We start from the raw sequence: 57671 nt of genomic DNA, 5'->3' as shown, positions 1-57671 counted from the left end.
GGTAAAAACGAAGAAGAAAAGGAAGTACTAAAAGACGTTCTTGAAGATGCAATTGAAACAGAAGAAAATTTAATGCGGACATATCTTATTACAGCAGAGCGGATTCATGATAATGATGAGCTAAAGGAACGTCTCGAAAACTTTGCAGAAGGGAATGCGAAACGAACAAAGCAATTAATTGATGAACTGAATGATAACAAGAAGTAATACAAGTAAGTGCTCATCTAAGCTGGACCAAGATGAGCCTTTATTTATAGTTAAGGATGCATGGATTACCGCTATTATCCAATCATAACCACCTTCTAAATAAACCAAAATAAGATGGTTCACTTATTCATTCCAAAGGAGTTGGTTGTGTTGAAATGGCACAAAACGATACTTTCAATGATTCAACAGCGTCAAGATAAAAAGGTTGCCTTAGCTGTTGACACTTCCACGAATGAAGCCCCAAGCATTTTAATCAATAACATAGTAAAACTGTTTGAACAAATTAAACCAGATACAATATTAGTACAAGCAGATTTTAAAATTAGAAGTACGTCCCCTGTTAAGAGTGATACAATTAAATACCATACACATGGGAAATCTTCATATACTTTGGTTCTTGAGTGGGCAAAAGAAGAGAATATCGATACACTGTTTTATATTACAGATGTAACTGGCTTTATTTCTGAAGACATAGAAAATGTTAGTTATGAAATGATTTGGCTTGTACCTGGCGCTATTTTGCCAAGGGTACCATTTGGTAAAGCAATTAAGGTCGCATAAAAAAAATCCCTCACGTAAAAGTGAGGGATGAACTCGAAAAATAGGTGAAATCATGAAAGAATATTATTATGATAAATTGATGGGGATAAAAACAGGAGGGGACCAAAACGGATTTAATAAGTCTTTCCACTACCATCGTTATGAGCCTACGCCATATAGTGCACTCGAAGAATTATTTAACAACTATAAAATTACAAGCAATGATCGAATTGTTGACTTTGGTTGTGGCAAAGGACGATTAAACTTTTATATTCATTACCATTTTCGGGCATCGGTTGTTGGGATTGAAATGAATGAGGATTATTACCATGATGCAATTGAAAATCGAAAAAATTATTTAAAGATGACCCACCCGATTAATGATCTTATTTATTTTCATTGCTGCCTAGCCGAAGAGTATAAGGTAGAGACAGTAGACAATCGATTTTACTTTTTTAATCCTTTTTCCATTCAAATTTTTATGAAAATCATTAATAATATCTTATTATCGGTTGAAACAGCGGAGCGAGATGTTGAAATCATTTTATATTATCCATCAGAAGATTATATTTATTATTTAGAAAATAACACCACTTTTGAATTGAAAAAAGAAATTATTCTGCCATACTTACATGAACGCAACCCAAATGAACGATTTTTAATCTATCAATTAAACGTGTAGGTTTGTATTAATCTGTATATTTCATCGTCTAAAAGAGCATTGTTTGTAGTTTCAAGCAATTGTTCTGAAATAATAATATAGCTGCAGTTGTTCCCTTTTAAATAGCTATAGATAATCTGAGCGGTATCAATTTCATCTCTGCTAATTTTTTTTAATGATTGATCTTCACTCGATCTAAAAATGGTTACAATTTTGGCCTTGACTGTTTTATGAACCGATTCAACCTCAGAACAGCTGAATTTTTCACTGAAGATTATTTTGTTGTTTTTAATTAGGAATAGTTTAGAGGTACAGTCCGTTAAGCGTTCAATGACGGCAATATTTTTATTACATTCGGTAAATTCAATTACTTTTTCTTTATTAAGAAGGGAGTGGATTGCCTCCAATGTGTCTCTATATTTCAATGCCGCTTCGAAATCGAATTTTTCAGAGGCCTCTGTCATTCTTTGCTCTAAATCGCTAAGGAGACTTGTATCCAATCCTTGCAGCAAGGCAAGAATTTTGTTCAACCTCTCATTGTACTGATCGAATGCTGCCCCACCCTTACACATTCCAAGACACAAACCTAAGGAATAGTTTAAACAGGGGGTATTCTTGTTTGAAGGGGTATTGCAGTTTATTTTATAGAAATCTTTCATTCCTTGAAGTGCTTTTTCAACCGTATGCTTGCTTGTATATGGGCCAAAATAAAGACTATCTTGTTTATCAGGGTTCTTACAAATTTCCATTCTTTGATAGCCTCTATCCAAGTAAATCCTGATGTAGATATAGGATTGAGGACTCTTCATCATTCGATTAAAAATAGGCTTCATTTCCTTGATTAATTTACATTCAAGCATAAAAGCTTCAAATTCCGTATCTGTAAGTATAAAGTCAAAATCCTTTAGGCTAGCTTTAAGCTTAATAATCTTTTGAGTATGTGATTTTGAATTTTGGAAGTATGACCGCACACGATTCTTAAGATTTTTCGCTTTACCTACATAAATAATTTGTGCATTGGAGTCCTTCATTAGATATACACCAGGGGAAGAGGGAAGACTTTTCACTTTTTCTTTTAAATTCATAGGAATACCTCCAATCACTATGTATATCTTATCATAAATTAAAAAGGTGCCCAGCCTCTTCATCTGTTATAAATGGATGAGAAGCTAGGCACCTTTTCTTTAAAGCGATGAAGGATTCTGAACTTAGATAACTGTCCAGCTCCAGCGTCCAGCGGCTAGTGTACTTCGCCCTTTTCCCTACGATAAGTCAACATCGAATCGCTAACGCTCTCCGTGTTTCCTTTATCTCAGTCAAAGGGCTCCAGTCCATACGCCGCTAAACGGACGCTTACGCTTTTATTTTATCCCTTTCATGAAGCCCTGAATCTTTGGTGCTAACATTAATAGGATAATACCTAATGCGATGGATGCTCCACCGATAACACCAAAGTAGGTCATTTCAGTTTCAGGTGTGTAGAATTTAACAACTTGCGCATTTAGTGCTTGCGCAGCAGCACTTGCTAGGAACCATAAGCTCATCGTTTGTGCTGAGAAGGCTGCAGGCGCTAATTTAGTAGTCGCTGATAATCCAACAGGTGATAAACATAACTCACCAAATACAACAATTAAATAACTAAGAACAAGCCACATTGGGCTTACCAATGAATCCGTACCGCCAAGATATGCTGGGATAAGAATAACTAGGAATGATAAACCAGCAAATAATAATGATAATGAGAATTTTTGTGGTACTGTTGGCTGACGCTTTCCTAATTTAATCCACAACCAAGCAAATACAGGTGCAAATATAATAATAAATAACGGGTTTAAAGATTGGAACCACGCAGGCTTAATTTCGATACCTGCAAAATGTAATTGTGTACGTGTGTCTGCATAGCTAGCAAGGATGGTTGAGCCTTGCTCTTGAATTGCCCAGAACATAACGGCTGCAATAAATAACGGGATATAAGCAATAATCCTTGAACGTTCTACAGCAGTTGTTTTTGGACTGCGATACATAACAACAAAATAAATCGTCGGAATTAAAATACCAAGGAATGTGACAATATTAATAAAGCTAGCAAAAGTTAAAAGACCGTTTGGAATTAAAACTGCACATAAAACAGCAATAATAATAACACCTAAACCAATAATGGTGAAGACCTTTTTCTTTTCTGCTGGTGCCATTGGGTTTGCAACCATTGTCCCTGCAAGGCCAAGATTTTTTTTCTTTGTAAGACTAAATACTACTAAACCTAAGAACATACCTACCGCAGCAATACCAAAACCTACATGGAAGTTGCCTACAGATCCAACGATTAAAGGAGATAAGAATGCTCCCAAGTTAATACTCATATAGTAAATAGTGAAACCAGCATCACGACGTTCGTCCTTTTCGCTGTACAATTCACCTACTGCAGAAGAAACATTTGGTTTAAGCATCCCAGTACCTAGGACAATTAATACCATAGATACAAAGAACATCGAAACACTGCCTGGAATAGCCAGGGCAATATGTCCAAACATAATTAAGATTCCACCGTAAAACACGGCTTTTGAAGAACCGAAGATCCGGTCAGCTAACCAGCCGCCAATGATTCCGGACATATAAACAAGTGATCCATAAATGGACATGATAGAAAGCGCAAGATTTTGATCAATCCCCAGTCCGCCTTTAGAAACTTCATAATACATATAGAAAACGAGGATGGCCCTCATTCCATAGTAAGAAAAGCGCTCCCAAAACTCAGTAAAGAAAAGAGTAGATAGTCCTTTAGGATGTCCGAAAAATCCTGTTTGAGGCACACTATCCACAATTTTCTGTCTATTCATTTTTGACATGTTATTACCTCCCTTTTATTATATTATAATACTTTCTTAAGTTTTGAATTGTCAAAAACATTTTTTGGGAAATAAGTTATCAAAGGTGAAAAACATTGATAATACTGAATTTCAGATAGTTTGAAGGGGAAAAGAAAGTTTTTTTGGAATAGTAAATAATTTCTGATTAGAATGATTTTTTCTTTTAATATAATAAAAGGCGGTAAATCCTAGTAAAGTACTAATTACCGATAAGGACCTCACTAGTACATAATGAACATAAGAAAGATGAAGAAGACCAAGCAATATTACTCAAAAATGACTATCTCTGAATATAAAGGAGAAACTATTCTTATCGAAAATACACATGTGGTTATAGAAAACCCCCATTAATGGAAGGCGAATTATGAATGCAGATAAATATAATCTTGAAGTACTAAATAAAATCGACCTGTTTTTTAAATTATTTAACAACATGTCTGATTTGGTCTATCTTACAAAGGTGGAAAACAATGGGCGGTTTAGCTACCTTCTCGCGAATGAGCCTGCTCAGTTTTTTTCTGGACTAACGGCTAATTCCTTTGATAAGCCATTAGAAGAGGTTTTACCTGAGGAAGTATTTAAAATCATCGAGGTTAAATACAAGCTAGCAATCGCTGTGAAGGAGCCAATTACTTATGAAGATAAGATTGTTGTGCCTTCATCGTACTCAAAAAGCCCCAAAAATAAGTATGCTCCTTGTCAGTTAGTTTATTGGGAATCTACCATTACTCCGTGTAATCAAAATGACGAATGTACCCATTTGTTGGCAGTCGTTCGCGATATAACCGAAAGAAAAGAGCGAGAAAATGAATTAAAAAGGATAAATGACCGTTTTGAATTAGTTTGGAATAGTGTCGCAGATGCAATGTATACCTTTGATCGGCACGAAAACTTTGTATCTGTTAATAAATCATTTGAAAATTTATTAGGCTGGACGGAGGAAGAAATAATTACCAATAGGACGATCAGTATTATTCCTATGGACAGTAAAGAAGACTTAAAAGAAATAATAGAAAGGGTTAAACAGGGTGAAGTGGTTCCTTCTCATGAAGTTCAGCGGGTTACAAAAGAAGGGAACGTAATTGATGTATTAGCGTCTTATTCTCCTATTTACGATCGGAACGGAATTTGGGATGGAGCTGTGGTGGTATATAAAGATATTTCTGAAAGAAAAAAGTATGAAGAACAATTAAAACACCATGCCCTTCATGATTATTTAACTGGGATGCCTAATCGAAATTTCTTTTCAAAAAGTTTAAAAGAAGAGATGGTTCGTTCAGAAAGGTCTAATCGAACACTTGCTGTGTTTTATCTAGATATCGATAAATTTAAAGAAATTAATGATACACTAGGCCACGATATTGGTGATGAATTACTTAAGGAATTTTCAAAACGTGTAAAATCATGTATTCGCGAGGAAGATTTACTCGCTAGAATAGGTGGAGATGAGTTTGGCATCCTCATTACTAATTTGTACGATAGGGGTAAGGCATTAGAAATTGCTGAACGGATGTTATCCTCCTTTCAAGACCATTGGATAATTGAGGATCATCACCTAAAGATTGCCTCAAGTATAGGAATATCCTTCTATACACCTCCCTATCAGCAAGATGAAAAATTGCTCCTAAAACAAGCAGACATCGCCTTATATCAAGCCAAGAAAAATGGAAGAGGTAACTACCAAGTATATACAAACTAATTGGGTGCCTGACACCACCGATGGACAAATGTCCATGAGTGGTGTCAGGCACCTTTTTTCATACGTCTTTAAACGGAAACTTCCGCTTTAGATTTAGGCATAATAGTTATTGACATTGACGTTGCGTAAAGGTGTATCGTTAGTTCATAAGGAGGTGAAAGAATGGAATATACGGTGCAGAAGCTTGGCAGTCTAGCAGGTGTGAGCACAAGAACACTTAGGTATTATGATGAAATTGGAATTCTTAAGCCGGCAAGGATTAATTCGTCAGGATATCGAATCTATGGTCAAACAGAAGTGGATTGCTTACAGCAAATTTTATTCTACAGGGAGTTAGGAATCAGTTTAGAGAGCATAAAAGAAATCGTAACGGCACCTTCGTTTGATGGTTCAGCAGCACTGAAAGAACATCGTAAAAAACTTCTTGAGAAAAAAGAACAATTAGAAATGTTGATCGCAAATGTGGAAAAGACGATTGCGGTAACAGAAGGGAGAATGAAAATGTCAAATAAAGAAAAATTCGAGGGCTTTAAGAAAAAAATGATTGATGAAAACGAGAAAAAGTACGGGAATGAAATTCGTGAAAAGTACGGTGATGAAGCCGTAAATAAGTCAAATGCCAAACTACAGAATATGACACAAGCGCAATATGATGAGGTTACTAAATTAGCGGAACTTGTTGCCGAAACTCTAGCCGAAGCTTTTAAAACTAGAGATCCTGCAGGGGAATTAGCTCAAAAAGCCGCTGAGCTCCATAAACAATGGTTATGTTACTATTGGAATGAATATAGTAAGGAAGCCCATGCAGGTCTTGCTCAAATGTACGTAGATGATGAACGATTTACTGCTTATTATGATAAAGAACAGCCAGGTACGGCAGAATTTTTAAGGGATGCCATTCATATTTATACCGGTATGAAAAAATAATTATTTACACAAGAAACAGGAGACTAGTCTATGGGAACAATATTAGAGTATAAAAAAAGCAATAAGCATATGTACCATCAAAAAAACGATCCAGTAATTATGATTCCCGAAGAAAACCCTGTAAGACAGCTATAGTCTTACAGGGTTTTTTCATTATTTTTTATGAATTTTAGTATTTTAATATTTAAATAAAAAAATTTCGTACATAACGCAAAGAAGATACATTATCACTTTAACGCGACTACGTATTATAGGTGATTTATGTACTTTTTTCACATAATTGACAAAATTCGCAATTACGAATAAAGTAATATATGTCATAATTATTTTAAAATTTATTATATTATTATATTTCTGATTAGTGGGAATTCATAAAAACAAACGAATGTACAGGTAGGTGTAAATGTGGAAAAGGATCCTATTCTTCGAATAAAAGACTTAAAGGTGTCTTTTCAATCAGGGAAAAAATTCGTTCCAGCTGTTGATGGTATCAGTTTTGATTTAAAGGATGGTGAAATTTTAGGGATCGTCGGTGAATCGGGGAGTGGTAAAAGTGTCACTTCACTAGCAGCGATGGGGCTGATTCCGTCTCCTCCAGGAAAAATCGAGAATGGTGAAATCATTTTTGAAGGAAAAGACCTGAAGAATTTATCCGAAAAAGAGTGGCGGAAAATCCGCGGTAATCAAATTTCAATGATATTCCAAGAGCCAATGACATCACTAAATCCGCTGTTTACAATTGGCAATCAATTAATAGAGGCTATTCGATTACATACAGATCTTTCAAAGAGAGAAGCAATAGTACGCAGTGTTGAATTATTAAAACTGGTTGGAATTCCAAGGGCAGACGGAATTCTTAAAGAGCATCCTCACCAGCTTTCGGGCGGAATGAGGCAACGGGTTATGATTGCGATGGCAATGGCCTGCAATCCTAGGGTGTTGATTGCGGACGAGCCCACAACAGCACTTGATGTAACCATTCAAGCACAGATCCTCGCATTAATGAAGGATTTAAATAAAAAGACAAATACAACCGTCATTCTCATTACCCATGATTTAGGTGTTGTGGCAGAAATTTGTGAACGGGTAATTGTCATGTATGCTGGGCAAATCGTAGAGCAGGGTGATGTTAGAACCATTCTTAAAAATCCTCAACATCCGTATACAAAGGGACTTTTAAAATCCGTCCCAGATTTAAGAGGGAAAAAGGAACGGCTTTATAGTATTCCAGGCACAGTCCCTACTCCTGGCACGATCCAAAAGGGATGCCGGTTTGCGGCTAGATGTGGGGAGGCATTCGCTCAATGCCAGGAAAACACACCAGATTTATTTAAAACGGAAAAAGACGGACATGAAGTACGCTGTTTCCTACATAAATTGAAGGAGGGGAGAGACATCCATGTCGGAGTTACTTCTTGAAGTTAATGGTTTAAAAAAGTACTTTCCGATTACAGGCGGGCTATTTGGCAAGAAACAAGGAGAAGTCAAAGCGGTTGACGATGTATCTTTTTATGTTAGAAAAGGGGAGACTTTGGGCATCGTTGGTGAAAGCGGCTGCGGCAAATCTACTACCGGCCGTCTGCTCATGCGTTTGATTGAAGCGAGTGACGGAAAGATTGTTTTTGAAGATAAAGAGATTACCAGCATGTCAAAGTCTGAATTAAGAAAAACTCGCCGGGATATCCAGATGGTTTTTCAAGATCCCTATGCGTCGCTTAATCCAAGACACTCAATCGAACAGATTCTTGAGGAACCGCTGGTCGTTCATGGAATTGGTACCAAAGAGGAACGCCAAAAGCAAGTGAGAGATATGCTTGAGGTGGTGGGCTTAAGCAGTTACCATGCCAAAAGATATCCACACCAATTTAGTGGTGGTCAGCGTCAGCGGATTGGGATTGCAAAAGCGTTAATGACTAAGCCCAAACTAATTATTGCGGATGAGCCTGTCTCAGCGCTCGACGTATCGATTCAAGCCCAGGTTCTTAACCTGATGAAGGATATCCAAAAGGAATTCCAGCTTACTTACATATTTATCGCGCATGATTTAGGGGTTGTACGACATATTAGCGATCGCGTGGGTGTGATGTATTTAGGAAGATTAATAGAGTTAGCTGATAGTGTGGAACTTTATGAAAATCCAAAGCATCCTTACACAAAGGCACTTCTTTCTTCTGTACCAATACCAGACCCAGATATTAAGAGGGAAACAATTTTAATCGAAGGAGAACTTCCTAGTCCAGCTAATCCTCCTTCTGGCTGTGCCTTCCACACACGATGCTCACAGGTGATGGATATTTGTAAAAATACTAGACCAGCGGAACAAAATCTTAACGGTCATTTTGTCGCATGTCACTTATATAACAAGTGATTTGCGGCATTTATGATAAAAAACAAAAATATAAGGGGGTAAAAATCTTATGAAGAAAAGGTCTTTTAAACTGCTGTTGATTTCTCTATTAGCCATCAGCATGTTTTTAGTTGGCTGTAGCGGCAAAACGAATGAAGCAACAGGAGGCAAAAAGGATCCTGCAGGTGGAAGTGAATCTAAAAAGGATACACTAGTTTATGGTCGTGGAGGAGATTCTACATCACTAGATCCGATCACTACAACTGAAGGTGAAGCATTCAAAGTAACAGAAAACATCTATGAAACTTTGATCCAATATGGTGATCAAGATACCACTATTAATCCAGGGCTTGCTGAATCGTGGGAAGTTACACCTGACGGCTTAACTTACACATTCAAGCTTCGTCAAGGAGTTAAGTTCCATGACGGTACTGATTTTAATGCAGATGCGGTTGTTTTCAACTTTGACCGCTGGATGAACGGAGATTCCGACAAATTCCCTTACTACACAATGTTTGGCGGATATAAAAAGGATGAAGGCCACGTAATTAAAGAAGTCAAAGCAATTGATGCCAATACCGTTCAATTTGTGCTAAAACGTCCACAAGCTCCATTTTTAAAGAACCTGGCCATGTCTCCGTTTGGAATTGCTAGCCCTACGGCTGTTGAAAAATACGGTGACAAGTTTAGACAAAATCCAGTTGGAACCGGTCCATTTAAATTCGTTGAGTGGAAAGAAAACGATACAATTACACTTGAGAAGAACCCTGATTATTGGCAAAAAGGCTTACCTAAGTTAAACAAAGTTATTTTCCGTGTAATCCCTGAAAATACTGCACGTCTTAATGCTCTTGCTAATGGCGAAATCGACGTGATGGATGGACTAAACAATTCAGATGAAGCTACTGTTAAAGCAAATGCCAATCTTCAAGTGATTGAACGTCCATCAATGAATGTTGGTTATATTGGTTTAACTACTACTCGTAAACCATTTGATAATAAACTCGTTCGTCAAGCGATTAACTACGCTGTCGATAAGAAATCAATCATTGATGCGTTTTATGGTGGGAAAGCCCTTGCTGCTGTCAATCCAATGCCTCCTTCCATCGAAGGCTACAATAAAGCAGTTGAGCCGTATCCATATGATTTAGAAAAAGCTAAAGCATTGTTAAAAGAAGCTGGGTACGAAAAAGGATTTACAATCGATTTATGGGCAATGCCTGTAGCTCGCCCTTATATGCCAGAAGCACAAAAAGTAGCTGAAGTGATTCAAGAGAGCTTAAGCAAAATCAATGTCAAAGCCAAAATCCAATCTGTGGACTGGGCTACTTACTTAGATAAAGCAGCAAAAGGTGAATTTGATATGTTCATGCTTGGCTGGACAGGTGACAACGGTGACGCTGATAACTTCTTATACACATTGCTGGATAAAGACAGCATTGGAAGTAATAACTACTCCCAGTATAGCAATGACAAATTACATGACGTCCTAATTAAAGCACAAACAGAAGTTGATCAAGCGAAGCGTAATGCACTTTACGAAGAAGCACAAGTCATCATCCACGATGATGCTCCATGGGTTCCACTTGTTCACTCTACACCGCTGTTAGCAGCAGGTAAAGACGTTGCAAATTACTTACCACACCCAACTGGATCAGAAGCGCTGACAAAAGTTGAATTTAAATAATATTGGCAGAAAGGGGAGGAAGCTTTGCCTCCCCTTTTGTTAACTAAAATCCATTCTTTTTTTTTGTGAAAAAAATGTCTAGCTGTAGCGTCTAGTAAGGCGCTTACGCTATTCGATGAGGTGAATATATTGTTAACTTATACAGTCCGCCGTGTGTTTTCATTAATACCTGTTTTAATTGGGATGACACTTGTTGTATTTGCTATTATCCATGCTATTCCAGGAAATCCCGCTCAGGTCATTCTTGGACAGAGAGCAACGGCAGAATCAATTGCCACGTTAACAAAGGAATTAGGGTTGGATAGGCCCTGGTACATACAATACCTAGATTATATCAATTCCTTAATTCATGGGGATTTAGGAGTCTCCCTTCGGACAAGGGGTCCTATTAATGAAGAAATATGGACTTACTTAGCTGCGACGGCAGAACTGACGGTCGTAGCCATGCTTATCGCCATCATTGTTGGAGTTAATGCTGGGATCGTCAGTGCTTGGTTCTCCAAATCATGGTTTGATTATGCTGCAATGGTCCTTGCCCTTATTGGGGTATCACTACCGATCTTTTGGCTTGGTTTAATGGGACAATGGGTATTTTCAATTGAATTAGGATGGTTACCGACGACAGGACGAGAGAATGTGAGAGATCCTGTTGCAGCGATTACCAATTTTTATTTAATAGATACCCTATTACAAGGGAGATTTGAACAATTTATAACGGTCTTAAAACATTTGATACTGCCAAGCGTAGCACTTGCTACGATTCCAATGGCGATTATTGCTAGAATGACCCGGGCTACGATGCTCGAGGTGATGAAGTCGGATTATGTACGTACTGCAAGAGCAAAAGGATTAAGCATGTTCTGGGTAGTGTATAAACATTCCTTAAAAAATGCTGTTATTCCTGTTCTGACTATTATTGGATTGCAAACAGGTCTATTACTTGGAGGAGCTATTTTAACAGAAACAATCTTTGGCTGGCCAGGCATTGGAAGATATCTCTATGATGCGATCGGCTACCGTGATTATCCGGTCATTCAGTCAGGGATCTTAATTATTGCGGCAATTTTTGTTCTTATTAATTTAATTGTGGACTTATTGTATGTAATTGTGGACCCACGAATTAAATATACGAAATAGAGGAGGGAACTTAAAGTGGCGGAACTTGCAAAAAATCCGACAAATTTAACGGCGGTAATTGTTGAAGAAAAGCTGACACCTCTATGGAAGGAAGCTTGTCTTTCTTTCTATAAAAATCGGTTAGCGGTAATTGGTTTAGGAATCGTCGTCTTTTTTATTATTATTGCTGTGATCGCTCCAGTGATTGCACCATATAGCTATAAAGAACAAGTCTTAACCGATCGAATGCTCCCGCCTTCAAGTGATCATTGGTTTGGGACAGATGATTTTGGACGCGATATTTTTTCTCGAATTGTTTACGGGGCTAGAATATCTTTGTGGGTGGGCTTTTTCTCAGTCTTAGGGTCTGTTGTGGCAGGGACCTTCCTTGGAATTGTAGCTGGATACTATGGACGCTGGGTAGATGCGATTATCTCACGAATCTTTGATATTATGCTTGCCTTTCCAAGTATTCTATTGGCAATTGCTGTTGTATCTATCTTAGGACCTTCATTGCAAAACGCGTTAATTGCAATTGCTGTGATAAACATCCCGAACTTTGGACGACTAGTTCGCTCTAAGGTATTAAGCGTAAAACAGGAAGAATATATTATGGCTGCACGTGCTGTCGGAATGAAGGATACACGAATACTCCTTCGCCACATTTTACCGAATAGCATATCGCCAGTAATCGTCCAAGCTACACTAGCGATTGCTACGGCAATTATTGAGGCGGCTGCCCTTGGCTTTTTAGGAATGGGGGCACAGGCACCAACACCGGAGTGGGGGAAAATGCTTGCTGATTCTAAAAACTATATCACGCAGGCACCATGGACATTATTCTTCCCGGGGGTAGCTATTATGCTAACCGTGCTCGGGTTTAACTTAATGGGCGATGGGCTGAGGGACATTCTTGATCCGAAAATGAAACAATAGACGTAGAGACTCCTGTGTGGGTCTCTTTCTTTTGGTGTCAGGCACCAATAAATTATTCTTATAATTGTCTAAAATCTCAAAATAGCATTATAATTATGCTTAATAATTTGATTTATCCAATTGGAGGTCTGGGGTATTTTGGAGAGAAGAGACAAGAGTATTGTATTTATTGGGTTTATGGGTGTTGGAAAAACTACTATTGGCAAGAAAGTTGCTACTAAACTCAATCGAGAATTTATTGATATTGATGAAAGAATTGAAAAAGAATATAACATGCCTGTGTCGCAAATTTTTACTGAATTTGGTGAGAAAGAGTTTAGAGATAGAGAAAAAAGTTTAATTCAAAGTCTAGCAGAACAAAAGCAAAAGGTTATTTCTGTTGGTGGAGGAGCTTTCCTTCAAAGGGAGATTAGGGAGACCTGTTTGGCATCTTGTATGGTTATTTTCCTCGAACTATCATTGGAAGCCTGGAAGGATCGATTAGGGTTAATTATTGACAGTCGCCCTGTTTTACAAGGAAAGTCTATGGAAGAAATGGAAGAGCTTTTTTATAAAAGACAAGATATTTATCGGAACCATCATTTGAAGATTTCTACCGATCACAAAAATACGGAAGAAATTGCTGACCAAATTGTAAAAGAATTAATTTCTTATTCGGAATAAACCAAGACTGCTCTTGAAAATTTTAAAAAGATAAACGAGGAGTGGGGAAAATGTCTAAAACGGTTACTGTTAGAGGCCTCACAATTGGGGAGGAAATCCCAAAAATCTGTGTGCCTTTAGTGGGGGAATCCATAGCAGAATTAAAGGAAGAGGCGGTATTTCTTAAAAATATCGACTTAGATGTGGTCGAGTGGCGGGTCGACTTTTTTGATCAAGTGGAAAATATTGAGCAAGTGAAAAAGGCTCTAGTTGAAATTCGAACGATTCTGCCTAAAACACCACTTATCTTTACTTTTCGAAGTCATAAAGAAGGCGGAAATAAGGAAATTTCCACTTCGTTCTATTTTGAATTAAACAAGACGATAGTAGAAATGGGCATGATCGATATCATTGATGTTGAATTATTCAATGATGAAAATGAGGTCAAAGGCTTAATTGAAGTTGCACATGCCAAAAATGTCTATGTAATTATTTCTAACCATGATTTTCATAAGACACCTGGAAAGGAAGAAATTATCTCGAGATTACGAAAAGCACAGGAATTGGGTGGAGATCTACCGAAAATTGCCGTGATGCCAACTAATACGGCGGATGTGCTTACTCTCTTAGACGCAACTAATACAATGAACGAGCAGTATGCTGATCGACCTTTCATTACCATGTCTATGGCAGGTAAAGGAGTCATTAGTCGATTGTCCGGAGAATTATTTGGCTCAGCTCTTACCTTTGGAGCAGCAAAAAAAGCCTCTGCGCCAGGACAGGTGGCAGTTAATGAATTAAGAAACGTATTAAACCTGTTACATGCAAGTTTATAAACATTTGAAAAGCACTCACTGGGTGCTTTTTTATTTTTATTTATGAGTGAAGGGTCGCCTAATAAATGGTTTTTTTATATACATCACTATGCATAAAAATTGTATAATCTTACATTTAAAAATGAAAGCGTTTTCACGAACAAGGGGGATTATTTTCATTAAAAACAGAAAATTAAGCTATTTTTTCATTGAATAATTATATAAAACTATGTATAATAATTCATTATGAAAGCAACTTAGGAGATGGGTAAATTGAAGGCTGCAATTATCGGTGGAACCGGGTATGGATCGATTGAATTAGTAAGGTTAATCAATAAACACCCTTATTTGGAGGTTGGCTCAGTTGTATCTAACTCACAATCAGGGTCTAGCTTTAGCGAAATTTATCCTCACCTTTCAGGCATTGCTGATCAACCACTTGAAAAATTAGATGTTGATGAATTGTCTGAAAAGAACGATATTGTATTTTTTGCAACCCCTTCAGGTGTGAGCAGCAAACTTTTGCCACAACTAGTTGATAGGGGAATAAAATGTATTGATTTATCTGGAGATTTCCGGCTAAGGTCCGGTGATATATATGAAACATGGTATAAGCATTCACCAGCAGAAGATAAATATTTGCAACAAGCAACCTACGGATTAAGTGAAATTTATGCAAAAGAAATAAAGAATGCTAACTTAATAGCTAATCCTGGCTGTTATCCAACCGCCACAACGCTGGGTCTTATTCCGGTATTAAATACAAACTTAGCAGATGAAAAGTCGATAATCATTGATGCAAAATCTGGTGTTTCTGGAGCAGGAAGAGGGCTGTCATTAACGGCACATTACTCCGAAATCAATGAAAACTTTAAAGCTTATAAATTAGGAAAACATCAACATATACCGGAAATTGAGCAAGTCCTTACAGATGAGAGTGGAAGTCCAGTGACCGTTACTTTTACTACCCATCTTGTACCTATGACAAGGGGAATTATGTGCTCGATGTATGTGAACCTTAAAGAAGAAATTTCAACACAAAAAGTTATCGAGTTATATAAACAATTTTATAAAGAATCTCGTTTTATAAGAGTACGGCCTGAAGGAAATATTCCTTCAACAAAAGAGGTCTCTGGAAGTAATTATTGTGATATTGGGCTGCATGTTGACGAAAGAACAAACCGGTTAACTATCATTTCAGTTATTGATAATTTGGTTAAAGGGGCTGCTGGGCAGGCCATTCAAAACTTTAATTTGATGAATGGCTGGGATGAGCGAATGGGGCTCACGGACATTCCTATGTATCCATAAATAATAAAAACTACCTTGATTTTTAGATGAACGAAGGGGGAAATTAAATTGACACAAGCTACATCTACGAATGAGATCGTTGTAATAGAAGAAGGTAGTGTTACCTTACCGAAGGGGTACAAAGCAGGCGGAATGCACTGTGGAATAAAAAGAAAACGACTTGATTTAGGATATATCGTTTCAGAAGTACCTGCAACAACAGCAGGAGTGTATACAACCAACATCTTTCAAGCAGCTCCGTTGTTAGTTACCCAAGAAAGTATCGCAAAGGAGAATAAAGTTCAAGCAATTATTGTGAACTCAGGAAATGCTAATGCATGTACAGGTGAACAGGGTTTACTTGATGCATTCGCTATGCAAAAGAGTTTTGCAAATGAATTGGGCATAGAAGAACATCTCGTTGCTGTTACTTCAACCGGAGTCATCGGAGAGCTTTTACCAATGGATAAAGTGCTATCGGGGATAAAACAAATCCTAAATAAAGAGAACCAAGATGAAAATAACTTTAAAAAAGCTATCCTAACAACCGACACTTGTGTCAAACATACAGCAGTGCAAATGACGATCGATGGAAAGACTGTTTCCATCGGTGGAGCATCAAAAGGATCGGGAATGATTCACCCAAACATGGCGACCATGCTCGGATTTGTAACAACAGATGCAAACATTGCCCAAGAAGACCTGCTTACAGCACTTAGAGAAGTCACTAACCAAACATTTAATATGATAACAGTTGATGGTGATACAAGTACAAACGATATGGTCTTAGTTATGGCAAATGGGTTAGCAGAGAATAATCAACTAACTAAAGACCACCCAGAATGGAATATTTTCAAACAAGGGTTAAAAATCGTAAGTGAGTCCCTCGCTAAAAAAATTGCAAGAGATGGTGAGGGTGCTACAAAACTGGTAGAAGTTCAAGTTAATGGAGCCTACAGCCAAAATGCAGCAAGTGCAGTTGGTAAAGCAATTATTTCTTCCAATCTTGTAAAAACTGCTATTTATGGGACGGATCCAAACTGGGGGAGAATTGTTACGGCTATCGGATATAGCGGTGTACCTGTTGAACCTAACGCGATTAAGGTGGCAATCGGACCTTTCACGGTATTTGAAAATGGACTGCCAAGTAACTTTGTAGAGGAACAAGTAAAGGAATACTTGGAATCGGAAAATGTGAAATTGACTGTTGAATTAAACCAAGGTGAATATACCGCTACAGCCTGGGGATGCGACTTAACTTATGATTATGTGAAAATCAACGCATCCTACCGCACGTAAGGGAGGACGAGAGAATGAAATATATAGTCATTAAGTGCGGAGGAAGTGTGTTAGATAATCTTCCAAGATCCTTTTATGAAGATATCGTTTCTCTTCATGAATCAAGCGAATGGACACCAATCATCGTTCATGGCGGCGGTCCACTCATCACATCCTTATTAAAAAATTTAAACGTTGAAACCACGTTTGTGAATGGTCTGAGAGTTACCAATCACGAAGTATTAGATATAGTTGAAATGGTATTGAGCGGTTCCGTCAACAAACAAGTTGTCCGTAACATTATCGAAGTTGGAGGAAAGGCCCTTGGCGTTAGTGGTGTAGATGGTTGTCTATTAAAAGCTATGCCAATCAAAAATGCTGACACATTAGGCTTTGTTGGTGAAGTTGTCGAGGTCAATCACGAAGTAATTGAAGGAATCATTGCCCAAGGAAATATTCCAGTAATTTCTCCAGTCGGCATCGATGCAGGTGGACAAAGGTATAACATAAATGGTGATATTGCTGCCTCGGCGATTGCTAAAGCATTGGGGGCAAATCTTTGCTTTATCAGTGATATTCCTGGAATCTTAGTTGAAAAGAATGGTACTAAGACAAAACTTGATAAAGTCTCAAAGGCAACAATCGAGGAACTAATAAAAAACAAGACTATTTATGGTGGGATGATTCCTAAAGTAAAAGCCGCCATTGACGGTCTTGTCCATAAAATACCCGAAGTTAGTATCATAAACGGATTTGAAAATAGTAGCTTAATAGATTATACGAATGGTAAATTGACTGGAACTAAAATTGTCTTAGAAGAGGGGATCGCGTAATGTCAATCAATAATTCCATAACACTAACATCGCCTGTAATGGCAACATATACTCGCTTCCCTGTCACAGTCGTTAAAGGAAAAGGAAGCTATGTGTGGGATGATCAGGGAAAACAATATCTAGATTTCACTTCCGGAATAGCGACTTGTAACCTAGGGCATGTTCCGGATGTCGTAAAAGAAAAACTTGAAGATCAATTACAGAATTTATGGCACTGTTCAAATCTCTATAACATCCCAAATCAGCAGAAGCTGGCAGCACTTCTTACAGCCAATAGTTGCGGGGATCAGGTTTTCTTTTGTAATAGTGGAGCGGAAGCGAATGAAGCAGCAATTAAATTAGCAAGAAGATATGCCAACAAAGTGAAAGGAATAGAAGCACCGGAAATTGTAACCTTCCAGCAATCCTTTCATGGGAGAACACTAGCAACCTTATCGGCCACAGGACAAGAAAAAATTCAGCAAGGATTTTATCCGTTAGTAACAGGGTTTACCTATCTGCCATTTAATGATGAAGAAGCGCTTGAATTGCTTTATACCATTGAACCTGCAGCCGTTCTCCTTGAACTTGTCCAAGGCGAAGGGGGAGTCATTCCTGCAAATCAAGAATGGGTAAATAAACTTGCAAAAATTTGTAAAGAAAGAGAAATCCTCTTGATGGTTGACGAAATCCAAACAGGAATCGGAAGAACAGGGACACTCTTTGCATATGAACAGTACTCGATTGAGCCCGATGTCATTAGCATTGCCAAAGGTCTTGGCTCAGGTTTTCCAATCGGAGCGATAATTGCAAAAGAAGAAGCGGCCAAAGGCTTTGACCCAGGCAGCCACGGCAGTACCTTTGGAGGAAACCCATTAGCCACCGCTGCAGGAGTCGCAACGGTTACACATATAAAAGATACGAACATATTAAAACAAGCAAATGAAATGGCATCGTACTTAGATAAAAAACTGCATTTCTTAAAGGAAAAGTACTCATTTATAAAAGATATCCGCGGACTAGGTCTGCTAAAGGGAATTGTTGTTGAAACAAATGCCTTAGAAATTGTTCAAAAAGCGATCACCAACCAACTTCTTATTTTAACGGCCGGACCAAATGTAGTAAGGATTTTACCGCCGTTAACGGTAACAATAGAAGAAATAAATGAATTTATTAAAGCATTGGAAAAAACTTTCCAAAGTATAGAGAAAGGCGAGTGAATATTTTGCAGAATGGATACCTTACTTTGGAAACGGGAGAAGTCTTTGAAGGAGTCCTAATTGGTGCCGAAAAAGAGTCTCTCGGGGAAGTAGTTTTTAATACTAGCATGACTGGGTATCAAGAGATTATCACCGACCCCTCATACGCAGGACAAATTATTACGTTCTGTTATCCAATCATCGGAAGTTATGGGATAAATGCGATCGATAATGAGAGTATCACACCAGCTTTATCAGGGGTCATCATCGGTGATTTATGTGAAACACCGAGCCATTATCAATCAATCAATAAATTTTCAGAAAAACTTAAAGACGCTGGAGTTCCGGGAATTGCAGGAATTGATACACGACTTTTAGTAAAGACCATTCGCAGTCGCGGGACGGTAAAAGGGTATTTAAGCCAATCCAAGAACTGCGAAATTTCAGCATCCGAAAAAGCTTCATTTTGGGTAGAAAAGGTATCAACCAAAAAAATTCAATCTTTCAAAAATAACGGCCCACATGTGGTCCTAATGGATTTTGGATATAAAAAGTCGATTCTCAATGCTCTGCTGGATGAGGATTGTGCGGTTACCATTGTTCCTTACAATACACCTTATGAAAAAATCAAAGCCTTGAATCCAGATGGTGTCCTGTTCAGCAACGGCCCTGGGGATCCGATGGAATTGAAAAAATGGTTTCCAGAAATAAAAAAGATAACCCAAAACTATCCTTCGCTAGGGATTTGTTTAGGACATCAGTTAATCGCCCTTGCATATGGGGCAAAAACAACAAAACTAGCCTACGGACATCGCGGTGGTAACCATCCGGTTAAGGAACTATTGACTGGAAAAGTCAAAATTACTGCACAAAACCATGGCTATGTTGTGGTTGATGAAAGTATTGACACCAAAGTATTTGCTGTCACTTACCGTAATGTAAATGATCGTTCTATTGAAGGGTTAAAGCATAAGAACTTTCCAATTCAAACCGTGCAATTTCATCCGGAAGCCCATCCAGGGCCAAGCGATACAGAATATATCTTAAAAGAATTTGTAAGTCAGATCGCATCAATGGGAGAGACAGTATATGCCATTAAATAACAGCTTAAAAAAAGTATTAGTGATTGGATCAGGTCCCATTGTTATTGGGCAGGCGGCAGAATTTGATTATGCAGGTACACAGGCATGTATAGCCTTGAAAGAAGAAGGAATTGAAGTTGTTTTAATTAATAATAACCCGGCAACCATCATGACTGATGAAGCAGTTGCCGATAAGGTATATATTGAACCGCTTACTGTTGAAACCATTGAAAAAATCATCCAAAAAGAAAAACCAGATGGGATTATTGGCACACTAGGCGGTCAAACCGGCTTGAATTTAACGGTGGACCTTTACGAACAGAATATTTTAGAAAAATATAACGTGGAGTTATTAGGAACATCTGTCGAATCCATCAAAAATGGTGAGGATAGAGAAAGGTTCCGCAGTTTGATGCTTAAAATTGGGGAGCCCATTCCTGAGTCTGCCATTATTCACAGCTTCGAAGAAGGGGTATCCTTTGTTAAAGAAATTGGATTTCCTGTTATTATTCGACCTGCGTATACCCTTGGAGGGGATGGAGGCGGCTTTGCCTATAATGAAGAAGAATTTGAAACGGTTCTAAAAAAAGGCTTAGCAGCCAGTCCGATTCATCAAGTGTTAGTTGAAAGAAGTATTAAAGGCTGGAAAGAAATAGAATATGAGGTTATGAGAGACGCTAATGATACGTGCATCATTGTTTGTAATATGGAAAATATGGACCCAGTTGGTGTTCATACGGGAGATTCGATTGTCGTCGCCCCATCGCAAACATTAACAGATGTCCAATATCAAATGCTTCGTGATTCTTCGATAAAAGTAATTAAAGAATTAAAGATTATCGGTGGCTGTAACATCCAGTTTGCACTTCATCCGGCATCCAATCAGTATTACATTATCGAAGTCAATCCAAGGGTAAGCCGTTCTTCGGCACTTGCATCTAAAGCAACTGGTTATCCGATTGCGAGGATGGCAGCAAAGTGTGCGGTAGGATATCATTTGGATGAGATTGTGAATCCGATAACAGGTAATACTTTTGCATCATTTGAGCCAGCGATTGATTATATTGTGGTGAAACTACCTCGCTTTCCTTTTGACAAATTTCCTGAAGCAGATCGCACCTTAGGAACGCAAATGAAGGCTACTGGGGAAGTAATGGCGATCGATCGGACCTTTGAAGGGGCTTTAAATAAAGCCATTCGCTCAATGGAAATGAATGTGTATGGGCTCTGCCTCCAGGGAAATAAATTTGTGGAAGAGAAGACCTTGCATGAACTTCTTAAACAGGCGAATGACCAACGGCTGTTCATCATTGCAGAATCATTTAGAAGAGGAATCGGCCTTGATAAAGTTCAACAATTAACTGAGATTGATCCATGGTTTTTGCACAAAATTAGCTCAATCGTTACGTTAGAAACGAAATTAGCGACCTATAAATGGAGCGATGTTCCAGTTTCCTTGCTTAAAGAGGCAAAAAGGAATAATATCGCCGATAAGTTGCTAGCGCAAATCTATGCAATTCCTGAAAAACAGGTAAGAAGCAAGTGGAAAGAACTCAACTGGAAACCTGGCTATAAGATGGTTGATACTTGTTCGGCAGAATTTGACGCCGTCACCCCATACTATTATTCTACCTGGCATGGGTTTGACGAGGTTGAAGTTACCAATAAGAAAAAGATCCTCGTTATTGGTTCAGGTCCGATTCGTATCGGGCAGGGAATTGAATTTGATTACTGTTCAGTACATGCAGCAAAAGCGATTAAGAAAAAGGGCTACGAGGCAGTAGTTATTAATAATAACCCCGAGACAGTTAGTACCGATTACTCTGTTGCGGACCGCCTCTATTTTGAACCACTTGCTGCTGAGGATGTGCTTCATGTCATCGAAAAAGAAAAGGTCGATGGTGTATTGATTCAGTTTGGCGGACAAACGGCGATTAATATCGCCCATGCATTAGAAGAAGAGGGTGTGAAAATCTTAGGCACATCCGTGGAAAATGTCGATCGCTTAGAAGATCGGAAAGAATTCTATCAACTGTTAGAGGATTTAAATATTCCACATATTGAAGGGCAAACAGTGACGCACCCCGAAGAACTGAAAAAAGCAGCTGCTACGTTAGGCTATCCAGTTTTAGTGAGACCATCCTATGTCATTGGCGGTCAATCAATGTTTACGATTTTTTCAGAAGCGGAATTAAATCAATATATAGCTCAACTCGAGAAAAATTCGCAAGCTACAATGTGGCCTTTATTAGTAGACAAATATTTACCTGGACTTGAATGCGAGATTGATGCCATTTGTGATGGGGAAAATATCGTCGTGCCGGGAATTTTTGAACATATAGAAAAAGCTGGAGTTCATTCTGGAGATAGTATTTCGGTATTCCCGCCGCTTTCACTGTCAGATAAAGTTAAAAAGACATTAATTGATTATGCTGGAAAAATTGCTAACTCAGCACCAGTGATCGGAATCATGAACATTCAATTTGTTATCTATCAAGATCAGGTTAATGTACTTGAAGTCAATCCACGTTCGTCTAGAACGGTGCCAATTATGAGTAAGGTTACTGGAATACCGATGATTGAATGGGCGACTCGAGTACAATTAGGAGAAACGCTAATCGATTTAGGTTCAACAACGGGACTAATGGATGAACCTGATTATTTTTCAGTAAAATCACCGGTGTTTTCATCTAGTAAACTTAAAGGTGTCGACCATGTGCTAGGACCTGAAATGAAATCAACTGGTGAAGCACTTGGGATGGGTGTAACCTATCAAGAAGCACTTGAAAAGTCGATTCCATCTTTTGGCGGACAATCAGATGAAAATTATCTATTTTGTTCCATTGCCGATCGCGATAAGCAAGCATCACTCCCAATCATGCTAGAACTGGTAAAAAAACAATACAAGATTGTTGCTACAGAGGGGACAGCTGCCTATTTTCAACACCATGGGATTCAAGTTGAAAAAGTGATTAAAGATGATAATGAGGTCATTACACTTTTCCGCAACCAGTCTATGAAGGCTGTAATTAATATACCGAACCAAGGTCGTAATAAAATTAAATTTGGGTTCCAGATTCGTGAACATGCCGTTCGATACAAAGTGCCAGTATTTACACACTTAGATACAATTGAAGCGATAATCGACCTTGAAAAAGGGACGCAATCCGATTTTGGGGTACGTTCAGTGAATGAATATTACAAGTTGGAAGAAAGAGGTGCCGTTCATGGGTGAGGCTATTAATTTATTCGAAATCAGTAATAAAACCGTGCTGGAACTGAAAGGGAAAGATTTTTTACAGCTTTCCGATTTCAGTACAGATCAAATCCTCTATCTTCTCAACGAGGCGATAGAGATGAAGAAACTCCAAAAACAAGGAAAACCTCATCCGTATTTAGCGGGAAAGGTTTTAGGAATGATTTTTGAAAAATCCTCTACCCGTACAAGGGTATCATTTGAAGTAGGGATGTTGCAGCTCGGTGGCCATGCGATATTCCTAAGTACAAAAGATATCCAATTAGGAAGAGGAGAAAGTATTTCAGATACCGCAAAAGTGTTGTCACGGTATGTAGATGGCTTAATGATTCGAACTTTTTCACATTATTCCGTCGAGGAGTTAGCTGAACATGCAACAGTACCAGTTATTAATGGCTTAACCGACCTTCAGCATCCAACTCAAGTGTTGGCAGATCTGTTAACAATACTAGAGCATAAAGGAAAATTGGCTGGCTTAAAGCTTTGCTATATTGGTGATGGGAATAACAATATGACCCATTCGCTAATGGAGGGCGCTATGAAAGTGGGAATGGATATTAGCATTGCCAGTCCACCAGGCTATTTGCCTAATGGTAAAATAACTGAAAATGCCATTAAAATTGGAAAACAAACTGGAAGTTCACTACTCATTACAAATGATCCCGAAGAAGCAGTGAAAGGCGCAGATGTTATTGTAACAGATGTTTGGACCAGTATGGGGCAGGAAGAAGAAACGGAAAAGAGATTGAAAGCATTCCAAGGTTTCCAAGTAAATGAAGAACTATGCAAATTAGCAAAGGATGATTTTATCTTTTTGCATTGTTTACCAGCCCACCGTGGTGAAGAAGTAACAGCAGAAGTAATTGATGGTCCACATTCAGTCGTTTTTGATGAAGCTGAGAACCGTCTCCATGCTCAAAAAGCAATTTTAAAACTTTTACTAGAATAATAGTTTCATTTTCTATGGAACTTGTTGTATAATAATTCTATCGGTTGGATAAAAATACAGAATTAGTAAGAGGAGAATAAAGAACATGACAAAAGAAAAAATCGTTTTAGCCTACTCAGGCGGTTTAGATACATCAGTTTCAGTAAAATGGATTCAAGAAAAATACGGATATGACGTAATTGCTTTAGGTCTAGATGTCGGCGAAGGAAAAGACTTAGAAGCTATCAAAAACAAAGCACTGAACGTTGGAGCCATTAAGGCCTACATGATCGATGCAAAAGAATTATTAGCAAAAGAATATATTTTACCTGCCTTAAAAGCTAATTGCTTATATGAAGGGAAATATCCATTATCTTCTGCGTTATCTCGTCCGCTTATTTCCAAATTATTAGTGGAAGTAGCTGAAAAAGAGGGGGCTGCTGCTGTAGCCCATGGCTGTACAGGTAAAGGAAATGATCAGGTTCGTTTTGAAGTTTCCATCCAAGCATTAAATCCAAGCTTGAAAGTTGTTGCTCCCGTTCGTGAATGGGGAATGACACGTGACGAAGAAATTGAATATGCAGAGGAAAATGGGATTCCAATTCCGGTCGATTTAGATAATCCATTTTCAATTGATGCCAACATCTGGGGTCGTGCTTGTGAGGCTGGAGTTCTGGAAAATCCATGGGCTGAGGCACCAGAAGCAGCCTTCGATTGGACGAATCCGATTGAGTTGACTCCAGATACGGCTGAATATGTTGAAATCGAATTTGAACAGGGTGTACCAGTTGCTCTAAACGGTGAAAAACTACCGCTTGTACAATTAATTGAAACGCTCAATGCGCTTGGCGGCAAGCACGGTGTTGGCCGTATCGACCACATCGAAAATAGATTAGTAGGGATTAAATCTCGTGAAGTCTACGAAAATCCTGCTGCCTTAATTTTAATCAATGCCCATAAAGAATTAGAGTTTTTAACCTTAACTCGAGAGGTTTCACAATTCAAGACACAGGTTGAACAGCAAATGGCTAAGATCATTTACGAAGGACTTTGGTATTCACCTATCAAACCTGCCCTAGATGCATTTATTAATGAAACTCAAAAGACGGTTACTGGTACCATTCGCGTTAAACTTCATAAAGGTAACCATACTGTTGTTGGAAGAAAGTCTCCATACAGCCTATACAATGAGGAACTAGCAACTTATTCTAAAGGTGATGCGTTTGATCATAATGCTGCTGTAGGATTTATTAAGATTTGGGGTTTGCCAACAAAGGTCAATTCAGAAGTGAATAAAAAGGAATCTATTTTAAAATAATGCGGATTGCCCTCGAGTCCTTTTCGAGGGCTCTCTTGTTAGGGTTAAGGAGGAGCACGATATGTCGAAGTTATGGGGCGGCCGTTTTACAAAAGAAACCAATAAGCTAGTTGAGGAATTCACAGCCTCAATTTCTTTTGACCAAAAGCTTGCTAAGGAAGATATCGCTGGAAGCCTCGCCCATGTGCAAATGCTGGGTGAGTGCGGCATCATTCCAATGGAGGATGCCGGGAAAATTAAGGATGGCCTTCTCTCTATTAAAAAGCTGGTGGATACCAATGAAGTTGAATTTTTAGTAGAAGATGAAGATATTCATATGAATATTGAAAAGCTATTAATTGAAAAAATCGGTCCAGTCGGTGGAAAGCTTCATACTGGGCGAAGCCGTAATGACCAGGTTGCCACCGACATGCATCTGTATTTAAGAACAAAAACGACCGAGCTTATTAAATTATTAGAGGATGTCCAACAAGCATTAGTCGAGCAGGCGAAAGAGAATGTCCAAACATTAATTCCTGGATATACACACTTGCAGCGGGCTCAGCCTGTGTCCTTTGCCCATCATTTAATGGCCTATTTTTGGATGTTTGAACGTGATAAAGAGAGATTGATTGATAGTTTGAAGCGCATCAATTGGCTTCCGCTTGGTTCAGGGGCATTGGCAGGAACAACTTTTCCAATTAACCGTGAACGTGTGGCTGAATTGTTGGGGTTTGAAACGGTTTATCCTAACAGTATGGACGCTGTTAGTGATCGCGACTTTATTCTTGAATTTTTATCAATAGGTTCCATTATCATGACCCATATATCCAGATTATCGGAAGAACTTGTGATTTGGTCAAGCCAGGAGTTTCAATTCGTGGAGTTAGACGATTCATTTTGCACAGGTTCAAGTATTATGCCGCAAAAGAAAAATCCAGATGTTCCTGAGCTGTTACGTGGAAAAACAGGCAGGACTTATGGCAATTTAATCGGCTTATTGACCGTTCTCAAGGGTTTGCCACTCGCCTACAACAAGGATTTACAAGAAGATAAAGAAGGTATGTTTGATACGGTTGAAACCCTTGAAGGTTCTTTAATGTTATTAGCGCCGATGATCGAAACAATGACTGTTAATAAAGATGTGATGCGTAAGGCAATTAACAATGACTTTTCAAATGCTACGGATATTGCCGATTACTTGGTGAGAAAAGGACTGCCCTTCCGTGATGCACATGAAGTTATCGGAAAAATCGTGTTATATGCAATCCAGTCTAACAAATTTTTGCTGGATTTGAGTTTCGAAGAATATCAAAGCTTTAACCCATTATTTGAGGAAGATATTTATGTGGTATTGGCTCCCGAGCATGTGGTTAGTGTTAGAAATAGCTTTGGGGGAACGGCTCCAGAGCAAGTTGAGAAGCAAATCAAGCTAGCTGAGGGAAAACTGCAGCGATAAATATGAATTTTTTCAGGCTCGCCATTTGGCGGGCTTAAATTTTGAGATTTATTCACTCGTAATAAAAAGAAATTTCAAATAATATTGACAACTACAAAGGATTCCACTAGAATTCTTTTTATAACTTGGAAATTGAATGAAACAAATACATAAAACTCTTATCCAGAGCGGCGGAGGGACTAGGCCCGATGAAGCCCGGCAACCATCAAGGTAATACTTGAAAAGGTGCTAATTCCTGCAGGTTATTTAACCTGGCAGATAAGAGGAGGAAACTAACCCTCTTCTTATGAAGAGGGTTTTTCGTATTTATATGTTTGTAAAACTACATTTGGTCATATCTAATATTAATTGAAGGGTGGATAAACATGTCTGTAATTAAAGTGGCAATTCTAGGTTTTGGAACAGTTGGGGAAGGTGTTTATAAAACAATTCAATCTCATACAGAAGAGCTTGAGGGAGTGTTAGGGAGAAAGGTCGAGGTTGCAGCTGTACTCATTAGAAATAAGCAGAAAAAGAGAAATATTGATGAAGATGTTTTAATCACCTCAGATTTCGATGAAATTTTAGACCTTCCTCAACTTGATGTGATTGTTGAAGCAATCGTCGACAAAGAACCGCCCTTTACATTTCTAAAACAAGCAATTCAAAAAGGCTGCCACGTCATTACAGCAAATAAAGAAATGTTTGCACACCACGGGAATGAGCTGCTCCGGTTAGCAGAGAAGCATAATGTTTCAGTGGGTTACGAAGCGACAGTTGCAGGCGGTATACCTGTTATTCAAACTTTAAGACAGTTATTAAATGTTAATCGTGTTCGTCACATCCAAGGAATTCTAAATGGGACATCGAATTTCATCCTAACGGAAATGCGTGAGAAAAAGCATTCCTTTTCAGCCGCTCTGAGTTTAGCGCAAGCAAAGGGTTTTGCCGAAGCGGATCCAACCAACGATGTAGAAGGTTATGATGCGTTTTATAAAACAATGATTCTTAGCAGAATTGCTTTTGGAGAGGAACCAAATTGGGAAGAGGTTGGACGGGAAGGGATTACCTCGATTACAAGTGAATTAATCGAGTCAGCTGAAAAACATGGTTTAAGGTTTAAACATATTGCAAGTATTTGTATGGAAGGTGGTCAAATTAACGCAACAGTTAGACCAGCCCTTGTTGGAAAGTCTCATCCTTTTTATTCTATTGAAGGCGTAGAAAATGCAGTAAATGTTAATTCAGATATTGTAGGAAGTATTACTTTACAAGGTCCAGGTGCTGGAATGTTTCCAACTGCAAGTGCAGTGATCGAAGATCTAGTCTATGTCTGTCAAAATCAGTCGACAAATAAGAATTATAAAAAAACGATTTCAGTTAATTATGGAGATAAAGAGGGAAATGGAGACGAATTATGGTTCATTCAAGGTCTTTCAAAGGATTATAAAAACCCTCTAATAACTTGGATTGCTCAATCTACTGATGATACAGCCGTTATCCAGACAACTAGGGAGGAAAGAGAAAAGTTAATTAATCAGCAGAAGGTAACAAGTTGCTTCCAAATATTAGGTGAATATGAGAAGTTGGGCAACAATAAAGAAGTTACTCTTGCTGTCCTGTAATAAAAAAAATTATAGCCATTATTCCAAAAAGAGCATGTAAGTGCTCTTTTTTTTATGAAATTTACGCGCTCTCAATAATAACTGGGGATAAGTTTAGTCAAAATCAAAAGCTATTCATATTGTGTAAAAGCTTAACCAAAATGGACTAGTCATTTTTAAATGAAAATTGAAGAGGTGCGTCATGTTAGGGAATAGCTTGAATGGACGATTATTAACGAATCTGAAAAATACATTTACCTTTGAGTTTTGGGTTATGCCTGAAAGCGATCATACTATTGATCAACAATCTCGGGAAAAGCCAGCTGAAGTAGGTGGAAAGAATTACATCATTGGACCTGCACAGGGGGTGTCCGATAATGATGCCGGGGTTAGTGTTTCCGTTGGACAAAATGGAATAACGGTTTATGAACATACCAAGAAAAATATATATGCGGTGTTAGTCTATGAAGCCATAATTAATGATCTTATTCATATTGCTATTGCCTATGAAGACAGAGAGCCGCAGCTATTCATTAATGGGAAGTTTGTAAAAAAAGGTGAACGAAGCCCGATAACGTATGTCTACCCATCGGGAATGATTGGAGGGCAACCTGGTCTTTTCTTTAATGGAGATATCAACGAGATTAGGCTTTGGAATCTCTGCCGGACAGAACAAAATCTTCAGGATAATTTGAATAAAAAGCTTACTGGAAACGAAGCAGGTCTATATGGTGTTTGGCCAACCACCCCAGTAAATAAGCAAAAACCACAGAGGAAAAATAGGAAAAAACAAAACTCCAGGATTAATAAGGACTTAAGCTCCTCTAAAGGGAAACAAAATGAAAAATTACAAGTAAATGAGAACGGAGATATTGAAGTCAGTATTATTATTCCTTCCCTAAATAAATATCCACTAAATCTCCTGACACTCTTCTCACTTGAATACCAAACATTCAATCCTTCAAAAATGGAAGTTATCTTTATAGATGATGCTTCAACAGACCAAACGGAAGAAAAGGTAAAGGGCTATAAGCCGCCATATCATTTTAAATATATACGTAATAAAAAGAATCTTGGAAGAGCAAAGGTTCGAAATTTAGGCATTCGTTCAGCAAGAGGCAGCATTCTTATTTTTCTAGATGCAGAAATGATAACAGAACCTGATTTTGTTGAAAGACATCATAAGCTCCACCAATCAAAAAGTAAGCTGATTATATCGGGTGCAATGCATTCAAGAGTCATACACTCATGTATCTTTCCTGAATTCACCAAAAAGAATATAAACAAAATCTCAACTATATCAAAAAATAACAAGGAGATTTATTCGAGGATTAATGACTTTAGATATCCATGTAAAGAACCGTATCCGTTGTTAGAAAAAAAAGATATTGAAAAGAAAGTATTTAAAAATTTAGGTGTTGAAGTATACCCGTGGTTCCAACTGATAACCCGCCATTTTCCTGCTGACTTAGAGGGGTTTGCGTTTCCATGGATGGCTTTTCTTACTGGGAATGTTTCTATTCGTAAAAAGTTTATTATTGAGGCAGGATTGTTTGATGAAGACTTTGTCAAGTACGGTTACGAAGATTGGGAAATAGGTTATCGTCTATATAAAATGGGCGCCAAATATATTGTTAGAAACGATTTGATAACGTACCATCAAGAACATCCTGTTGGAGTAAGTAAGTGGAAAGAGGCAATTAACAATCTGGGACTGTTTATGAAAAAGCATCATGACATCGATGTTCTAATTCTTGGATTAGAGATATCAGGTCTAGCAGATTTATTAACGATGAATAAGGTATTAAGCGAATATAAGTTACTCATTCAATCCTATCCAGAGCTTTTTCTGAAATTTCAAGAAAAGTTCATTCGCATCCTTGAAACAATCCTCCTTATACTTCAAATCGACATTCGTCACATAAATATCTTAGGAGCAGCAGGCTTTGGCACTGACGACAGAAAAGAACTTCAAGAAGATATTAATTCAATCAAAGGTCTAAAAAAGTTTACAAATTTAACTTCCCTTTTAGAAAAGATTCTGAACTCTTAAAAAATTTCTCAAGCTAAAGGAGTGAAAGTGTGGTTTCCATTATTACATGTACAATGAGAGAAGAAAATATCAAAAATGTTTTCAAAAATTATAAACTGCAATCCTGGAAGGATAAAGAACTGATCATTATCTTAAATAAGGATTCAATGAATATTGATAGATGGATCAAAAAGGCAAAGAAATATCGTAATGTCCAGATTTATCAACTACACGAAAAAGCAACATTAGGTGACTGCTTAAATTTTGGGATTATGAAAGCAAATCATGATATTATTGCAAAATTTGATGACGATGATTATTACGGGCCTGACTACATTAAAAGTTCGATGGATGCTTTTAAAAATAAAGATATTTCTATTATCGGAAAAAGCTCTTTATATATCTATTTTAAAAATAAAAAAGCACTGATCCATGTATCAGGGAGTGAGAATTCAATCACAGACACTGTTGCTGGAGCAACATTAATGTTTAGAAAAGATGTGTTCCAACATGTTCAATTTGAAAAAGTAAATCGAGCGGAGGATTACTTTTTCATTGATCAATGTAAAGAGAAGGGCTTTAATGTTTATTCAACTGAACGTTTTCATTTCGCAGTCATCAGACATGATACCGAAAAACATACATGGAAGATTGCTGATAAGGATCTTATGGAATGGGGAGAATTAATCACCTATACAGAAGATTTCAAATCGCTAGTCTCAAAAAATGTCGCGATTTGAGGATTGAGCAGTTGTTCGCTTTTCGCTTATCATATAAAAAGAAGCAGGATGCCCTGCTTCTTTTTTGTTACCGCTTCTTTTAATTTATTTATTTCTTCTCGTATTTACACGTTGATTTGCTGCGTTAGCACGTGCTTGTGCTTCAAGGTCGGCATGGTCTGCAAATTCTGCAGAATATTCAACGTCATTTCCATCTGTTATTTTTAGGTTCTTAGGTGTTTGTGGAAGTGAACTTTTGTTGCTATTACTTTTTCCACTGTTATGCATACGACCCATTTCTAAAAACCCCTTTCATTATTAACATCCAAGGAGCTAAGTAAGTTGCTCCCTTTAATATCATTTACAAAACGAAAGGGAACCATGAATGGAAAATACTTCAGCAGATCAGTCCAATCCTGCGCTTTTTTGAAGCAATGGTTTAACCTAAAGTCTAGTTTTCTTATCGTGATACCCGCCTGCACGGTCTGCCATTTTAAATTCTCTTTGATAAGAAACTTCCTGCATGCTTGTTAATGGGTATTTGCCTCGGTCCTTATCTTTTTTCTTTTTTTCCGCCATTTTGCTCATTCCTTTCAACAGTTTTTAAGTTAATCGTCATCAAGCTATGTGGTAAAAAATAGAAGCACTATATGTACTTATTTCCATTTTTACCTTTTAGGAAAGGAATGATACTGTTTTTAAGAAAATATATTTTTTAATGCCAATTTGACATCCGAGTACTGAAATTGATAGCCATTTTCTAAAAGCTTTTTCGGTAACACCTTTTGACCATCAACAACCAAGGTACTCATTTCACCAAGAAGCATTTGAAGGGCAAAGCTAGGGACAGGCAGCCAGTGGGGACGGTGCAATACATTGGATAATGTTTTACCAAATTCAGACATCGTTACAGGGTTTGGAGCGGTAAAATTAATCGGACCCTCCATTTGCTCATTTTCGATAATAAAGGAAATGGCTTTTACGACATCCTCAATGTGAATCCATGACATCCATTGACGTCCCTTCCCAATTGGCCCGCCAAAAAATGATTTATAAGGAAAAGCTATTTTAGGAAGGGCCCCTTCTTGTTTATCAAGGATAATGCCAAACCTACAAAAAACGGTGCGTACTCCTAATTGGGAAGCTTTACCTGCCTCGTTTTCCCATTGCTGCACTGTTTTGGATAAAAAATCATTCCCGAAGCCATGGTTTTCTTTTTCCGTAAAAATCTTCTCAAAAGATGTTCCATAAATGCCAATTGCACTAGCATTAATAAGTGCCTTTGGTTTTGTGTTTAATGTAGATATGATGCCTATCAATGCATTAACAGATTCTAAACGACTGGTTAAGATTTTTTCTTTTCTTTGTTGTGTCCAACGACCGCCATTAATCGATTCACCAGCAAGGTTAATAAAAATATCAGTTCCTTCAATTTCTTGTAAAGGGTTTGAATTTTCACTTAGCCATTGAACGTACCGAATCCGTTCGCTGCCATTCGTTTCTTTTATTTTTCGGGTTAAAATGATTACTTCATGATTTTTTTTCAACAAATGCTTGATTAGAGCTTTCCCCACAAAGCCAGTTCCACCCGCAATGGTAATTTTCAATTTTTCCGCCCCCTTATTATGTTTTATCTTACAATATTTTATTAGGAATATGGTAAAGTATTGTTGAGGTGAATAACATGGCCATTATTACAAAGATCACCACACAGCAGAAAAATCAAGATCGCTTTAATATTTTTATGGATTACGGCAAGGGGAAGGGTGAAGAATATGCCTTCAGTGTCGACAGTAATGTTCTCATTAAATTTCAATTAAAAAAGGGAATGGAAGTTGATGATTTTTCCTTCATCGAAATTCAGTATCAAGACGACATTCGTAAAGCCTACAATAAAGCCATTCATTACTTATCTAGAAGGATGAGGTCGGAAAAAGAAATAAAGGATTACCTTATTTCAAAGGAGATAGAGGAACCTGTCATCAATGAAATTATCCATAAATTATCCACTCAGAAATACATAAATGATGAGGAGTATGCGTTGGCTTATGTACGAACTCAAGCCAACACTACTGATAAAGGTCCAACTGTCATTAAAATGGAACTAAAGGAAAAAGGAATTGATGAGGCCACACTCATGCTTGCATTAGGGGAATATCCCTTAGAGCAGCAGATTGAAAAAGCCACCAAAATAAGCGGAAAGTTTTACGAAAAGAACACTAAGGAATCACTAAAAATTCAAAAGCAGAAACTTGAGAACCTGCTGCTTAGAAAAGGTTATTCCTATGATGTCATAAATATTGCTGTTAATGAAGCTTCAGTAAATAATGAGGCTGATGAGGATATGGATGCAATCCGATTCCAAGGTGAGAAGGCTACCCGAAAATATAGTAAATACAGTGGCTTTGAATTTCAACAAAAGATGAAGCATGCCTTATATCGAAAAGGTTTCCCAATGGAACTCATTGAAACATACTTAGCAGAATTGGAAAAATCATGACTAAACCGTCATGATTTTTTACTTTCAATAATAATGGAGTCCTGATCGATTTGTTCCATAATAATTTCAGCCACTTCTCTTGGTGTGCGGAAGCGTGAGAGGTCTTTGATGTGGTCGCTATGAGCCCAAAAGGAGGTATCCATTCCGCCCATATAAACGGCATTTATTTTTATACTGTGATCCTCATATTCCTTTTGCAAACTTTCGGTAAAGCCCCTTACAGCAAATTTACTGGCCGCATAAACTGCTTCATTCACTTTCCCGCGTAAACCCGCTGTTGATATAATATTCATTATTCTCCCATCAGGAATCTTTAATAAATGTGGTAAAATTGCTTTTGTCATCAATAGAGTTCCTAGAACATTTGTATTTATCATTTCCACCATGTGCTGTTCATCTATTTCAACAAAAGGACCGAAATGTCCAACACCTGCATTATTGACTAATCCGCAAATCGTATAAGAATGGCTGATTTCTTCCACTTTTTTCGATACATCATCCGCGTTTTGAATATCTAAGGGAAGGATAGCTGCTCTTCCTCCATGTGCTATAATTTCATCCCTAGCTGTTGTTAACTTTTCAATCGTCCTTCCGGTAAGCAGAAGGTGATAACCTTTCTGTGAAAAAAGGTGTGCTAATTCTTTTCCTAAACCCGAACCAGCCCCTGTAATGATGATTGTTTTCATATAAAATCTCCTTCATTCATTTCATTCTTTATTAATTATATAAAAATTACTATACTAAGATAAAGGGATAAGGGGAGTGGATGAACTATGCACCAGGAGAAACGCTATAGTACTATGACGGAACATGAACTGAGACAGGAAATTGGCAACCTTCAAGAGCAAGCTAGAAAAGCTGAACAAATGGGGATGGTGAATGAGTTTGCCGTGCTTGAAAGAAAAGTTCAAATGGCAAAAGCATACCTAATTGACCCGGACGAGTATAAACCTGGTGAACTTTATGAAATTGAAGGAAACCCGGGACAATATTTTAAAATTGACTATTTAAATGGTGTGTTTGCTTGGGGTTATCGACTTAAGGGGGATGGCCATGAAGAGGCCTTGCCAATCTCTCTTTTAAAAAAGCTAAAATAATCATTGAATAAACCAGAGAGAATACCTCTCTGGCTTATTCTGTTCTTACAGTAGAAAAAGTCTATTTATAAACTTGCGGCGAGTCATCGTCGCGCTCCCCTGATGCACGCATCCGTTCTTGTGGATGGGTATTAATCGTACCATCTGCTCTTGTTGAAGCATATTCTGCTTTAGCTCTTGGTTCTCCCTCAAGCTTGTTATTATTTTGATTTGGGAAATTCGTTGCTTTATTTCGCATGATTTACCTCCAGAAGGGAATCAGACACACGTGAAAAGCAAAGCATTCTCTCAATGCTTACCACGTAAGATTAGTATCTGCGTTATTAATTTAGGTTATGTTATAAGAAATTGGCAATGAGGTGTTAACATGAACAGTTATCATGATGAATTAGCAAAACTGCTGCTAAGTAAAAATGACCAACTTAGCTATAATCAAGCAAGAACATGGGTTGAGCTTCTTTGGGAAGATTTTGAAACTACCTACGCAAAAGCAGGCTGGGAATATAAGGGCAGTGAAATGACTGAGAGAATTGTCAAGCAATGGATTGAAAACTATGGGGAAAAGCTGCATGAATTTGTGGCAACCAACCCTAAATACAAAGACTTTTTAAAGCAAGACAAAAATAACTTAAACTAAAAAAGCGAGTGACTGATGTCACCGCTTTTTTAACTTGGAATAATACTCAATTTTTTCCGTAATTTCTTTTCACTAAAAACCCAACCAGTATAAGAACTAATTGGTTTCAGGTCACAATCTAATTGAACAACGGCAACGAACGGATAGTGGCCATTGCTTCGGTAGCGTAAATCAATAAAGCGAACTTCATAAAAATCAATAAATTCATCCACTTCCCAGCGATAGACTGGCGAAAAGGATAAAAATGCCGATAGGTTTTTATCTTTCTTGGCTGCCTCAATTATTGGAGTATTAGGGACAGGAATACGATTAAAATAATCTAGGATTTCGACTTCATTATCTACAGCCTTGCCTACAAAAAATTGTTTCTTGTTCATGGCAGCAATTCTCCATTGATGAAACCTCATTGTTGGTGCAATAATTATTTCTGTTGCATCAGGTATTTTCTTTCTTATCTCTGCCATTACACGATGTTTTGCCCTAAAGCGTAAAATATAGTATCCGATAATGACGGCATACATGATTAAGAAGGTATATCCGGGATTTGCACCTAATACCCAAATAATGATGCCAAGGGTATGAATTCCAAAGATAATCGGGTCAAAGGTATTGATAACGCCAAGGGCTACCCATTTTGAAGAGAATGGTCGTAGAGCCTGAGTTCCGTAGGCATTAAATATATCAACAAAGACGTGAATAAAAACCGCTGCAAATGTCCAAGCCCATAAATGAAGTAGATTGGCAGCAGGGAAAAATGGATAAATAACAGCTAATAGGACAAGCGGCCACAATATGACAGCCGGAATGGAATGAGTAACTCCGCGATGATTTCGAATGTAAATGGCATTATTTTTTAACTTCAAAACCGTATCAATATCAGGTATTTGTGACCCGGCAATCGTAGCTATTAAGACACTGGTCGTGGTAGCATGGCTGCTTGCTACAACAGGGTCAAGTGTTGCTAAACCACCTAGAGCAATACCCATGACAACATGAGTTCCTGTATCCAAAAGTAAGTCCTCCTTCAAATATATTTCTTGTCAAACCGGATAAATTGACTTATTGTAAAACGAATACATTTCTTATTATCATGCCTTTTTTTAGGCAGTTTAACTACACCCGGAGGAACAAAAGTTATGATTATTGAACTAAAGAATATAGAAGAAATCAACATATCTGCTTTTCAAACGGATTTACTTTCCTGGTTTAAACAGGAACAACGTGATCTTCCATGGCGGAAGGATCAGGACCCATATAAAGTATGGGTTTCAGAAATTATGCTACAGCAAACAAGAGTGGATACGGTCATTCCTTATTTTAATCGTTTTATTGAGTGGTTTCCTACCATTGAAGACCTTGCAGAGGCAGAGGAAGAGAAAGTATTGAAGGCTTGGGAAGGGCTTGGGTATTATTCTAGGGTTCGCAATTTACAATCAGCAGTAAAGGAAGTAAAGGAGAAATATAATGGGGTAGTTCCAAACACTCCAGATGAGATATCGGGGCTAAAAGGGGTCGGACCATATACGGCAGGGGCTATATTAAGTATCGCTTACGGGATTCCTGAACCCGCTGTGGATGGAAATGTGATGAGGGTTTTATCAAGAGTTCTTTCGATTTGGGAAGATATTGCAAAGTCATCCTCCCGAAAAGTATTTGAAATAGCAGTTCGAGAATTAATATCGCATGAAGATCCATCCTCATTTAATCAAGCTTTAATGGAATTGGGTGCGTTAATCTGTACACCAACATCTCCTTCATGTTTGTTATGTCCTGTTCGAGAGCATTGTCAAGCTTTCGAGGAGGGAGTTCAAAATGAATTACCGATTAAGACCAAAAAAACCAAAACACGAGATGTTCAACTTGCGGCTGCCATCCTTTTGGATGTTAATGGGAAGGTATTAATTCACAAGCGGCCGGCAACAGGTCTGCTTGCGAATTTATGGGAATTTCCAAATGTTGAAATTCATCATCCCTTACAAAATGATCGGGAACAGGTTGTTGAACTTTTCGAGCTCTCCCTTAATGTAAAGGTAAAACTTGAAAAAATTATTGGTCAGCTTGAGCATGTATTTTCACATTTGGTTTGGAATATCAATGTGTATACAGGTACCTTCCTTTCGGATTTTCAGGAAAGTGACGAGTGGAAGTTTGTTTCATTTGAAGATCTTAGTGAGTTTGCTTTTCCTGTATCATACAAAAAAATGCTTAAATTATATCTTGAATATCAAAAAGAATGAACGCCGCAGATTAGCGGGGTTAGGCAGTCGAAAAACCCTCGGCTGCCTTTTATTTTATTCAATAACTTCATTGATTCACTGCGTTAATTTATTATAATATATATGGGTAAATAGACTTTAAACAGGTCTGTTGATTGGCGCTCCAGGCACTTCGCTTTCCGCGGGCGTGCCGGGTAGCCTCCTCGGCGCTTCGCTTCTGCGGGGTCTCCCCTGACCCGTACTCCCGCAGGAGTCTTCGTGCCTTCCGCACCAATCAACAGAGTGTTTTCAATAAAGACCTTCAACTCAACTAATAAATAATAAAAATAAGTTGTGAAATCAATGTTTAAGCCCAAAGATTCTAGCCAAAGTGAATATGAATTTGTATCTATTGATAAATTAGTTTCAGATGGCCTCATTCTACGCGTTGCTTATCTAAATCGGGGAAAATCCTTTATAAATTTAGAAAGGAAAAAATTGAGCGAAGCTTCGCAGACTTAAAAGAGCTGCACGGGCTTCGCTACTGCCAGTTACGGGGATTGAAGAATGGTAGCGATCAGGCTCTTCTTACTGCAGCTTGCCAAAATCAAAAAAGATTGTGACACCCTTAGAAAGAGTAGAAAAATTGTGTTGCAATACTTTAGGTTGATTTGCCTCCCTGTTGATTGGAGCGTAGGGCACTCGACTCCTGCGGGATAGAGAGGTCACTGGAGACCCCGCAGGCGCCATAGCGCCGAGGAGGCTTCAGGACCTCCCCGCGGAAAGCGAGTGCCCGGAGCGGAAATCAACAGGCCCATTTGCAGGGACAATCAATAAATTTAGTATTTAGATTCTGACAAAATAATAAATTGCCGAGAAAAATATCCTTTCTCGACAATCTGACGCAGCAGATTAGCGGCGTTTTTTTCAATCGTAAACTGTTTTCGTCCCATGTGTATAATCTGCTTCTTGACGTTTGATGCCGCCACGATTTTCAATTTCTTCAATAATCTCGCGGTGGATGGTTTGCCCCTCGCTATTTAGATAGGGAGCAATTTGTTGAAGAGAGTGATGAAAAAAAGCAAGCTCACTACTTTTCCAATCAGATTTTGCCATCATCGAAAGTTCAGTCATATCACGTCCAACATACATGTTTGCTTCATCCTCTCAACTAGAATTTACTCCTTAGTGTTTAATAATAATTGTCTTCTATTCCTGGAAAAGCTAAAATAAATAGAAAAGTGCAGGCGCCCGTCCATTAATCGTTGGGCGCTGAAGCTAGACACCAATCAATTTTATAAGAAATATACTAATACTTTACCATAGAAGGGAATAATTATTTGATGACTCAAAAAGTAGCACTCATTACCGGAAGCAGCCGCGGAATTGGCAAGGCAACAGCACTTCGTTTAGCAGAGGCTGGATACGATATTGTGATAAATTATGCAAGAAGCAAGAAGTCTGCCCTTGAAACAGCTGAACAAATAGAAGCATTAGGAAGAAAAGTACTTGTAGTAAAAGCCAATGTTGGCGATGTTGCTAAGATTAAGGATATGTTCGCCCAAATAGATGCAGAATTCGGCCGTCTGGATGTGTTTGTAAATAATGCTGCCTCTGGAGTACAGCGGCCAGTTATGGAACTTGAAGAAAACCACTGGGATTGGACTTTAAATATTAATAGTAAAGCTTTGTTATTTTGTGCTCAGGAAGCAGCGAAATTAATGGAACGTAATGGCGGCGGGAAAATTGTCAGCATTAGTTCACTTGGATCCATCCGCTATTTAGAAAATTATACTGTCGTAGGCGTATCTAAGGCAGCTTTAGAGGCTCTGACCAGATATTTAGCGGTTGAGTTAGCTCCTAAAAATATCGTCGTTAATGCGGTCTCAGGAGGTGCTGTCGATACGGAAGCACTAAAGCATTTTCCAAACCGTGAAGAACTTCTACAAGAGGCCAAAGAAAAAACGCCTGCAGGACGAATGGTTGAAATTGAGGACATGGTAAATTGTGTAATGTTCCTTTTATCAGAGGAATCGAGCATGATTAGGGGTCAGACTATCATTATTGATGGCGGAATTTCATTACTTGTTTAATTATTTTTAAATAATATTTTTTGCGGATAATCTCCTCGAAGCATGGTTACATTATATTCGTGGAGGTGATTAACATGGCAAAATTCAATCAACAGCCAAACAAAACTTCAGCTGGTACTAACATCCAGGAAGTAAGACAACAAAATGCTCAATCTCAATCTGCTTCTGGTTCTTCAGGACAGTTTGGAACTGAATTTGCAAGCGAGACAAATGCTGCTGAAGTAAGAGCTCAAAATGCTCAATCTGCTTCAGGTGCTGCTGGTGCAGCAAGCTCAGCAGGTGCAGCTGGTTCATTCGGAACTGAATTTGCGAGCGAAACAAATGCTGCAGAAGTAAGAAAACAAAACCAGCAATCTCAAGCCCGTAAAAACCAAGGCAATGGCCAATTTGGTCAAAGCTAATAATAGTATCCTGAAGGCACTCTAGTTTCGTATAGAGTGTCTTCTTCCTTTTTTATAACTGTTTAGCTCCAGCCCTTAGGAAAAAGTTTTTCCGAAGCAAGGCCCTTCCGCTTTTCTAATTTTCGACAAAAGTTCTGTTTAGTCTACATTTGTTTTCAAAGGAGAATAAGACTTGTTCGAGAATACATAGAGGAACGAAAAAGAAGGCGGTGAGGGAAATGGATCATTTTAACAGATTAGTTTCCGAACAATTGGTGACGATGGATAAATTATTATACCTTCAGGGAGAACTTGAACGTTGTCAACAAATCGAAGCAGAGCTGCAGACATTACAGAAAGCAACTGATCTTGAAAGTATTCAATCAGAAATTAAACTGATGAAACAAGAGCTGAAAGAGATCCAGTCTATTTTTGAAAAGCAGACAGAAGAGGTAATCAATTCCTATCGGGAAATGAATTTAACACCTTCCTTTTAGGTAGAAAAACAAAAAAAAACCAAAAAAAATCGCAAAATTTTACAAAGAGCCATCGAAATATGGCTCTTTTGTTTTAAAATCTGTTCTCAACCGTTATAATAATAGTAAATAGGAATTGAACTTTGTTACCTTTTGTCATTATTTATTTATCTAACGGTTTAGAATAGGGTCACAAAGCGTTCAGGAATGAAGGTAGGGGAGAAACATGGGCGTACCCATCGAAGGTGAACCAATGCAAATACATAGCTATAAGCACAATGGGCACATCCATCGCGTCTGGGAAGAAACAACTGTTTTAAAAGGGACACAGAATTTGGTGATTGGAGGCAATGACCGAACACTAGTGACAGAGTCAGATGGCAGAACGTGGATAACAAGAGAACCGGCCATTTGTTATTTCCATTCACAATACTGGTTTAATGTAATCGGAATGATTCGTGAGGATGGTATTTATTATTATTGTAATATCAGTTCACCATTTATTTTTGATGGCGAAGCACTAAAGTATATTGATTATGATCTTGATATTAAGGTGTTTCCTGATATGACCTTTAATTTATTAGACGAGGATGAGTATGAACGTCATCGTCGTGAAATGAATTATCCGGACCCCATCGATCAAATTCTAAAACGAAACGTTGAAAAGTTAATTCAATGGATTCGGCAGCGGAATGGCCCTTTTGCACCAGATTTTATTGATATCTGGTATGAACGTTATTTAACTTACAGACGTTAGATGGAAACCAGGATTAAAGCGCCTGTTGATGTAATCAACAGGTTTTTAATATGCTGGTAAATAACTAGAAAGGGGGGCTACTTTGAGCAGTATTCGCAGGTACCTGCAGTTTGTAAAACCATACCGTCTTCAGGTTGTTTGGACCATCATTATCGGAGTAATTAAATTTTCTATTCCCCTTATGATTCCGATGTTAATTAAATATGTTGTCGATGACATTGTCGGGAGTCCCACCATGAATCACGGTGAGAAAATTAATAAACTAATGTTTATTATGGGCGTAATGATTGTGGTATTTGTCATCTTGCGTCCTCCGATTGAATATTACCGTCAATATTTTGCCCAGTGGACCTCAAGTAAAATTCTTTATGATATTCGCGATACAATGTATACACATATACAAAAGTTAAGCTTTAAATATTTTTCGAATAACCGAGCAGGGGAAATTATTTCACGAGTCATTAATGATGTTGAGCAAACTAAAACCTTTGTCATTTCAGGTTTAATGAACCTTTGGCTCGATATTGCCACAATCATCATTGCCATTATTCTTATGTTTTCTATGAGTGTTAAGCTGACGTTTGTATCGATATTGTTGTTTCCGCTTTACGCCTTTTCGATTAGATATTTCTTTGGGAATTTACGTAAGCTGACACGTGCCCGCTCTCAAGCCCTTGCTGAGGTCCAAAGCTATTTACATGAGCGTGTCCAGGGGATGCCGATAATCAAAAGCTTTGCTATTGAGGAATATGAACAAGGCCAATTTGATAAACAAAATAAAAACTTTTTAGAAAAGGCCTTACAGCATACTAGTTGGAATGCCAAAGCCTTTTCAGCAGTTAATACTATTACGGATGTTGCTCCATTAATCGTTATTGGGTATTCTGCTTACCTCGTCATTCAGGATCAACTTTCCCTTGGAACAATGGTTGCGTTTTTTGCCTACATTGATAAGCTATACAATCCACTGCGAAGATTGGTTAATTCCTCTACAACTATCACTCAATCCTTTGCATCCATGGATCGGGTGTTTGAATTTTTAGATGAGAAATATGATATCGTTGACGCCCCAGATGCACATGTGTGTAATCAAGTCCATGGTGACATTTCATTTGAAAATGTTTCATTTAGCTACGAAGCAGAAGAAGAGATGGTCTTGAAAGAAATTACCTTACATGTAAAAAAAGGAGAAACAATTGCTCTAGTAGGGATGAGTGGCGGCGGGAAATCCACGCTTGTTAGTTTGATTCCCCGATTTTATGACGTGACAAAGGGTAGAATCACATTAGATGGGGTAGATATTCGAAAATTTAAGGTTCAATCTTTACGTGACAAAATTGGCGTGGTTTTTCAGGATAATATCTTATTTAGTGAATCGGTAATGGATAATATTTTATTAGGGAAACCAGGTGCATCAGCTGAAGAGGTATATATGGCTGCAAAAGCCGCCAATGCCGATGAGTTTATCTTAAACCTGTCAGAAGGATACGATACCAAGGTTGGCGAACGAGGAGTTAAGCTGTCAGGGGGGCAGAAACAACGAGTTGCGATTGCTCGTGTCTTTTTAAAAAATCCACCGATCTTAATTCTTGATGAGGCAACATCCGCTCTGGATTTAGAGAGTGAGCATGCTATCCAAGAATCTCTTGAAGAGCTTGCTAAGGACAGGACCACCTTTATTGTTGCCCACCGATTATCAACCATTACACATGCGAATCGCATAGTCTTGATTGAACATGGTCAAATTGTAGAAGTAGGGACACATGACGAGTTAATGACGAAACAAGGGAATTATTATAAACTTTTTCAAGTTCAGCAATTGGAACAAAAAGAAACCGAAGCAGAATAATTTGCTTCGGTTTTTTTTATAGGCTCTTTAAAACTTGCCTGTGATTTCCGCTCCAATCAACAGGGTTTCAAAATCAATAATAAGCTTTAACATAGCCTTATTATAAAATGTCTTCTTCAATTGATACTTCATTATGATGATATGAATGAAAACTTGTAATCAATGTATCTAAGTGTTCAACCTGTTCACCATAATCGATAATCGATGCTACAATTTGCATTGTATGATATTGATGTGGATGGTCATGCTCGAAAGCTTCTTGTTGGTGAAGTAAAAATAAATCAAATAATTGCTTTTTATTTAAGCATACGCTATTTTCCGAAACAGTGGGATGGTTTGGAATTTTACCAATGAATCTAAGCATAAGTTGTTCATGATGGTAAATAAGACAATCCAATTGTTCCTGAATGGCTTGCTGAAATGTTTCTGGAAGATGCAATAGTTCATTCTCAAAACGATGAAGTCGTTTTAAGGTATCTAATGCCTTTTTGGCTGCTGAATGCATTTGCCTATAAATAACCAGCTTACGTGATTTTTCTAAGCTATTTTTCTTAAAATAGCTGCGTTCTTCTTTATACATCGTGTAAAACAGACCCATTTGAATAATATTTTCTTTTAATTTAACAATATCTGTTTTAAGAAGATTATGATCAAAGTCATGCCGCGTGCTTAACCTAATCCACCTAATGATTTCTTCTGTCGTGCTTGTCATTTTGAAGTAAAGTTTATTTTCATATCTTGGCGGCATAAACACAAGATTGACTAGAAAAGCGGAAAATACCCCAATCATGATGGTAGAGAAGCGGATGCCGGCAAATGGAATGAAGTTCCCACCAGGGGTTTCCATAATCGAAATTAATGTGACGAGTGATAGTCCAATCGTATTTTCGAGTTTAAGTTTTAAATTTATGCCGATTACAATAATTGCTGCTATACCAATGACAATAATATGATTTCCTAAGAGAAGTACAAAAACAACTGCGAGTAACGCCCCAATAAGATTTCCTTGAATTTGCTCAATGATCGTTAAATAGGAACGATAAATGGTTGGTTGAATCGCAAATATGGCAGCAATGCCAGCGAATACCGGAGAGGGAGAGTGTAATAACTGACCCAAGTAAAGCGAGAGTACAATAGCAATTCCCGTTTTTAAAATGCGGGCACCTAACTTCATTTTGAATGGTTTCCTTTCAAAAATAAATAATTTGTTCCTTCAAGATGGTCATTGTTTACCTCTAAAAAAATGAAGCAGAAGTTTTTCTAGTAAGCAAATTTTTACTATACATGGATTAATCCAGAGAATCAAGAGATATAATATGAATTTATTTACTATTTGTTAAGAAAAATTTGGAATAAAAAAACGTCCGCTTGTGCAGCGGACGTTAAATATATTTTTATCAATCATTCTGTAGATACAGATGGGTCAGCTTGTTCTTTGACAGGGATAACTTGCACAAAGTGTTCTTCGACATTTGTTAGTAGTGCACGAAGTTGCCCAGCCTCTTCAGCCTGACCGTTCTGTTCAAGCAAGTCAGTATATTTATTTAATAACTCGTTAATATCCTGAATGCCTTTCTCATTTAAATCAACAACTGAAACCTTAGCACCTTTAGCAATCCTTCTCTGAATTGCTTCTTTGGTTAATCTCATCTCGGGTTGTTGGCGAATATAGACAACCCCGCCAGTCATTCCCGCACAGATCCATGGACCTGGATCTCCGAGTACAAGGCCACGGCCATTTGTCATATATTCAAAGGCAAACCCCTTGATATTCGCATTTGAGCCGATGTTACCAGCTTCTTTTTCCGGAAGTGGGTTTTTAACTGCACCACCAATGATTAAATCAGCCCCAGAAAGACGTATACCTGCTCTTGCATCTGCATTTCCTTGGGCGATAAGAAGTCCCTTTTGAGCTCCATATCCAAACCCTTTACCTACAGAACCATTATAATATTGACCATTCTTACCTTTAGATTTTAATATCTGGATATTTCCACCAAAGGATGTTTTTCCGACACCGTCTTGACCACCACCATTAACGGTGATCTCAATTCCTTCACTGTTATAGGCGCCTAAGCCATTTCCAGGAATGGAACCCTCTTTATATTTTAGCTGGACTGATGGTAGCTGCTTGTAAGAACCATCTAGTCTGCCGCGGACACGGTGACAGGATACTCGGCTTCCTAGTACACGTTGTTCAGATGTGACACTAGTGAATTCACGAGAAGAGTGTAATTGATCTACACTGCCATCAAGATACTCAGCCCCTACGGCAACTTGCATTTGAACTTCTTCAATTGATTTCGAAGCTTCAGTTTTAGCAAATTGGCTGATTTCTAATGGTTTTAACAAATAGGATAGGCTTAGTTGACCTTGGCCTTTCATTTGCTCTAATAAATCAGAACGACCAACCGCATCTTGCAGATTGCGAACGCCAATTGAAGCAGAAAGTTCTTTTAACTCCGTTGCAAATGCAGTGAAGAGATTCATTATTCCTTGTACAGCTAAGTCTAATTGGCGTGGAACAAAACGTCTTAGACCGTGTTCTTTAGCCTGTGCTTCTGATTCAATTTGAGTGGCAATACCAACGTGACAAGTATCTAAATGACAGCCACGGCAGGTCGTACAGCCGATTGCTAGCATCGATAATGTCCCGAAGCCAACACGGTTAGCACCGAGAAGCATAATCTTCATAACGTCCATGGCACTTTTCATGCCACCGTCAGCCCAGATTTCTACTTTGTGGCGGAGACCACTCTCAAGCAGAGCGTTATGGGCGGCTTTTACGCCAATTTCAACCGGTAATCCAACATGCTGGAGTGCGTGAATTCTTGCAGCACCTGTACCGCCATCGAAACCGCTTAATGTGATAATATCTGCTCCTGCTTTTGCGATACCAACAGCAATCGTTCCAATATTCGGCACAACAGGAACCTTAACAGCGATCTTTGCTTGATCATTAGCTGTTTTCAATTCTAAAATCATCTGCGCTAAATCTTCTATGGAGTAGATATCGTGGTTGTTTGATGGTGAGATCAAATCAGAACCAAGTGTTGCATTACGTGCTTCTGCAACCTTTGCAGTTACCTTTGAACCAGGTAGATGGCCGCCCTCACCAGGCTTTGCACCCTGACCAATTTTAATTTCTAATAGATTAGAAGAGTTTAGGAGTTCAGCATTGACACCAAACCTTCCGGAGGCAATTTGCTGTCCTCTTGTTTTTGGATATTTACCGAGCATATCTTTAATTTCTCCGCCTTCACCATTTAAGCTGATCATGTTTAAACGGTCTGCTCCTTCGGCATAGGCTCTAAAGGCTGTTTCATTCTGAGAACCAAAGGACATGGAAGAAATAAGGAACGGTAAATCATGATCACCGACCCGAAGATTGACGTCAGCAGGTGATAACTGTTTATTGCTAGGTTTAAGCTGAACTAAATGGCGAATCGTTGTTGGATTCTCCGTTTCTTGTTCAGTGATCTTATCACGATAAACATTGTAGTCACCAGTAGCAGCCACTTCACCAATTGCCTTCCAAATTCGTGGGAAGAGATGGAAAGTCTTTCCGACTCTTTCCTTTTCGTTATGGTAATCTTCTGCTCTTGATAAAGCATCAAGTTTCATTGCTTCAAAATCTGTCTCAAGTTCCTTCGAACCAAAAAAGTTAACAATGTTTAATAGATTGGCAATTTCCTCATGTAAGCCAATGCTTGAAAACAGACGTCCGTATCCACGCAGTTCATGGATACCGATTGTTGAGATTACTTTTTCTAATCCTTTAGTAAGAGCACTATAAAGATTTGTTAAAGGTTTTGAGGTTTCGTCAAGAACTGTTAAGAACATATAGTAAGGGCTGACTAAATCTGCTCCTAAACCAAATACAGTAATAATGTCATGAAGTGAACGAATCGCAGCAGAACGTAAAACTAAAGAACAGTCTCTTCTTATTTCTGCCTTAACAAGTGCTTGATCAATTACCGAAGTTGCTAGGTGCGGATCAATCCAATAGGAATGTTCATGATGTGCTTTTGCATCATCAAGAACAAGTAATGTTTTTCCTGCTTGAACAGCCTGAACTGCTTCATTTGCAAGCCTTTCTAGGGCTTGCTCGTACTTTTCTTCTTTTTTGAATGTAGTAGAGATAAAGGTTACAAGCTTCTGCTCCTGAAAATGGGAGACAACTTGATCAAAACTTGGCTGACCTAAACTCTCAGATAAACTATAGCCTGCTTTCCCTTCCAATAATAGAGGGGTAGTTAACTCAATGACCGTTTCACTGTTTTCCTTATTGAATAAAGTCGGCCGCTTTCCAATTATTACACGTGTAGAAAAATGTTCAGTTTCACGATCCCTGTCAATCGCAGGATTCGTCACCACCGCAACACTTTCTTTAAAATAATCGGCAATATTTTTTCGTTCTGGGTTAAGTGCAGCAAGTGGTGCATCATGACCAAGAGAACGAATCGGTTCCACACCTTTTTCCGCCATCTGCTCGATTAATTGGATATGATCTCGTTCCCAGCCAAATGCTTTATATTGTCCATTATGGATTTTGTCAGGGTAATTCATCGTAACTGTTTTCCCTAATGATGGAGGAAGCAATCGTGCACTAACCTCACTGATATTTAACTTTTCAGAAAAACGGGAATACACTTCAGTCTGAAAACGATTTTGCTCATAAACTTCTAATGTTTCACCATTCCATTTAAAGCCAACCTTTTCACCTGGTGCCAAAGGCTTTGGATCATTAACATATTCGCTCGAAGAAATGATCCCTGGTTCAGAGGAAAACAAATAAGAACTATCTGTCTCAAGCATCCATAGCGGGCGAAGACCAAGTGCATCCACACTAAATACTGCTTCATCTCCATATCTTGAGATAATACCAGCAGGACCTTGAGCAAAATGTCCCCAAGCTTCTCTAAGGTAGGTATATAAATCTTGAAGATTTTCAGGATATGCCTTTATTTCATTGATGATTGGCGGGAATAAAACATCCATTGCTTCAAATAATGAAAAACCTTCACGGCAAATTAATGTTTCCATCGTCCGGCTTAAATCCTGAGAGTCACTGCCATCTTTGACAAGTGGAACACCAATCATTTTTGCTTCATCTCTAAGTTTTGCAATGGTATTAATTTCTCCATTGTGTCCGAGAACACTAAATGGCTGTACCCTGAAAAAGCTTGATAATGTATTTGTAGAATAACGATTATGTCCAAGTGTCATGGTTGAAGCAACAAGTGGATTTGCAAGGTCATGATAGTAACGAGGAAGAATATCTCCAGCTCCCATTACTTTGTAAACTACATGGTTCTGACTTAATGAAGCTACATGGACTTGATCGTTTGTTTCAAAATCAACTAATACTTCAAACAGGCTCTTAGTTAATTCTTGGCCAGTTTTTGAAGAAAGACAAGCGAATTGCCAGAAAACAGGGTTTTCTTGGATGGCGATTGGGCCAAGTGCTGAAACATCTGTTACCTGATCTGTTTCAAAAACTAAATCAAAGTCATAGGTTTCTAACTTTTTAAGTAATTCTTGTTTAGTCGTTTGCCAGTTTACCTTTTGACTAATAAAAACATGACCAACAGCAAACTCTTCTTTTTCAGCAAGAGTGGGTTCTTGGCCTGCCTGGAGCAATTTTTCTTTCCAAAGCGCCACTGGGATATCGGTATGAATGCCGACACCGTCGCCTTCGCCATTAATAAAACCAGCGCGATGATTCATTGTTACAAGGGCGTCTATACAATCAAAAATATTTTTTCTAGTTGGGCGCTTAGATTTTTCAAGACATGCGACTATTCCGCAGGCATCATGTTCTTGTTTGTGGAAATCTTTGAAAAGGGAAGGGGTCCAATTTTGTGTCATCATATTAGGCTTTAGCAGGGGTCCGCTAAGGCCATTTCACCTCCTATGAAACTTAAAGTTTGTGTATATCATCTTTGTAGTTGGAATTCGTTGTTTTGTCACTTTAACGAGGTATATTGTTAAAGGATAATATGAAAATAATAATTTAATAGTATCATAAGAATTTTCAGAAATCAAATAAATATACATTATTTTGGATAAGAAAATAGTGGTTAATAAGTGATGGATACACGAGGGGGATATGTCATTGTAAGCGTTTCCAAAGAAATTATAAAGGTAAAAGGAAGTGATCTCCACTTCCTTTTGTGCATAAAAACTGTATATTTATTCGCTCGCGAGTAAGGAAAATGCATTTCTTACTGCGTGTAATGTTGCCTCAACATCCTCAGCGGTATGTGCGATCGTTAAAAACCATGCTTCATATTTGGATGGAGCCAGATTTATACCTTGATGGAGCATATGCTTAAAGAACTTTGCAAATGTCTCTCCGTCTGTATTTTCTGCTTGAACATAGTTTTCAACTTTTTCATTTGTAAAATAAACAGTTAAAGCGCCCTTTAACCGATTTATTGTTATTTCGATATTATTTTCTTTAGCCGCTTCTAAAATACCCTCTTCAAGAACTGCACCTAAGCGGTCTAAGTAATCATATATTCCATCTTGTTTTAGTACTTCGAGGCAGGCAATTCCTGAAAGAATGGAAGCAGGATTTCCTGCCATTGTTCCCGCTTGATAGGCAGGTCCAAGTGGGGCAACAGTTTCCATAATTTCTTTCCGGCCACCGTAGGCACCGATTGGCAGGCCTCCTCCGATTATTTTTCCAAGGACTGTTAAATCAGGTTCAATCCCTAATAAATTTTGGGCACCGCCGTACATAAAGCGAAATGCAGTAATAACCTCGTCATAAATCACGAGCGCCCCTGATTCATGAGTTAAGTCATTAACTTGCTGAAGAAAACCAGGGTTTGGTTCGACGATCCCGAAGTTTCCGACAATAGGTTCCACTAAAACAGCTGCGATCTGGTCTCCCCATTTAGCTAATGCTTCTTTAAATGGTTCTATATCATTAAAAGGGACCGTAATTACTTCTTGTGCAATACTTTTTGGTACACCTGCAGAATCTGGGGTCCCCAATGTAGATGGTCCGGAGCCTGCGGCGACAAGGACGAGGTCCGAGTGACCGTGATAGCAGCCCGCAAATTTAATGATTTTATCTCTGCCAGTATAGGCACGAGCTACGCGTATCGTTGTCATGACCGCTTCTGTTCCAGAGTTTACAAAACGGACTTTTTCCATTGAAGGAATTGCTTCTTTTAACATTTTAGCAAACTTAACTTCATGTGGTGTGGGAGTACCATAAAGGACACCACTTTCTGCTGCGCGTTTTATGGCCTCGGTAATGTGTGGGTGAGCATGTCCTGTGATTATCGGTCCATAGGCAGCGAGATAGTCAATATACTGATTTCCATCGACATCCCAAAAGTATGCCCCTTGAGCCCGTTCCATGACAACCGGTGCTCCTCCGCCTACGGCTTTATAAGAACGTGAGGGGCTGTTTACTCCTCCAACGATATGTTCAAGTGCTTCATTATGTAATCTCTCTGAATTAATAAATTTCACATTTTTCCCTCCTTCAATCAGTTCTATCCCATTTTAGCACTTTTTTAGATAACTTATGTCTGTTTTCACAATTCGGATATTTTGGAGAAGTACGTGGTTATTGTTTTATCACCCTTATTTAGCTAAACTAATTCTTTAGGTCATTGTTTCGGGGGGAGAAAATGAAAAATGTAATTGAAGTCAATAATTTACGAAAAGAATTTAAGGCATATTCCAGTCGAACAGGTTTAAAAGGAGCATTTAGGGATTTATTAACAAGAAATTATAAAGTTGTTCCTGCAGTCAATGATATAAATTTCTCCGTAAAAAAAGGCGAAATGGTTGGGTATATCGGTGAAAATGGTGCAGGGAAGTCAACCACTATAAAAATGCTGACGGGAATATTAACACCGACATCCGGAGAAATTTCCGTAAACGGAATGAATCCACATAAAGAACGGGAGAAATTTGTCCAAACCATTGGTGTTGTTTTCGGACAGCGTTCCCAATTGTGGTGGGATATCGCCGTTCAGGAATCTTTCCGTCTTTTGAAAAAGGTGTACAAGGTATCAGATGCGGATTATAACAGCCACATGAATCATGTGATCTACACATTAGATATTGAACCACTTCTAGATAAGCCAGTACGAAAATTGTCGCTGGGACAAAGAATGAGATGCGAACTTGCTGCTGCACTTATTCACAATCCGCCATTATTGTTTTTGGATGAACCAACCATTGGATTAGATGTACTCGTTAAGTTGAAAATTCGTGATTTTTTAAAAGAAATTAACGAGAAATATCAGACTACCATCCTGTTAACTACACACGATTTAACTGATATTGAGGCATTGTGCGAGCGAGTAATCATGTTAGATGAAGGAAAAGTCATATATGATGGGGCGCTAAAGAGTCTTCAAGAGAAATGGGGAGAAGGGAAAGAGCTCCAGTTCCAGTTTCTTGAACCTGTTGAAATGACTGCTGTGCAAAATCTCACCAGTGGAATACCTGTTAAATGGGATTTGAACAAAAAGGAGCAAATCTTTACAGCTACACTTGAAGATAATGATGAACTTATTTCTCAGATTATTGCTAAAGTGGTAGCTGAATTTAAAATTAAAGATATCAAAATAAATGAAACTTCAACGGAAGAAATCATTCGAAATATTTATGAAAAGGGTGCGGTATAAGTGGATAAATACCTTGAGATGATTAGAATCCGCTTTTTAATGATGCTGGCATACCGGACCAATTATTACACAGGAATTCTAATCTACAGTATTAACATCGGTGCATATTATTTTCTCTGGTCAGCGATTTACGGTTCAAAGGAAGAAATCGTTGGTCTTTCAGTTACACAAATGACTACATATGTTGCTGTCTCCTGGATGGCGCGTGCATTTTACTTTAACAATCTTGACCGCGAAATGGCCTTGGAAATTATGGAGGGGAAAGTGGCGGTTGAATTAATCAGGCCCTACAATTATCTAGGGATGAAAGTTATGCAAGGGCTTGGGGAAGGGATTTTCAGGCTATTCTTTTTTTCGGCTCCTGGGTTGATTATTGTTTATTTTGTCTTCCCAGTTGAATTTACATGGGATCTTAGTGTTTGGGGCTTGTTTGGCCTCTCCATTTTGCTGAGCTTTTTTATTAATACGGAGTTGAATTTATTAACAGGGATTACTACTTTCTTCTTATATAATAATGCAGGGCTTATTCGAGCAAAACGTGTCGTCATTGATTTATTTTCAGGCTTGTTGTTACCGATTAGCTTTTTTCCAGGCTGGGCTCAAGATGTAATGAAGTTTCTTCCTTTTCAAGGAATCAGTTATTTTCCGAGTATGATTGTTACTAAAGGTTTTTCTCATCCACAAGCAATCGATGCAATTACTCAACAATTTGTTTGGGTAATCCTTTTATTCTTTCCAATCCAAGTACTTTGGTCATTGGCAAAAAAACAACTAATTATTCAGGGAGGGTAAGAGTTGTTTTATTTTTCTATGTTTTTTCAATACCTATCACAATATTTAAAAACGAGACTTCAATACCGAGCTGATATTTTTGTTGAATTTTTTTCTGATCTATTATCGCAAGCCATAAATTTTATTTTTATATTAGTTGTCTTTGGCCATACCAATTTACTCAATGGCTGGACAAGGGACGAAATCATATTTATCTATGGATTTTTTCTCGTCCCATCTGCTGTCTTTTCTGCCTTTTTTAATATATGGGATTTTAATGAGCGCTATATTGTAAAGGGGGAGTTGGATCGTATCTTAACTAGACCGATTCACAGTCTCTTTCAAATCATCCTTGAGAGGATTGAACTGGAGTCATTATTAGGGGCAGTTACTGGACTTGTTGTCATGTTTTATGCTGGAAACCGACTAGGTCTCACAGTACATTGGTTTGATCCGTTTCTATTTATTCTGTTTGTCATCGGCGGGGCCCTTGTTTATGGAGGAGTATTCATTATGATTGCCTGCATCAGCTTTTGGGCAGATGCGCGTACGTCTTTAATGCCGATGATGTACAATATTAGCAATTATGGCAGGTATCCAGTTAATATCTACAATAAACTAATTCGCTTTATATTAACATGGGTATTACCATTTGCCTTTGTTGGTGTCTATCCTGCTTCCTTCTTTCTTGGGAAAAAAGAATGGTTTTGGTACTCATTTTTAACGCCAGTGATTGGAATTAGTTTCTTCGTGATTTCCGTTTTGGTTTGGAATCAAGGTGTAAAGAAATATAGAGGTGCTGGCAATTAAATAGATTTTGATATTTTATTGTCCAAGCGAGCATAGAAATAAACTACCAAAAGCTAAATTTAGAGGTGGTTTGTCATGTTTTTTTTCTTGCTTCCAGTCGTCATTTTTTGCATCTTCATGAGTTTAAGGACGCTTTTTATTCCAAATACAGTTAAAGGTAAGTTGGTATCTATTGATAATTTTTTATATTTAGGCTCTGTGTATTTGACTGTCATCATTGGTTTTGGCCTAATATTTTTACTTTTTGAGTTAATTGGCATGTCGTTGCTGATAGAGGTAAATAATCATAACAAGAATATTTTTGAAACAAGTTTTTATTTTAGTGCGATGACCTTATTTTCAGTTGGAAATGGTGATGTTATTCCACACGGTATAGGAAGGATCATCACCGTTACAGAGGCCTTGATTGGTTATACATTACCAGCAGCATTTGTGGCCCGGGTTATGTTTGATTGGGAAAAGTAGGTTAGTGATGCAGGAAAGTTGTTTTATCATGGTGAACTTTGATACGCTTACATCGAAGAATCATTACAGTGGGAGTGGTAAAAGATGACCGTTGAGATTGGAATGCAAGTACCAAATTTTGAGTTGAAGGCTAATAATGGCGAGACCGTAAATCTATCAAAATTCCATGGCACGAATGTCGTTTTATATTTTTATCCAAAAGATATGACCCCAGGATGTACTACAGAGGCAAGCGATTTTCGCGATCAAATTCAACAATTTACAGAGGTGGATGCCGTTATTTTGGGTGTAAGTCCAGACCCAGTTGACCGTCATCAGAAATTTGTAGAGAAATATGGTTTACCTTTCCTTCTACTTGCAGATACAGAACATCAGTTAGCAGAAGCTTTTGGAGTATGGAAATTAAAGAAAAACTTTGGTAAAGAATATATGGGGATTGAAAGATCAACCTTTATTATTGATAAGGAAGGCAAGCTCGTTAAAGAATGGAGAAATGTTAAAGTAAAAGGACATGTTGATGAGGCTTTATCCTACATAAGGGAGAGCCAGAGCTGATATCTTTCTGAAGCCTATTTTGTTAAGGAAAGGCATTTGTCCAATGCAAGAAACGTCAGAATGAATATCATTTTATTAGGGCATACCTCCTCAGATAAATTTTGGGTCCATAGCGGGCCCTTTTTTTATGGTGTAAAAAGGGATTTATATATTTTGAGTTTTCTAAATATAATTACAGGTGTTATGATGAAGAAAATACATACTTGCATAATAAGGTAAAGTTGAAGTTGAGATTACAAACATTCTTACAGGGGGATAAATAAAATGAAAATTTATACAAAGACTGGTGATAAAGGAACAACTTCACTTATTTATGGAAAAAGAGTAGCGAAGAACGACTTGCGCGTTGAGGCTTACGGGACGTGTGATGAAACAAATTCAATGATTGGGCTTGCACTAAGCTATTTAAATAAGGAAAATTTTCAAGGGAAAGAAATAATTGATAACATTTATCATAAAATACAAACAAATCTTTTTCATGTCGGAGCAGAGTTGGCTACACCAAAAGGAAAGGATGTAAAGTGGGCACTTGCTTCGTCGGATGTAGAGGAAATGGAAACCCAGATTGATGAATGGAATGAGGCACTTCCAGAGTTAACAAATTTTATCTTGCCGGGAGGACATCCAGCAGGAGCTGCTTTCCATGTAGCTCGAACAACAGCAAGGAGGGCGGAAAGATGTGCGGTTGCATTAGGTGAAGACGTAAATCCACTTGTATTAGCCTATTTAAATCGACTATCCGATCTATTGTTTGTGACTGCACGCTATGTAAATGATCAATTGGGTGCAAATGAACAGACATTACATGGAAAAGGGTAATAACATTGCTATTAATGAGATAACAATATTGACAAAAGTACAAATAACTTAGTAAAATTAATTATAACAATTATAAAGTAAGAATATCTTTTAGAAAGAAGGTGCATGGCGATGAATCAATTAAAAGAAGCATTGGATACCTTAAAAGAAACTGGGGTACGAATTACTCCGCAACGTCATGCGATACTTGAATATTTAATAAACTCAATGTCACATCCTACTGCGGATGATATTTATAAAGCCCTTGAAGGGAAATTTCCGAATATGAGTGTGGCCACAGTTTACAATAATTTACGAGTATTTCGTGAAGTAGGTCTTGTGAAGGAATTGACTTTTGGTGATGCATCAAGCCGTTTTGATTTCATTACAACCCATCATTATCACGTCATCTGTGAAAAGTGTGGGAAAATAGTTGACTTTCTTTATCCAGGCTTAGACGAAGTGGAACACCTTGCTTCGCATGTAACAGGCTTCAAAGTCGAGAACCACCGCATGGAAATCTATGGATCATGTCCGGAATGTGCAAGTAAAGAGGTTCATTAACCGAGAAGTAAGCTAAAATAAAAAAGGAAGACGTAATCCACTGCAGCTTTATAGCATGGTTTACGTCTTCCTCTTTTTATTTTTCTGAATTCTTATTAAAGGACTCATCGAATTCCTTGCCTACTAGATTAGGGTCAAGGGTCAATGGTTCACGACAATACATGCACATATCTACTCGGCCAAGCATTTTTGTATGCTTGCCACAGTTAGGACATTTTACTTGGATTGTTTTTGTTGATAGCATTCCAATCCAAAAATAAACAATCGTACTAGCTATAATAAAAAGAAGGCCCAAAATCATAAAAATGGTCATAATAAGTGGTGAAGTTCGAAAAAAGATACCAACATACATAACAATGAAACCTATAAAAATTAAAGATAATGCAAAGGTACGGATTTTATTTATTTTACTCGAATATCTTGCCATGTAACTCCCTCCTAGACAAACTATACCATAATTATGATAAGAAGGAAAAAGCAAGGTTGAAGAATGTCGAAATTTGTCTGCGGATAAAGAAGGAGATTTGTTTTCATTGTCGAAGTTATATTGCTACCTGAAAAAAATGGAGGAATGAAAGATGGAAGACATCCTTCGGCCTATTTATCAAGAAAGGGCGAGCCAATTAAATACCCTTGGAGTATTGATGGTGCAGAAAAAACAAAAGTTAAGTCATATAACTGATTCATTTGATGTAATCCTGTTAGTACTGGTCAAAGAAGCGGACCAGCCACTATTTATTAAGCACTATACCTACAATGATAAAAAGGCTGCAATGCATATCATTACAGAAGCGAAGTTGGATGAGTGGTTATTATTAGGATCGAATCGAAAAATATTTGAATGGCTTCATGAGGCCAAAATCATTTTCGATCGGAACGAATATGTGGCTAATTTAAAAACGGAATTGCGTGATTTTCCTTTTAATGGCCGCAAAATTAAAATGGGTTTAGAATTTGCAAAATTGATTCGACGCTATGTAGATGGCAAAGCTTTATTTGAGGGTCATCAGTTTTTAGATGCTTACAATCATGTTGTCCATTCCTTGCATCATCTTGCCAGGTTAGCCGTATTAGAAAATGGACTCCATCCAGAGCTAACTGTGTGGAATCAAGTTAAACAGATTGAGCCTGAAATTTATAAATTATATGAAGAACTTGTGTATAGTGAAGAAACGCTTGAAAAAAGACTAGAGCTGCTTTTCCTGGCAAGTGAGTTTATGATCCATTCGAGAACGAAAATGGGTACGGCTCATTTTTTAGAGGTACTTAGTAGTAAGGATATTTGGTTATTCAATGAAATTATGAGTGAACAAGAATTAATCCCATACTCAGTCGACCTAGCCGTTTTGCTCGAATATTTAATTGAAAAACATTTAATAGATGTAGTTAATATTGAAACGAAAGGTCAAGGCGTTTATCATAGGGGTTATTGTCTTAATAAAAAATTATCGTAAAAAACAATAAAACGTATTGACCTTTTCAAAAATACTTGGTATATTAATAACCGTCGCTACGAGACAAACACAAAATTGTTTTCGTAAGTGACGGTTTAAAAAAAGTTATTGACATTAATGAATGTCATATGTTATATTAATAAAGTCGCTTACGAGTGGCATTGAAATTGTTCTTTGAAAACTAAACAAACAAAATCGTGCAAACAAACAATAAATTTTAGTTTCAATTAT

The 57671-nt window shown here is 38.0% G+C and carries 55 protein-coding genes, 1 pseudogene and 1 riboswitch (1 of these 57 running past the window's edge); of the genes and pseudogenes, 42 read left to right on the top strand and 14 right to left on the bottom strand.

Annotated elements, in window-relative coordinates; translation table 11 throughout:
* The 3 genes from ACJ004_RS07515 to ACJ004_RS07505 form a co-directional block, all read left to right on the top strand.
* Positions 1–207, top strand: the 3' portion of a protein-coding gene (locus tag ACJ004_RS07515) for a hypothetical protein (protein ID WP_410892215.1). It extends 21 nt beyond the left edge of the window; the window shows 207 of its 228 coding nt (coding positions 22–228); the start codon falls outside the window, past its left edge; the stop codon is at positions 205–207.
* A 150-nt stretch (positions 208–357) separates the two neighbouring features.
* On the top strand, positions 358–768 hold the full coding sequence (locus ACJ004_RS07510) for a vWA domain-containing protein (protein ID WP_410892214.1): 411 nt from the start codon (positions 358–360) through the stop codon (positions 766–768).
* Positions 769–820: 52 nt separating this feature from the next.
* On the top strand, positions 821–1429 hold the full coding sequence (locus ACJ004_RS07505) for a class I SAM-dependent methyltransferase (protein ID WP_410892213.1): 609 nt from the start codon (positions 821–823) through the stop codon (positions 1427–1429).
* Here ACJ004_RS07505 and ACJ004_RS07500 read toward each other — a convergent pair.
* Together ACJ004_RS07500 and ACJ004_RS07495 are read right to left on the bottom strand one after the other, a co-directional pair.
* Complete coding sequence (locus ACJ004_RS07500) at positions 1414–2493, bottom strand: GIY-YIG nuclease family protein (protein WP_410892212.1); 1080 nt, start codon at positions 2491–2493, stop codon at positions 1414–1416. The genes ACJ004_RS07505 and ACJ004_RS07500 overlap by 16 nt on opposite strands.
* Positions 2494–2769: 276 nt before the next feature.
* Positions 2770–4254 (bottom strand): peptide MFS transporter, encoded by a 1485-nt coding sequence (locus tag ACJ004_RS07495; RefSeq protein WP_410892211.1) that lies wholly within the window; start codon positions 4252–4254, stop codon positions 2770–2772.
* A 385-nt stretch (positions 4255–4639) separates the two neighbouring features.
* Between ACJ004_RS07495 and ACJ004_RS07490 the strand changes: the two genes are divergently transcribed.
* The 21 genes from ACJ004_RS07490 to ACJ004_RS07390 all read left to right on the top strand — a co-directional run bounded on the left by ACJ004_RS07490 (position 4640) and on the right by ACJ004_RS07390 (position 31400).
* A complete protein-coding gene (locus ACJ004_RS07490; protein WP_410892210.1) occupies positions 4640–5974 on the top strand; it encodes a diguanylate cyclase domain-containing protein in 1335 nt (444 codons plus the stop codon).
* Positions 5975–6136: 162 nt separating this feature from the next.
* Positions 6137–6901 (top strand): MerR family transcriptional regulator, encoded by a 765-nt coding sequence (locus ACJ004_RS07485; protein WP_410892209.1) that lies wholly within the window; start codon positions 6137–6139, stop codon positions 6899–6901.
* 405 nt (positions 6902–7306) lie between these two features.
* Positions 7307–8320: an ABC transporter ATP-binding protein gene (locus ACJ004_RS07480; RefSeq protein WP_410892207.1), complete on the top strand. Its 1014-nt coding sequence runs from the start codon at positions 7307–7309 to the stop codon at positions 8318–8320.
* Positions 8301–9269 (top strand): ABC transporter ATP-binding protein, encoded by a 969-nt coding sequence (locus ACJ004_RS07475; protein ID WP_410892206.1) that lies wholly within the window; start codon positions 8301–8303, stop codon positions 9267–9269. The genes ACJ004_RS07480 and ACJ004_RS07475 overlap by 20 nt, the downstream gene beginning before the upstream one ends.
* Before the next feature lie 49 nt (positions 9270–9318).
* Positions 9319–10935: an ABC transporter substrate-binding protein gene (locus ACJ004_RS07470; protein ID WP_410892205.1), complete on the top strand. Its 1617-nt coding sequence runs from the start codon at positions 9319–9321 to the stop codon at positions 10933–10935.
* A 129-nt stretch (positions 10936–11064) separates the two neighbouring features.
* Positions 11065–12072 (top strand): ABC transporter permease, encoded by a 1008-nt coding sequence (locus tag ACJ004_RS07465; RefSeq protein WP_410892204.1) that lies wholly within the window; start codon positions 11065–11067, stop codon positions 12070–12072.
* Positions 12073–12087: 15 nt separating this feature from the next.
* A complete protein-coding gene (gene nikC / locus ACJ004_RS07460; RefSeq protein WP_410892203.1) occupies positions 12088–12987 on the top strand; it encodes a nickel transporter permease in 900 nt (299 codons plus the stop codon).
* Positions 12988–13122: 135 nt separating this feature from the next.
* Positions 13123–13650, top strand: a complete 528-nt coding sequence (locus ACJ004_RS07455; RefSeq protein WP_410892643.1) for a shikimate kinase — start codon at positions 13123–13125, stop codon at positions 13648–13650.
* Positions 13651–13700: 50 nt separating this feature from the next.
* Positions 13701–14465 (top strand): type I 3-dehydroquinate dehydratase, encoded by a 765-nt coding sequence (aroD, locus tag ACJ004_RS07450; protein ID WP_410892201.1) that lies wholly within the window; start codon positions 13701–13703, stop codon positions 14463–14465.
* Between the two features lie 243 nt (positions 14466–14708).
* On the top strand, positions 14709–15755 hold the full coding sequence (gene argC / locus ACJ004_RS07445; RefSeq protein ID WP_410892199.1) for an N-acetyl-gamma-glutamyl-phosphate reductase: 1047 nt from the start codon (positions 14709–14711) through the stop codon (positions 15753–15755).
* Positions 15756–15803: 48 nt separating this feature from the next.
* Positions 15804–17033 (top strand): bifunctional ornithine acetyltransferase/N-acetylglutamate synthase, encoded by a 1230-nt coding sequence (gene argJ, locus ACJ004_RS07440; RefSeq protein WP_410892198.1) that lies wholly within the window; start codon positions 15804–15806, stop codon positions 17031–17033.
* A 14-nt stretch (positions 17034–17047) separates the two neighbouring features.
* A complete protein-coding gene (gene argB / locus ACJ004_RS07435; protein ID WP_410892197.1) occupies positions 17048–17845 on the top strand; it encodes an acetylglutamate kinase in 798 nt (265 codons plus the stop codon).
* Entirely contained in the window at positions 17845–19044 is a 1200-nt protein-coding gene (argD, locus tag ACJ004_RS07430) for an acetylornithine transaminase (protein ID WP_410892196.1), read from the top strand. Before argB ends, argD begins: the two co-directional genes overlap by 1 nt.
* A gap of 5 nt (positions 19045–19049) precedes the next feature.
* Positions 19050–20126: a carbamoyl phosphate synthase small subunit gene (locus ACJ004_RS07425; RefSeq protein WP_410892642.1), complete on the top strand. Its 1077-nt coding sequence runs from the start codon at positions 19050–19052 to the stop codon at positions 20124–20126.
* Positions 20113–23340, top strand: a complete 3228-nt coding sequence (carB, locus tag ACJ004_RS07420; RefSeq protein WP_410892195.1) for a carbamoyl-phosphate synthase (glutamine-hydrolyzing) large subunit — start codon at positions 20113–20115, stop codon at positions 23338–23340. Before ACJ004_RS07425 ends, carB begins: the two co-directional genes overlap by 14 nt.
* Positions 23333–24310 (top strand): ornithine carbamoyltransferase, encoded by a 978-nt coding sequence (gene argF / locus ACJ004_RS07415; RefSeq protein WP_410892641.1) that lies wholly within the window; start codon positions 23333–23335, stop codon positions 24308–24310. Before carB ends, argF begins: the two co-directional genes overlap by 8 nt.
* A gap of 85 nt (positions 24311–24395) precedes the next feature.
* Positions 24396–25607: an argininosuccinate synthase gene (locus tag ACJ004_RS07410; protein ID WP_410892194.1), complete on the top strand. Its 1212-nt coding sequence runs from the start codon at positions 24396–24398 to the stop codon at positions 25605–25607.
* 61 nt (positions 25608–25668) lie between these two features.
* The gene (gene argH / locus ACJ004_RS07405) at positions 25669–27045 is read left to right on the top strand and encodes an argininosuccinate lyase (protein WP_410892193.1); all 1377 of its coding nucleotides are present in this window, start codon (positions 25669–25671) and stop codon (positions 27043–27045) included.
* Between the two features lie 155 nt (positions 27046–27200).
* Positions 27201–27310, top strand: a riboswitch (SAM riboswitch).
* A 100-nt stretch (positions 27311–27410) separates the two neighbouring features.
* The gene (locus ACJ004_RS07400) at positions 27411–28649 is read left to right on the top strand and encodes a homoserine dehydrogenase (protein ID WP_410892192.1); all 1239 of its coding nucleotides are present in this window, start codon (positions 27411–27413) and stop codon (positions 28647–28649) included.
* A 181-nt stretch (positions 28650–28830) separates the two neighbouring features.
* Positions 28831–30681 (top strand): glycosyltransferase, encoded by a 1851-nt coding sequence (locus tag ACJ004_RS07395; protein ID WP_410892190.1) that lies wholly within the window; start codon positions 28831–28833, stop codon positions 30679–30681.
* Positions 30682–30710: 29 nt separating this feature from the next.
* On the top strand, positions 30711–31400 hold the full coding sequence (locus ACJ004_RS07390; protein WP_410892189.1) for a glycosyltransferase family 2 protein: 690 nt from the start codon (positions 30711–30713) through the stop codon (positions 31398–31400).
* Positions 31401–31484: 84 nt separating this feature from the next.
* Here ACJ004_RS07390 and ACJ004_RS07385 read toward each other — a convergent pair whose 3' ends face one another.
* The 3 genes from ACJ004_RS07385 to ACJ004_RS07375 form a co-directional block, all read right to left on the bottom strand.
* A complete protein-coding gene (locus tag ACJ004_RS07385) occupies positions 31485–31676 on the bottom strand; it encodes a YfhD family protein (RefSeq protein WP_410892187.1) in 192 nt (63 codons plus the stop codon).
* 147 nt (positions 31677–31823) lie between these two features.
* The gene (locus tag ACJ004_RS07380) at positions 31824–31958 is read right to left on the bottom strand and encodes a YfhE family protein (protein WP_410892185.1); all 135 of its coding nucleotides are present in this window, start codon (positions 31956–31958) and stop codon (positions 31824–31826) included.
* A 119-nt stretch (positions 31959–32077) separates the two neighbouring features.
* Positions 32078–32986, bottom strand: coding sequence for a TIGR01777 family oxidoreductase (locus ACJ004_RS07375; RefSeq protein WP_410892184.1), 909 nt, complete (start codon positions 32984–32986; stop codon positions 32078–32080).
* 77 nt (positions 32987–33063) lie between these two features.
* On the opposite strand from ACJ004_RS07375, the gene recX reads away from it, so the two are divergent.
* Entirely contained in the window at positions 33064–33879 is an 816-nt protein-coding gene (gene recX / locus ACJ004_RS07370; RefSeq protein ID WP_410892182.1) for a recombination regulator RecX, read from the top strand.
* Between the two features lie 8 nt (positions 33880–33887).
* Here the strand turns inward: recX and ACJ004_RS07365 are convergent, their stop codons facing one another.
* On the bottom strand, positions 33888–34565 hold the full coding sequence (locus ACJ004_RS07365; protein WP_410892180.1) for an SDR family NAD(P)-dependent oxidoreductase: 678 nt from the start codon (positions 34563–34565) through the stop codon (positions 33888–33890).
* 87 nt (positions 34566–34652) lie between these two features.
* Between ACJ004_RS07365 and ACJ004_RS07360 the strand changes: the two genes are divergently transcribed.
* A complete protein-coding gene (locus tag ACJ004_RS07360) occupies positions 34653–34976 on the top strand; it encodes a YfhH family protein (protein ID WP_410892178.1) in 324 nt (107 codons plus the stop codon).
* Positions 34977–35037: 61 nt separating this feature from the next.
* On the opposite strand, the gene ACJ004_RS07355 is transcribed toward ACJ004_RS07360, so the two are convergent.
* Positions 35038–35214 carry a small, acid-soluble spore protein K gene (locus tag ACJ004_RS07355; RefSeq protein WP_410892177.1) on the bottom strand — a complete coding sequence of 59 codons (177 nt, stop codon included), beginning with the start codon at positions 35212–35214 and terminating at the stop codon, positions 35038–35040.
* A gap of 129 nt (positions 35215–35343) precedes the next feature.
* On the opposite strand from ACJ004_RS07355, the gene ACJ004_RS07350 reads away from it, so the two are divergent.
* Positions 35344–35613, top strand: a complete 270-nt coding sequence (locus tag ACJ004_RS07350) for a YfhJ family protein (RefSeq protein WP_410892176.1) — start codon at positions 35344–35346, stop codon at positions 35611–35613.
* A 29-nt stretch (positions 35614–35642) separates the two neighbouring features.
* Here the strand turns inward: ACJ004_RS07350 and ACJ004_RS07345 are convergent, their stop codons facing one another.
* A complete protein-coding gene (locus ACJ004_RS07345; RefSeq protein ID WP_410892175.1) occupies positions 35643–36623 on the bottom strand; it encodes a metal-dependent hydrolase in 981 nt (326 codons plus the stop codon).
* 126 nt (positions 36624–36749) lie between these two features.
* Here ACJ004_RS07345 and mutY point away from each other — a divergent pair, with 126 nt between their 5' ends.
* Positions 36750–37850: an A/G-specific adenine glycosylase gene (gene mutY / locus ACJ004_RS07340; RefSeq protein ID WP_410892174.1), complete on the top strand. Its 1101-nt coding sequence runs from the start codon at positions 36750–36752 to the stop codon at positions 37848–37850.
* Positions 37851–37933: 83 nt separating this feature from the next.
* Here the strand turns inward: mutY and ACJ004_RS07335 are convergent, their stop codons facing one another.
* The gene (locus ACJ004_RS07335) at positions 37934–38248 is read right to left on the bottom strand and encodes a hypothetical protein (RefSeq protein WP_410892173.1); all 315 of its coding nucleotides are present in this window, start codon (positions 38246–38248) and stop codon (positions 37934–37936) included.
* 12 nt (positions 38249–38260) lie between these two features.
* Between ACJ004_RS07335 and ACJ004_RS07330 the strand changes: the two are divergent.
* Positions 38261–38431, top strand: a pseudogene (locus tag ACJ004_RS07330) (transposase); the annotation flags it as partial.
* Positions 38432–38735: 304 nt separating this feature from the next.
* On the opposite strand, the gene ACJ004_RS07325 reads toward ACJ004_RS07330, so the two are convergent.
* The gene (locus tag ACJ004_RS07325; RefSeq protein WP_410892172.1) at positions 38736–38960 is read right to left on the bottom strand and encodes a hypothetical protein; all 225 of its coding nucleotides are present in this window, start codon (positions 38958–38960) and stop codon (positions 38736–38738) included.
* A gap of 191 nt (positions 38961–39151) precedes the next feature.
* Between ACJ004_RS07325 and fabL the strand changes: the two genes are divergently transcribed.
* From fabL to ACJ004_RS07300, 5 genes are all read left to right on the top strand, one after another.
* Complete coding sequence (gene fabL, locus ACJ004_RS07320) at positions 39152–39901, top strand: enoyl-[acyl-carrier-protein] reductase FabL (RefSeq protein ID WP_410892171.1); 750 nt, start codon at positions 39152–39154, stop codon at positions 39899–39901.
* Between the two features lie 74 nt (positions 39902–39975).
* Positions 39976–40302: a gamma-type small acid-soluble spore protein gene (locus tag ACJ004_RS07315; protein WP_410892170.1), complete on the top strand. Its 327-nt coding sequence runs from the start codon at positions 39976–39978 to the stop codon at positions 40300–40302.
* Between the two features lie 218 nt (positions 40303–40520).
* On the top strand, positions 40521–40778 hold the full coding sequence (locus ACJ004_RS07310) for a YgaB family protein (protein WP_410892168.1): 258 nt from the start codon (positions 40521–40523) through the stop codon (positions 40776–40778).
* 205 nt (positions 40779–40983) lie between these two features.
* Complete coding sequence (ntdP, locus tag ACJ004_RS07305; RefSeq protein ID WP_098576231.1) at positions 40984–41514, top strand: nucleoside tri-diphosphate phosphatase; 531 nt, start codon at positions 40984–40986, stop codon at positions 41512–41514.
* Positions 41515–41596: 82 nt separating this feature from the next.
* The gene (locus ACJ004_RS07300) at positions 41597–43363 is read left to right on the top strand and encodes an ABC transporter ATP-binding protein (RefSeq protein WP_410892167.1); all 1767 of its coding nucleotides are present in this window, start codon (positions 41597–41599) and stop codon (positions 43361–43363) included.
* A 100-nt stretch (positions 43364–43463) separates the two neighbouring features.
* Here the strand turns inward: ACJ004_RS07300 and ACJ004_RS07295 are convergent, their stop codons facing one another.
* The 3 genes from ACJ004_RS07295 to ACJ004_RS07285 all read right to left on the bottom strand — a co-directional run bounded on the left by ACJ004_RS07295 (position 43464) and on the right by ACJ004_RS07285 (position 50854).
* The gene (locus ACJ004_RS07295) at positions 43464–44537 is read right to left on the bottom strand and encodes an FUSC family protein (protein ID WP_410892166.1); all 1074 of its coding nucleotides are present in this window, start codon (positions 44535–44537) and stop codon (positions 43464–43466) included.
* 227 nt (positions 44538–44764) lie between these two features.
* Positions 44765–49234, bottom strand: a complete 4470-nt coding sequence (locus ACJ004_RS07290) for a glutamate synthase-related protein (RefSeq protein WP_410892165.1) — start codon at positions 49232–49234, stop codon at positions 44765–44767.
* Positions 49235–49558: 324 nt separating this feature from the next.
* Positions 49559–50854, bottom strand: a complete 1296-nt coding sequence (locus ACJ004_RS07285; protein ID WP_410892164.1) for a glutamate-1-semialdehyde 2,1-aminomutase — start codon at positions 50852–50854, stop codon at positions 49559–49561.
* A 161-nt stretch (positions 50855–51015) separates the two neighbouring features.
* Between ACJ004_RS07285 and ACJ004_RS07280 the strand changes: the two genes are divergently transcribed.
* The 7 genes from ACJ004_RS07280 (at position 51016) to perR (ending at position 55986) form a co-directional block, all read left to right on the top strand.
* Positions 51016–52023: an ABC transporter ATP-binding protein gene (locus ACJ004_RS07280; RefSeq protein WP_410892163.1), complete on the top strand. Its 1008-nt coding sequence runs from the start codon at positions 51016–51018 to the stop codon at positions 52021–52023.
* Positions 52024–52815: an ABC transporter permease gene (locus ACJ004_RS07275; RefSeq protein ID WP_410892162.1), complete on the top strand. Its 792-nt coding sequence runs from the start codon at positions 52024–52026 to the stop codon at positions 52813–52815.
* A 3-nt stretch (positions 52816–52818) separates the two neighbouring features.
* Complete coding sequence (locus ACJ004_RS07270) at positions 52819–53604, top strand: ABC transporter permease (protein ID WP_410892160.1); 786 nt, start codon at positions 52819–52821, stop codon at positions 53602–53604.
* A gap of 75 nt (positions 53605–53679) precedes the next feature.
* Positions 53680–54069, top strand: coding sequence for an ion channel (locus tag ACJ004_RS07265; protein ID WP_410892159.1), 390 nt, complete (start codon positions 53680–53682; stop codon positions 54067–54069).
* A gap of 84 nt (positions 54070–54153) precedes the next feature.
* Complete coding sequence (bcp, locus tag ACJ004_RS07260; RefSeq protein ID WP_410892157.1) at positions 54154–54624, top strand: thioredoxin-dependent thiol peroxidase; 471 nt, start codon at positions 54154–54156, stop codon at positions 54622–54624.
* Positions 54625–54888: 264 nt separating this feature from the next.
* Positions 54889–55443, top strand: a complete 555-nt coding sequence (locus ACJ004_RS07255) for a cob(I)yrinic acid a,c-diamide adenosyltransferase (RefSeq protein ID WP_410892156.1) — start codon at positions 54889–54891, stop codon at positions 55441–55443.
* 105 nt (positions 55444–55548) lie between these two features.
* Complete coding sequence (gene perR, locus ACJ004_RS07250) at positions 55549–55986, top strand: peroxide-responsive transcriptional repressor PerR (protein WP_410892155.1); 438 nt, start codon at positions 55549–55551, stop codon at positions 55984–55986.
* A 76-nt stretch (positions 55987–56062) separates the two neighbouring features.
* On the opposite strand, the gene ACJ004_RS07245 is transcribed toward perR, so the two are convergent.
* A complete protein-coding gene (locus ACJ004_RS07245; RefSeq protein WP_410892153.1) occupies positions 56063–56413 on the bottom strand; it encodes a YgzB family protein in 351 nt (116 codons plus the stop codon).
* A 151-nt stretch (positions 56414–56564) separates the two neighbouring features.
* Here ACJ004_RS07245 and ACJ004_RS07240 point away from each other — a divergent pair, with 151 nt between their 5' ends.
* On the top strand, positions 56565–57440 hold the full coding sequence (locus ACJ004_RS07240; protein ID WP_410892151.1) for a nucleotidyltransferase-like protein: 876 nt from the start codon (positions 56565–56567) through the stop codon (positions 57438–57440).
* Positions 57441–57671: the final 231 nt, after the last annotated feature.

This window comes from Neobacillus sp. 204 (genome assembly GCF_046562815.1).
Classification (GTDB): Bacteria; Bacillota; Bacilli; order Bacillales; family Cytobacillaceae; genus Neobacillus.
The sequence above is the reverse complement of the archived record's forward strand: the minus strand, read 5'-3'. Positions and strand labels throughout refer to the sequence as shown.

What these genes read in the sequence shown, in the direction of transcription:
- ACJ004_RS07505 (WP_410892213.1), top strand. Translation starts at nt 821, where the DNA reads ATGAAAGAATATTATTATGATAAATTGATGGGGATAAAAACAGGAGGG.
- ACJ004_RS07500 (WP_410892212.1), bottom strand. Translation starts at nt 2,493, where the DNA reads ATGAATTTAAAAGAAAAAGTGAAAAGTCTTCCCTCTTCCCCTGGTGTA.
- ACJ004_RS07495 (WP_410892211.1), bottom strand. Translation starts at nt 4,254, where the DNA reads ATGTCAAAAATGAATAGACAGAAAATTGTGGATAGTGTGCCTCAAACA.
- ACJ004_RS07490 (WP_410892210.1), top strand. Translation starts at nt 4,640, where the DNA reads ATGAATGCAGATAAATATAATCTTGAAGTACTAAATAAAATCGACCTG.
- ACJ004_RS07485 (WP_410892209.1), top strand. Translation starts at nt 6,137, where the DNA reads ATGGAATATACGGTGCAGAAGCTTGGCAGTCTAGCAGGTGTGAGCACA.
- ACJ004_RS07475 (WP_410892206.1), top strand. Translation starts at nt 8,301, where the DNA reads ATGTCGGAGTTACTTCTTGAAGTTAATGGTTTAAAAAAGTACTTTCCG.
- ACJ004_RS07470 (WP_410892205.1), top strand. Translation starts at nt 9,319, where the DNA reads ATGAAGAAAAGGTCTTTTAAACTGCTGTTGATTTCTCTATTAGCCATC.
- aroD (WP_410892201.1), top strand. Translation starts at nt 13,701, where the DNA reads ATGTCTAAAACGGTTACTGTTAGAGGCCTCACAATTGGGGAGGAAATC.
- argC (WP_410892199.1), top strand. Translation starts at nt 14,709, where the DNA reads ATGGGTAAATTGAAGGCTGCAATTATCGGTGGAACCGGGTATGGATCG.
- argB (WP_410892197.1), top strand. Translation starts at nt 17,048, where the DNA reads ATGAAATATATAGTCATTAAGTGCGGAGGAAGTGTGTTAGATAATCTT.
- argD (WP_410892196.1), top strand. Translation starts at nt 17,845, where the DNA reads ATGTCAATCAATAATTCCATAACACTAACATCGCCTGTAATGGCAACA.
- carB (WP_410892195.1), top strand. Translation starts at nt 20,113, where the DNA reads ATGCCATTAAATAACAGCTTAAAAAAAGTATTAGTGATTGGATCAGGT.
- argF (WP_410892641.1), top strand. Translation starts at nt 23,333, where the DNA reads ATGGGTGAGGCTATTAATTTATTCGAAATCAGTAATAAAACCGTGCTG.
- ACJ004_RS07410 (WP_410892194.1), top strand. Translation starts at nt 24,396, where the DNA reads ATGACAAAAGAAAAAATCGTTTTAGCCTACTCAGGCGGTTTAGATACA.
- argH (WP_410892193.1), top strand. Translation starts at nt 25,669, where the DNA reads ATGTCGAAGTTATGGGGCGGCCGTTTTACAAAAGAAACCAATAAGCTA.
- ACJ004_RS07400 (WP_410892192.1), top strand. Translation starts at nt 27,411, where the DNA reads ATGTCTGTAATTAAAGTGGCAATTCTAGGTTTTGGAACAGTTGGGGAA.
- ACJ004_RS07395 (WP_410892190.1), top strand. Translation starts at nt 28,831, where the DNA reads ATGTTAGGGAATAGCTTGAATGGACGATTATTAACGAATCTGAAAAAT.
- ACJ004_RS07385 (WP_410892187.1), bottom strand. Translation starts at nt 31,676, where the DNA reads ATGGGTCGTATGCATAACAGTGGAAAAAGTAATAGCAACAAAAGTTCA.
- ACJ004_RS07380 (WP_410892185.1), bottom strand. Translation starts at nt 31,958, where the DNA reads ATGGCGGAAAAAAAGAAAAAAGATAAGGACCGAGGCAAATACCCATTA.
- recX (WP_410892182.1), top strand. Translation starts at nt 33,064, where the DNA reads ATGGCCATTATTACAAAGATCACCACACAGCAGAAAAATCAAGATCGC.
- ACJ004_RS07365 (WP_410892180.1), bottom strand. Translation starts at nt 34,565, where the DNA reads ATGAAAACAATCATCATTACAGGGGCTGGTTCGGGTTTAGGAAAAGAA.
- ACJ004_RS07360 (WP_410892178.1), top strand. Translation starts at nt 34,653, where the DNA reads ATGCACCAGGAGAAACGCTATAGTACTATGACGGAACATGAACTGAGA.
- ACJ004_RS07355 (WP_410892177.1), bottom strand. Translation starts at nt 35,214, where the DNA reads ATGCGAAATAAAGCAACGAATTTCCCAAATCAAAATAATAACAAGCTT.
- ACJ004_RS07350 (WP_410892176.1), top strand. Translation starts at nt 35,344, where the DNA reads ATGAACAGTTATCATGATGAATTAGCAAAACTGCTGCTAAGTAAAAAT.
- mutY (WP_410892174.1), top strand. Translation starts at nt 36,750, where the DNA reads ATGATTATTGAACTAAAGAATATAGAAGAAATCAACATATCTGCTTTT.
- ACJ004_RS07335 (WP_410892173.1), bottom strand. Translation starts at nt 38,248, where the DNA reads ATGAGGCCATCTGAAACTAATTTATCAATAGATACAAATTCATATTCA.
- ACJ004_RS07325 (WP_410892172.1), bottom strand. Translation starts at nt 38,960, where the DNA reads ATGTATGTTGGACGTGATATGACTGAACTTTCGATGATGGCAAAATCT.
- fabL (WP_410892171.1), top strand. Translation starts at nt 39,152, where the DNA reads ATGACTCAAAAAGTAGCACTCATTACCGGAAGCAGCCGCGGAATTGGC.
- ACJ004_RS07315 (WP_410892170.1), top strand. Translation starts at nt 39,976, where the DNA reads ATGGCAAAATTCAATCAACAGCCAAACAAAACTTCAGCTGGTACTAAC.
- ACJ004_RS07310 (WP_410892168.1), top strand. Translation starts at nt 40,521, where the DNA reads ATGGATCATTTTAACAGATTAGTTTCCGAACAATTGGTGACGATGGAT.
- ntdP (WP_098576231.1), top strand. Translation starts at nt 40,984, where the DNA reads ATGGGCGTACCCATCGAAGGTGAACCAATGCAAATACATAGCTATAAG.
- ACJ004_RS07295 (WP_410892166.1), bottom strand. Translation starts at nt 44,537, where the DNA reads ATGAAGTTAGGTGCCCGCATTTTAAAAACGGGAATTGCTATTGTACTC.
- ACJ004_RS07290 (WP_410892165.1), bottom strand. Translation starts at nt 49,234, where the DNA reads ATGACACAAAATTGGACCCCTTCCCTTTTCAAAGATTTCCACAAACAA.
- ACJ004_RS07280 (WP_410892163.1), top strand. Translation starts at nt 51,016, where the DNA reads ATGAAAAATGTAATTGAAGTCAATAATTTACGAAAAGAATTTAAGGCA.
- ACJ004_RS07265 (WP_410892159.1), top strand. Translation starts at nt 53,680, where the DNA reads ATGTTTTTTTTCTTGCTTCCAGTCGTCATTTTTTGCATCTTCATGAGT.
- bcp (WP_410892157.1), top strand. Translation starts at nt 54,154, where the DNA reads ATGACCGTTGAGATTGGAATGCAAGTACCAAATTTTGAGTTGAAGGCT.
- ACJ004_RS07255 (WP_410892156.1), top strand. Translation starts at nt 54,889, where the DNA reads ATGAAAATTTATACAAAGACTGGTGATAAAGGAACAACTTCACTTATT.
- perR (WP_410892155.1), top strand. Translation starts at nt 55,549, where the DNA reads ATGGCGATGAATCAATTAAAAGAAGCATTGGATACCTTAAAAGAAACT.
- ACJ004_RS07245 (WP_410892153.1), bottom strand. Translation starts at nt 56,413, where the DNA reads ATGGCAAGATATTCGAGTAAAATAAATAAAATCCGTACCTTTGCATTA.
- ACJ004_RS07240 (WP_410892151.1), top strand. Translation starts at nt 56,565, where the DNA reads ATGGAAGACATCCTTCGGCCTATTTATCAAGAAAGGGCGAGCCAATTA.